29 protein-coding genes (1 of these 29 running past the window's edge) are annotated in these 57,671 nt (G+C 70.6%); 14 read left to right on the forward strand and 15 right to left on the reverse strand.

Going from position 1 to position 57,671, the window contains the following annotated elements:
- Positions 1-104: 104 nt before the first annotated feature.
- The gene (locus ACI3KY_RS08215; RefSeq protein WP_404929685.1) at positions 105-1,106 is read left to right on the forward strand and encodes an o-succinylbenzoate synthase; all 1,002 of its coding nucleotides are present in this window, start codon (positions 105-107) and stop codon (positions 1,104-1,106) included.
- 117 nt (positions 1,107-1,223) lie between these two features.
- On the opposite strand, the gene ACI3KY_RS08220 is transcribed toward ACI3KY_RS08215, so the two are convergent.
- Positions 1,224-1,874 (reverse strand): TetR/AcrR family transcriptional regulator, encoded by a 651-nt coding sequence (locus ACI3KY_RS08220; RefSeq protein WP_404929686.1) that lies wholly within the window; start codon positions 1,872-1,874, stop codon positions 1,224-1,226.
- Positions 1,875-2,008: 134 nt separating this feature from the next.
- Here ACI3KY_RS08220 and ACI3KY_RS08225 point away from each other — a divergent pair, with 134 nt between their 5' ends.
- From ACI3KY_RS08225 to ACI3KY_RS08235, 3 genes are all read left to right on the forward strand, one after another.
- A complete protein-coding gene (locus ACI3KY_RS08225) occupies positions 2,009-4,969 on the forward strand; it encodes an MMPL family transporter (protein ID WP_404929687.1) in 2,961 nt (986 codons plus the stop codon).
- On the forward strand, positions 4,966-6,996 hold the full coding sequence (locus ACI3KY_RS08230; RefSeq protein WP_404929688.1) for a YhgE/Pip family protein: 2,031 nt from the start codon (positions 4,966-4,968) through the stop codon (positions 6,994-6,996). The genes ACI3KY_RS08225 and ACI3KY_RS08230 overlap by 4 nt, the downstream gene beginning before the upstream one ends.
- Before the next feature lie 172 nt (positions 6,997-7,168).
- The gene (locus ACI3KY_RS08235; protein ID WP_404929689.1) at positions 7,169-7,672 is read left to right on the forward strand and encodes a nitroreductase/quinone reductase family protein; all 504 of its coding nucleotides are present in this window, start codon (positions 7,169-7,171) and stop codon (positions 7,670-7,672) included.
- A 111-nt stretch (positions 7,673-7,783) separates the two neighbouring features.
- Here ACI3KY_RS08235 and ACI3KY_RS08240 read toward each other — a convergent pair whose 3' ends face one another.
- The 7 genes from ACI3KY_RS08240 to ACI3KY_RS08270 all read right to left on the reverse strand — a co-directional run bounded on the left by ACI3KY_RS08240 (position 7,784) and on the right by ACI3KY_RS08270 (position 45,212).
- Positions 7,784-39,130, reverse strand: coding sequence for a hypothetical protein (locus tag ACI3KY_RS08240; protein WP_404929690.1), 31,347 nt, complete (start codon positions 39,128-39,130; stop codon positions 7,784-7,786).
- A 286-nt stretch (positions 39,131-39,416) separates the two neighbouring features.
- Positions 39,417-40,505 (reverse strand): c-type cytochrome biogenesis protein CcsB, encoded by a 1,089-nt coding sequence (ccsB, locus tag ACI3KY_RS08245; RefSeq protein WP_404929691.1) that lies wholly within the window; start codon positions 40,503-40,505, stop codon positions 39,417-39,419.
- A gap of 5 nt (positions 40,506-40,510) precedes the next feature.
- A complete protein-coding gene (locus ACI3KY_RS08250) occupies positions 40,511-42,220 on the reverse strand; it encodes a cytochrome c biogenesis protein ResB (RefSeq protein ID WP_404929692.1) in 1,710 nt (569 codons plus the stop codon).
- Positions 42,221-42,275: 55 nt separating this feature from the next.
- Positions 42,276-43,196, reverse strand: a complete 921-nt coding sequence (locus tag ACI3KY_RS08255; RefSeq protein WP_404929693.1) for a cytochrome c biogenesis CcdA family protein — start codon at positions 43,194-43,196, stop codon at positions 42,276-42,278.
- A complete protein-coding gene (locus tag ACI3KY_RS08260) occupies positions 43,193-43,822 on the reverse strand; it encodes a TlpA family protein disulfide reductase (protein ID WP_404929694.1) in 630 nt (209 codons plus the stop codon). Before ACI3KY_RS08260 ends, ACI3KY_RS08255 begins: the two co-directional genes overlap by 4 nt.
- Complete coding sequence (locus tag ACI3KY_RS08265) at positions 43,819-44,448, reverse strand: histidine phosphatase family protein (RefSeq protein ID WP_404929695.1); 630 nt, start codon at positions 44,446-44,448, stop codon at positions 43,819-43,821. The genes ACI3KY_RS08260 and ACI3KY_RS08265 overlap by 4 nt, the downstream gene beginning before the upstream one ends.
- An 89-nt stretch (positions 44,449-44,537) precedes the next feature.
- On the reverse strand, positions 44,538-45,212 hold the full coding sequence (locus ACI3KY_RS08270) for a DedA family protein (RefSeq protein ID WP_404929696.1): 675 nt from the start codon (positions 45,210-45,212) through the stop codon (positions 44,538-44,540).
- Between the two features lie 194 nt (positions 45,213-45,406).
- Between ACI3KY_RS08270 and aspS the strand changes: the two genes are divergently transcribed.
- Both aspS and ACI3KY_RS08280 read left to right on the forward strand, forming a co-directional pair.
- Positions 45,407-46,747 carry an aspartate--tRNA(Asn) ligase gene (gene aspS / locus ACI3KY_RS08275; RefSeq protein ID WP_404929697.1) on the forward strand — a complete coding sequence of 447 codons (1,341 nt, stop codon included), beginning with the start codon at positions 45,407-45,409 and terminating at the stop codon, positions 46,745-46,747.
- Between the two features lie 51 nt (positions 46,748-46,798).
- Entirely contained in the window at positions 46,799-47,614 is an 816-nt protein-coding gene (locus ACI3KY_RS08280) for a tyrosine-protein phosphatase (protein ID WP_404929698.1), read from the forward strand.
- Positions 47,615-47,786: 172 nt separating this feature from the next.
- Here ACI3KY_RS08280 and ACI3KY_RS08285 read toward each other — a convergent pair whose 3' ends face one another.
- From ACI3KY_RS08285 to ACI3KY_RS08305, 5 genes are all read right to left on the reverse strand, one after another.
- On the reverse strand, positions 47,787-48,032 hold the full coding sequence (locus ACI3KY_RS08285) for a glutaredoxin family protein (protein WP_404929699.1): 246 nt from the start codon (positions 48,030-48,032) through the stop codon (positions 47,787-47,789).
- A 13-nt stretch (positions 48,033-48,045) separates the two neighbouring features.
- The gene (locus tag ACI3KY_RS08290) at positions 48,046-48,339 is read right to left on the reverse strand and encodes a rhodanese-like domain-containing protein (protein WP_404929700.1); all 294 of its coding nucleotides are present in this window, start codon (positions 48,337-48,339) and stop codon (positions 48,046-48,048) included.
- Between the two features lie 90 nt (positions 48,340-48,429).
- Positions 48,430-48,528: a 30S ribosomal protein bS22 gene (locus ACI3KY_RS08295; RefSeq protein ID WP_003792170.1), complete on the reverse strand. Its 99-nt coding sequence runs from the start codon at positions 48,526-48,528 to the stop codon at positions 48,430-48,432.
- Positions 48,529-48,611: 83 nt separating this feature from the next.
- Positions 48,612-48,803, reverse strand: a complete 192-nt coding sequence (locus ACI3KY_RS08300; RefSeq protein ID WP_163618319.1) for a helix-turn-helix domain-containing protein — start codon at positions 48,801-48,803, stop codon at positions 48,612-48,614.
- Between the two features lie 110 nt (positions 48,804-48,913).
- A complete protein-coding gene (locus ACI3KY_RS08305) occupies positions 48,914-49,843 on the reverse strand; it encodes a TetR/AcrR family transcriptional regulator (protein ID WP_404929701.1) in 930 nt (309 codons plus the stop codon).
- Between the two features lie 105 nt (positions 49,844-49,948).
- Here ACI3KY_RS08305 and ACI3KY_RS08310 point away from each other — a divergent pair, with 105 nt between their 5' ends.
- Positions 49,949-50,881, forward strand: a complete 933-nt coding sequence (locus tag ACI3KY_RS08310; protein WP_404929702.1) for an ATP-binding cassette domain-containing protein — start codon at positions 49,949-49,951, stop codon at positions 50,879-50,881.
- Positions 50,878-51,684, forward strand: coding sequence for an ABC transporter permease (locus ACI3KY_RS08315; protein ID WP_404929703.1), 807 nt, complete (start codon positions 50,878-50,880; stop codon positions 51,682-51,684). The genes ACI3KY_RS08310 and ACI3KY_RS08315 overlap by 4 nt, the downstream gene beginning before the upstream one ends.
- 111 nt (positions 51,685-51,795) lie before the next feature.
- Here ACI3KY_RS08315 and ACI3KY_RS08320 read toward each other — a convergent pair whose 3' ends face one another.
- Positions 51,796-52,206, reverse strand: coding sequence for an ArsR/SmtB family transcription factor (locus ACI3KY_RS08320; RefSeq protein WP_404929704.1), 411 nt, complete (start codon positions 52,204-52,206; stop codon positions 51,796-51,798).
- Positions 52,207-52,318: 112 nt separating this feature from the next.
- On the opposite strand from ACI3KY_RS08320, the gene ACI3KY_RS08325 reads away from it, so the two are divergent.
- Genes ACI3KY_RS08325 through ACI3KY_RS08335 form a run of 3 tightly spaced genes read left to right on the forward strand, consistent with a single transcriptional unit; the run spans position 52,319 to position 54,813 of the window.
- Positions 52,319-53,713 (forward strand): TrkH family potassium uptake protein, encoded by a 1,395-nt coding sequence (locus ACI3KY_RS08325; RefSeq protein WP_404929717.1) that lies wholly within the window; start codon positions 52,319-52,321, stop codon positions 53,711-53,713.
- Positions 53,706-54,377, forward strand: coding sequence for a potassium channel family protein (locus ACI3KY_RS08330; protein WP_404929705.1), 672 nt, complete (start codon positions 53,706-53,708; stop codon positions 54,375-54,377). The genes ACI3KY_RS08325 and ACI3KY_RS08330 overlap by 8 nt, the downstream gene beginning before the upstream one ends.
- Positions 54,378-54,420: 43 nt before the next feature.
- A complete protein-coding gene (locus ACI3KY_RS08335) occupies positions 54,421-54,813 on the forward strand; it encodes a nuclear transport factor 2 family protein (RefSeq protein WP_404929706.1) in 393 nt (130 codons plus the stop codon).
- 12 nt (positions 54,814-54,825) lie between these two features.
- On the opposite strand, the gene proC is transcribed toward ACI3KY_RS08335, so the two are convergent.
- Positions 54,826-55,671, reverse strand: a complete 846-nt coding sequence (gene proC, locus ACI3KY_RS08340) for a pyrroline-5-carboxylate reductase (RefSeq protein ID WP_404929707.1) — start codon at positions 55,669-55,671, stop codon at positions 54,826-54,828.
- A gap of 80 nt (positions 55,672-55,751) precedes the next feature.
- On the opposite strand from proC, the gene ACI3KY_RS08345 reads away from it, so the two are divergent.
- The 3 genes from ACI3KY_RS08345 to ACI3KY_RS08355 all read left to right on the forward strand — a co-directional run.
- Positions 55,752-56,189, forward strand: a complete 438-nt coding sequence (locus ACI3KY_RS08345; protein ID WP_404929708.1) for an ArsR/SmtB family transcription factor — start codon at positions 55,752-55,754, stop codon at positions 56,187-56,189.
- A 1-nt stretch (position 56,190) separates the two neighbouring features.
- On the forward strand, positions 56,191-56,862 hold the full coding sequence (locus ACI3KY_RS08350) for an SRPBCC domain-containing protein (protein ID WP_404929709.1): 672 nt from the start codon (positions 56,191-56,193) through the stop codon (positions 56,860-56,862).
- A gap of 144 nt (positions 56,863-57,006) precedes the next feature.
- Positions 57,007-57,671, forward strand: the 5' portion of a protein-coding gene (locus tag ACI3KY_RS08355; protein ID WP_404929710.1) for an alpha/beta hydrolase. It continues 448 nt past the right edge of the window; 665 of the gene's 1,113 nt are visible here — the first part of the coding sequence; the start codon lies at positions 57,007-57,009; its stop codon lies off the right edge, out of view.

The raw sequence follows: 57,671 nt of genomic DNA on the forward strand, positions 1-57,671 counted from the left end.
TCCCCATCCTCGCCTCTCCCCGTTCGTCCGTCGTATATGTACGCCCGGCGCGCCGATTCGCGTACATATACGACGGACGAACGGGGAGAGGCGAGGATGGGGACGTGAGCAACGACGCGAACCGGCCCGCCCTGAACGAGCTCCTCGACACCGCACGGGTCGTGGCGCTTCCGCTCGCGACGAGGTTCCGGGGCATCGACGTGCGCGAAGCGCTCCTGTTCGAAGGCCCCGAGGGCTGGGCGGAGTTCTCGCCGTTCCCCGAGTACGACGACGCGGAGGCCGCGACCTGGCTCGCTGCAGCCATCGAGGACTCACGGATGCCGCGGCCCGCCGCCCGCCGGGAGCTCATCGGCGTCAACGCCACCGTCCCGGCCGTGGCCGCGGCATCCGTCCCCGCAGTACTGGCGCGCTTCGACGGCTGCCGGACGGCGAAGGTCAAGGTCGCGGAGGCCGGTCAGCTGCTCGCCGACGATGTCGCCCGCGTCCGCGCGGTGCGCGAGGCGATGGGCCCGGAAGGGCGCGTGCGCATCGACGCCAACGGCGCCTGGAACGTCGACGAGGCCGAGCGCGCGCTGCACGCCCTCGCGGAGTTCGACCTCGAATACGCCGAGCAGCCCTGCGCGACCGTCGACGAGCTCGCCGAGCTGCGGCGCCGCGTGAAGTACATGGGCATCCCGATCGCCGCCGATGAGAGCGTGCGCAAGGCCGCCGACCCGCTGGCCGTGGCGCGTGCCGGGGCGGCGGATCTGCTGGTCGTCAAGGCGCAGCCGCTCGGCGGCGTCCGACGGGCGCTCGAGATCGTGGCGGAGGCCGGGCTCCCGGCCGTCGTCTCGAGCGCCCTCGACACCTCCGTCGGGCTGTCGATGGGCGTCGCGCTCGCGGCCGCGCTCCCCGAACTGGACTACGACTGCGGGCTGGGGACGGCGTCGCTGTTCACCGCCGACGTGGTCGATCCGTCGCTGGTACCGCATGACGGCTTCCTCGCCGTGGGCCGGGTCACGCCCGACGCGGCGCTGCTCGACGCGCACGCCGCGTCGGCCGAGCGCCGCGAGTGGTGGCTCGACCGCCTGGCGCGGTGCCACGCGGTGCTGCACTCGGGTCACTGACCCTTCGCCCACCGACTGACGCTTTCTGCCGCTCGCGGCCGAGCGTCGGCGGTCCAGGCGCCATGCCGTCAGCGGCGATCCGGGCACGTCACCCGCGCGCCCGACCGGCTGAGCGCCTCACACGGGTTCGATGATGATCTGCGCGACGCGGGCGAGCTCCTCGTTGATGCGCAGATGCATCTCCTCGTCGCCGAGCCCCGCCATCACCGCCCGCACGGACACCGCCTCCCACACGGTGAGCATGAGCCGAGCAGCCTCGTCTGCCGGAACCCGGAATCGCAGTGCGCGTGCTGCGCCGATGTCGGAGATGATCTGCGCGACGTTGCGCAGCATCTCCTCGTCCTGCGCGAGGTAGGCGAGGGCGAGCGCCGGTGTGCGAAGGGCGCGGATCCGAATCTCGCTCATCAGGAGTACGCCGAGGCGGTCGTCGGCCGACACGTCGAGGATCTGCTGCACGATCTCCAACGCGTTGGTCGGCATGAGCTCGAGAGCGCCCTCGCCTTCCAGCGCCGCCACGCGCTCCCGCACCACCGCGACACGACCGCGCGCCACCGAGCCGGCGAGCTCCAGGAACAGCTCGTCCTTGGTCTCGAAGTTCGAATAGAACGCGCCGCGGGTGAAGCCCGCGCGTTCGCAGATCGCCTCGACGGATGCCGCGTCCAGGCCGACTTCCGCGAAGACCAGGGCAGCGGCATCCAGCAGCTTCTGCCGGGTCGCTTCGCGGCGGCGTGACATGCCTGCCACTTCCATCACGGGGGTGTCACTCATCGGTCCTCCTTGCCGCCAGTCTCACACGGACTACTCAGGTTGGGGCGGGCAACCCGCCTTACGATACACTCATGTATCCGATACAGCGCTGTATCGACGCAACCCCCACCTCATACCCGTAATTCGGAGGCGCTGTGTCGACCCTTCTCTATGCGCTCGGCCGCTGGACGTACCGCCACCCGTGGCGGGTGCTCGTCTCATGGGTGCTGCTGCTCGCCCTGGCCGGCGGCGGTGCGGCCCTGTTCATGAAGGGCACCGACAACTCGTTCTCGATCCCCGGGACCGAGGCGCAGGAGGGCATCGCGCTCCTGGACCGCAGTTTTCCGCAGGCGAGCGGCACGAGCGCGCAGCTCGTGATCGTCGCGGCCGACGGCGACCAGGTCGATGAGGAGCCCTACGCGAGCGCGATCGACGACACCGTCTCGCACCTCGAAGACCTCGACGGCGTGATCGCCGTCACCGACCCCTTCAACGAGATGGTCACCGGCATGGTCGCCGACGACGAGTCCGCTGCGATCGTGCGCCTGCAGTTCGACGGCCAGTCCACCGATGTGTCGGACGAGACCAAGGCGGGCCTCGAGGATGTCGCCGACGATCTGCGCGAGACGCTGCCCGAGGGTTCGCAGGTCGCCATGGGCGGCGATCTGTTCTCGACGTCGGTGCCGGCCCTCTCGCTCATCGAGGCGGTGGGCGTGCTCATCGCTCTGTTCGTGCTGATCGTGACGTTCCGCTCGTTCGCGGTCGCCTGGTTCCCGCTGGTGTCGGCGCTCATCGGCGTCGGCCTCGCGATCGCCCTCATCTACGTCTCGACGGCGTTCGCGTCGATCTCGTCGACCACCCCGATGCTGGCGATCATGCTCGGTCTCGCGGTCGGGATCGACTACGCCCTGTTCATCGTCGCGCGACATCAGGACCAGGTGCGCGCCGGCGTCGAACCCGAGGAGTCCGCGGCCCGCGCGACCGGCACGGCCGGCTCGGCGGTCGTGTTCGCCGGTGTCACCGTGCTCATCGCGCTCATCGGCCTCGGCTTCGCCGGCATCCCGTTCCTCACGACGATGGGCATCGCCGCGGCGGTGGCCGTCGCGATCGCCGTGATCGTCGCCATCACCCTGACGCCTGCGCTCCTGGGCTTCGCGAAGGGCCGCGTCGCCGGCTGGGGCCACGGCAGGAAGCGCCGGGGAGTCGCGCTGTCGCGCCGCAGTGCGACGGCGCCGTCTGCGGAGCCCGAGGACACGCTTCGTCTCGCTGGCGCTCGCTCAGCGACCGGGAACCTGGAAGCGGGCGCTCGCTCAGCGACCGGACCCGAGGATGCGACTCAGGGACCGGAGGATGCCGCCCCGGTGGCGCCCGTCAAGAAGACGAACCGGTGGGTGCAGCTGGTCACCAACCACCCGGTCGTCACCACGATCGCGGTGGTGCTGACGCTCGGAGTCATGGCGATCCCCGCCGCGAGCCTCGGCCTGGCACTGCCGAACGCGGGCCAGCAGCCCGAGTCCAGCCAGGCGCGCCAGGCGTACGACCTCACCGCCGAGCACTTCGGTCCGGGGGCCAACGGCCCGCTCATCATGACCGGCACCATCGTCACGTCGACCGACCCGCTCGGCCTCATGGCCGACCTCGCCGACGAGGTCGAGAAGGTGCCGGGCGTCAAGGAGGTCGCGCTCGCGACGCCGAACGAGACCGCTGACACCGGCCTCATCCAGATCGTTCCCGAGACCGCTCCGGACGACCCCGCGACCGCCGAGCTCGTGCGGGCGCTGCGCGAGCTGGCTCCGGAGCTGAAGGACGAGTACGGCGTCGACCTCAAGGTGACCGGCTTCACCGCCGTCGGCATCGACATCTCGGACCGCCTGGGTGCTGCCCTGCTTCCCTTCGGCGTCTTCGTCGTCGGCCTGTCGCTGGTGCTGCTCATGATCGTGTTCCGCTCGATCTGGGTGCCGATCAAGGCCGCCGTCGGCTACCTGCTGTCGGTGCTCGCCGCCTTCGGCGTCGTCGCCGCGGTGTTCGAGTGGGGCTGGGGTGCGGAGCTCCTGCACGTCGATCGCACCGGGCCGGTCATCAGCTTCATGCCGATCATCCTGATGGGCGTGCTGTTCGGCCTGGCGATGGACTACCAGGTCTTCCTGGTCAGCCGCATGCGCGAGGACTACGTGCACGCCCGTCGAGCGGCCGCGGGCCACTCGACCCGCAGTCGCCGTGACATCGCCCTGGGCGCGGTGCGGTCGGGCTTCACCGCCTCGGCCCGTGTCGTCACCGCGGCGGCGATCATCATGTTCGCCGTGTTCGCGGCGTTCGTGCCCGAGGGCGACGCGTCGATCAAGCCGATCGCACTGGGCCTGGCCGTCGGCATCGCGGTCGACGCATTCCTCGTGCGCATGACGCTGGTGCCCGCCGTCATGGCGCTGCTGGGCGACAAGGCGTGGTGGATCCCCCGCTGGCTCGACCGGATCCTCCCCCACTTCGACATCGAGGGCGAGGCCGTCGAGCGCGAGCTCGCGCTCGAGTCCTGGCCCGAGCCGAACACGACCGCCGTGGTCGTCGGCGAGGGCGTGGGCGTGCGTGCTGATGCCGGCGGCTCCGCCGGCGAGGTCGTGCTGTTCGAGGACGCCGCCTTCCGCCTCGAGCCCGGCGGCACCCTCATCGCGTCCGGCGACCCGCGCGCCGCCCGTGCGTTCGCGCTGACCCTGGCCGGGCGGCTCGCACCGACCGACGGGAAGCTGCGCGTCGCCGGCCATCTCCTTCCTGAGCGCGGTGCGTGGGTGCGTGCCCACGTGGGACTCGCCCTGCTCGGCGACAGCGAGGATCGACTGCCCGCCCTGCGCCGCGCTCTCGCCGGCAAGGCGACGCTCGTCGTCGTCGAAGGTGTGGACTCCCTCGATGCCGCCGAGCGCGACCAGGCGGGTGCGCTGCTGCGCGACGCCGCGCGCGCACTGCGCGGCGGTGGCGGCGACGGCGTGCTCACGGTCGTCGTGACCTCGCGCAGCGAGAGCGCCGCGCTGGCGCTCCTCGCCGACGCGCACCGCCCCGACGTGGCCTCGTTGTCGCTGCGCTCCGGTGCTCCCCTGACCACTCCCACCGCAGAGGTGAACGCATGACCCCGAACTGGATCACCACGGCCGTCGAGCGCGCGCGCTCCCGCCGACCCGTCACCTGGCTGACGCTCGTCGGCGTGCTGCTGCTGCCCGTCGTCATCGGCGGCATCCTCGTCGCCGCGCTGTACAACCCGGTCGAGCGCCTCGACAGCCTCACCGCCGCGATCGTGAACGAGGACGAGCCGGTCACGATCGACGGGCAGATGGTCCCGCTCGGTCGCCAGCTCACCGCCGGTCTCGTCGAGGGGTCGGACGAGCTCGACAGCAACCTCACCTGGACGATCTCCAACGAGGAGGATGCCGAGGCCGGCCTCGCCGACGGCACCTACGCCGCGGTCATCACGATTCCCGAGAACTTCTCGGCCGCCGCCACCTCCACGGCTCCCGGCTCGACGCCCGAGAAGGCGACCATCGAGGTCACCACGCCGCCCGACAGCCTCATCGTCGACGACGCGATCACCGCCCAGGTGGCGACCGCGGCGGCCTCGAGCATGGGCACGCAGCTGTCGAGCGTGTACCTCGAGAACGTGTTCCTCGGCTTCACGACGCTGGGCGACCAGCTCGGCACGGCCGCCGACGGTGCGACCCAGCTCGCCGACGGCGCGGCCCAGGCCGCCGACGGTGCAGCCCAGCTGCCGGACGGCATCTCGCAGCTGGCCGACGGCAACACCCAGCTGGCGGACGGCGCGTCACAGCTCGCGGGCGGACTCAACCAGATCGCCAGTGGCATCGGCGGCGCCGCGAGCGGAGCGAACAGCATCGCATCGGGCCTCGACACAGCGGCGGCGGGCGTGCAGAACCAGGATCTGAAGGATGCTGCGGGCCAATCTGCGAGCAATGCCGACCAGGCCACGAAGCAGGCCGGTGCGCTCGCCCTGACCCTCGGTAATCCCGCACCGGAGACACCGGGCCTTGCTCAGCAGCTCGGCGCGCTGGCCGCCCAGTGTGCACCCGCCGTCTCGGGTGAGGCGTTCTGCGCTCAGCTGGGGGCCGCCGCGGCGACCGCTGCGAGCGCCGCGCAGACCGCCGGCGCTGTGGCGACGAGCGCCGGCACGGCCGCCGCGTACGCGAACGGCACCCTGACGGGGCTCACCACTCTGATGGACGAGACGAGCGCCGGCCTCACCCAGGCGGCGAACGGGACCCGCGATCTCGCGAGCGGTCTTGTGCAGCTCCAGGGCGCGACGAGCCAGTCCGCGGACGGGGCATCCGGCCTCGCGGACGGCGCGACGCAGCTCGCGTCGGGCGCGACGCAGGCGGCGGACGGCGCGACGAGCCTCGCCGACGGCGTCTCGCAGCTGGCGACCGGCACCTCCGACCTCGCGAGCGGCCTGACGACGGCATCCGAATCCCTCCCGTCGTACACCGACCAGGAGGCGACCGACCTCGCCTCCGTGGTCGCCGACCCGGTCGAGGCGGATGGCGTGGGCACCTCGCTCTTCGGTGCGTCGGCGGTTCCGCTGCTCGCGACCCTCGCGCTGTGGTTCGGCGGGCTCGGCACGTTCATCGCGCTGCAGGCGGTGTCGCGCCGCGCGCTCACGTCGCGGCAGCCGTCGGCGCTGCTGACGCTGCGATCGTTCGCTCCGGCGGCCGGGCTCGGTGCGCTCCAGGGCGCGCTCGTCGCCGGCGTCGTGCAGCTCGCCGCCTCGTACGGCTGGGGCGAATGGTGGGCGCTCTTCGGCGTGTCGGTCGTCGCGGGCATCGCGTTCGCCGCCGTGAACCAGGCGCTCGTCGCGGTGTTCGGCGGAGCCGGGCGCTGGATCTCGGCGCTCATCGGCGTGCTCACCGTGGCGACCGGCGTCGTCTCGACGGTGCCGGGGGTGCTCTCGAGCGTCGCGGGCCTGATGCCGACGTCTCCGGCCTACAACGGCATGCTCGCCGCGCTCACCTCGACCGCGGGCCTCGGCGCTGCGCTCGCCGGGCTGGTGATCTGGACGGTGCTGGCGCTCGTCGCGACGATGATCGTCGTCGCACGCCGCCGCAGCACGTCGGCGCGCGCGCTGCTGAACGCGACGCCCGCCACCGCGTAGGTCATCCGCAGGAGATTCCGCGCTCCACCCGACCGATCCCTCCAGGACGGTCTGCGGAGGCGGAATTCTCCTCCGGAGGCCGCGGCGGGGCGCCGACCGGCCAGGTCCGCGAGTGGAGAAGATCGGCCGATCGGCCGATGCGCCCTCACGGAGACGCCGCCATGATCGGGGTGTGAGCACCGAATCGCCTCAGACTCCGGCATTCTCGCCCGCCGGTTCCGCCCGCCTTCCCCCGCGCTGGTTCATCCGCAGCGCATGGGTCGTCCATCGCGCAATCTACAACGTCACGGGCGGACGCCTGGGCCTGCGGCCGCCCAGCGCGAAGGTCTGGGGCATGATGCGTCTGCACACCATCGGCCGCCGCTCGGGCGCTCCGCGGGCGGCCATCGTCGCGTATGTCGAGGACGGCCCGAACCTCGTCACGATGGCGATGAACGGGTGGGGCGACCCGCCGCCGGCATGGTGGCTCAACCTGCGGACCCGGCCCGCGGCATCCGTGGATCTTCCGGGCGAGCGGCGGAACGTGGTCGCCCGCGACGCGCGAGGCGCGGAACGCGAGCGCCTGTGGGAGGTGTTCCGCTCACTGGAGGGCGGCGACGACCTGGATGCGCACGCCTCCCGCCGCAGCCGCGAGACACCTCTCGTCGTCCTGGAACCCGCCCCGGCCGCGCGCTGAGCCGCAGCACCCGCGAGGTGCGGGGCCGGCCTGAGCGCGGCAGGGGAATGAACCGGCGGGTCGAGTTCGTCGGGGGAAGTGCAAACCCGACCCGCCGGAGCCGGCGCCGGATCAGGGTGATCCGTCGTCGGTCTTGATCGTGACCAGCCCCTGCGCATCGGCGAGATTCGCCCCGGGCGCGGGCTTGAGCGTCACGATGAATGCTTCGTCGAACTCCTTCGTCGCGTCTCCGACGACGGTGAAGGTGATGGTGGCGGTGGTCGCGCCGGCCGCGAACGACACGACGCCCGAGGTGGCGCCGGTGACGTCCACGCCCCACGTCACGCCGTTGGCGATGAGCGTGTCGACGCTCCAGCCGACCGAGAGGGCCGACCCTGCCTGATCGCGCGTCACGGTCAGCGTCACGGTCTTCGTCGTACCGGCAGCGCCCTCGACGACTGTCGCGTCCGAGATGCGCACCGCCTGCGCGGCCGGCGCCGATCCGAGGTAGAGCTCGTCGTCGGTGCGGAGGCGATAGTCGGCCGCGGATGCCGTGACCGCCGTACCGAACGCGAACAGCCCCTGTCTGCCGTCGGCGAGCGGTGAGTTGTACGCGTAGGACGCGAGCACCTGACCCCCCAGAGTGACGGTCACCACGGTCGCCTTGAGCACGATGTCGAGCACGTAGTCGGTTCCGGCGACGAGGGCACGGGCGATCGCGAAGTCGATGGTGCGGACGCCCTTGGCGACATGTCCGATGACCACGCGCTGTCCGCCGACGTCGATGCCCACGAACTTGTAGTCGGTGACCGAGTACCAGTCGAACAGGATGCCGGTGATCCCTGCGGCTCGGAGGGTCGTCGTCACCTGCACGTAGCTCGTCGCCTCGAACTGCTCCACGTTCGCGTACGCGGTCCCACCGACGGGGATGCCGAGGAGCGTCGTCGCGGTGCCGGCGGCATTGGTCGTGCCCTGGAGGCGCCCGCCCACGACACTCCAGGTGCCGGTCACATCCTGCCGGGCGGTCGGCCCGCCGCCCTCGAAGAACTCGGTGCGGTCGATCGTGATCTCGGGCGCGATCACGGTGAGGTTGATGTTGTCGAAGAGTCCCTGGGCCTGGTTCGACCCGAACCCGGTCATGCCGCGGTTGAGGGCCACCTGCTGGCCCCCGATGATGCGCGGCGCGAAGGTGAAGCTGAAGGCGTTCTTGCCGTCGGCGGTCACGGTGACCACGAGTCCGTTGATCACGACGTTCAGGTTGTAGAAGGTGTTGGCCTTCACGCCGCCGGGGACGCTCCCCTGCGCCCGCACCCACCATCCGGTCGCGGTGCGCTCGCCGATCACCATCTTGTTCGTCGACTGGTCGATGCCCGCGAACTTGAAGTCGGTGGGGCTGAAGTAATCGAAAATGATGTAGGCGTTGGCCTTCCAGCCACCCGTCGGCTTGTCCATGGAGATGCGCGCCGACACCTCGTAGTAGACCGTCTGGTACGCGTCGGAGTACCAGACCGCGACCGCGTCGCCCTGCGAGCTGGCTGCCGTGACAGCGAGCACTCCCTGGGTGATCGCGAAGGTGCCGGAGTCGGTGAGGAAGCCCTGCAGCGTGCCGTCGTTGAAGTCGGCGCCGCGCACGCTGTCGCGCTTGCCGCCCGGGATGTTGCCGGCCTGCGGGTCGGTCGGTCCGCCGGTCTGCGTCTGCCAGTACCCGTGGTCCTCCTGGCGGATGAGTCCGAGCTCGCCGAACGGCTCGCCGTTGCGGAGCGGATCGCTGCCCTCGTCGCTCCAGCGGGTCGGGTCGGCGCCCTGGCTGCGGCTGAGCGCGTAGAGGAACTCCGGCAGCCCCGGGTTGTTCTGGCGGCTGACGGTGGCCATGCCGAACGGCGCGAAGGGAACGAGGTAGCTGTTGAACTCCCCCACCCAGTCGATCAAGCGGTCGCCGGCCGTGTTGCCGATGAGGATGTCGAGGCCCGCGCCGCCGTACGCGCGGTCCTGGAAGCTGGAGTTGACGCCGTCGGCGATGTCGTTGAGCCACGTGTCGCCGTAGGTCGTGCAGGTGCCGTTGTTCGCCATGACGAGGCATCCGGAATGGAGGTCGTCATCGGCCTGGTGCAGGTCGTTGCCCCAGCCGCCCCACAGCGTGTCCATGCCGGTGCCGCCGACGAGCCAGTCGTTGCCGAGGTCGCCGAAGATCGCGTCGTCGCCGTCACTGGCCTGGTCGTACTTCCACGCGAGGCAGTTGCCCTGGTTGTCGACCGCGACGCAGACTTTGAGGAGGATGTCGCCGAACCGGTCCTCGTTGTTGAGGAAGAACTGGTGCCCGAACTGCGCCCGGTCCGAGCTGCCGGTGCAGGTGTGGCCGCTCGGCGACCACGAGGTGCAGCCCCAGGTCTGTCCCGCCCCGTTGAAGAGGATCGCCCTGCGCGGGTCGTACTCGTCGTACAGCAGGAACTCGCCCAGGCGCATCTCGTTGTGGTTGTTCGCGTGCCACGGGTTCGTGTCGGCGCCGAAGTGGAGCACATCGCCCGGGTTGTACGGGTGGGCGAAGTCGATGTACTCGAGTCCCACCAGGTTGCCGAGTGCGTCGAAGTGCTGGGTGTATCCGGATGCCGCGGTCAGCGGTCCGTTCGTGCCGTTGGGTGCCGCGCGGTTGTCGTCGGGGTCGGTGCCGATGGCCTCGGCGCCCGAGATGGCGTCGTCGCCGGCGCCGCCGTGGATCCAGTCGCTGCCCCAGCCGCCGAAGATGATGTCGTCGGAGTTGTTGGCGTCGTACAGCGGCGAGTTCGCCACGTGCTGGTTCCCGGCGTTCACGTCGGGACCGAGGTTGTAGATCGTGAGGTCGGCGGCCTTGTTGAGCGCGCCCGCGAGGTTGATCGTCGCGGTCTGGCCCTGACCGGGCGTGTAGATGAACTCGTTCAGCACGTTGCCGTTGGAGTACTTGGCGTCGGGGTCGGTCGCCAGGAGCGCGGTGATGCCGAAGAGGCGCTCGTTGTAGCAGGCGCCCGCCGCACCCGGCACTGCGGTGTTGCCGTTGCACGCGACGCCCGCGAGCGTGATGCCGGTCGAGGCGTTGCGGCTGGTGAAGATGCGGCCGTCGTCGCCCAGGATGCCGTCCTGGCCGGTGCCGCCCGAGATCCAGTCGTTGCCCCAGCCGCCGATGAGGTCGTCGCTCTGGGCGTCGCCGTAGATCACGTCGTGGTCCGCGCCGCCGTAGACCGTGTCGTCACCGGTCTCGCCGTGCACCTCGTCGCGGCCGCCGGTCTGCCACGGTGTGAGGCCGCCGCCGGCCGCCGGGAACCCGGTGTTGCGCCAGGCGCCGAGGTCGGTGCTCAGGACGTTCGAGCAGATCGGCTGCGTCGGCGAGCCGTTGGTGCAGTCGGCGCCGAGCCCGAGGCCGAAGTTCTCGGGCAGGAAGTCGGGGCCGCCGAGCGTGTAGTCCAGCAGCGTGACGCCCCGCACGACGAGGCGCTGCGCGCCGGTGTTCTGGTCGTACTGGAACGTCACATAGTTGCTCTGCGCCTCGGTGGTCTGACCCGTGCCGATGCCGGCGATGCCGTCCTGGCGGTTGATGCCGACGATGCGGATGATGCGGCCGTTGTCGCCGACGATCGTGTCGGCGTCGCGGGCGTCCATGTCGGCCGGCACGGTGCCGCCGGCGAGCGTGCCGCCCGTAGCCGGCGTGCTGGCGTTGGTGCCGCCGGACGTCTCGTCGTTGATCCCGATGCGGCTGCCGGCGCCGCCGAAGAGGATGTCGGCGCCGCGGTCGTGGCCCGGCTGGTAGTTGAGCGCCGGGCTCTGCAGTCCGTCGGGGCGCAGGTCGGGGGTGACGAGGCTGAAGAAGTCGCTCGAGCCGCCGAGGATGTCGTCCTGGCCGAGCCCGCCGAAGATGACGTCGTTGCCGGCGTTGCCCTCGAGGTAGTCCTCGCCGTCGGTGGCCGCCTCGAACGAGGGCACGACCGTGAGGATGCCGGTGAAGTCGCACACCACGGCACCGGCGGGGCCGACGCAGCCGAGCGGCGTGCGGCTCGCGCCGACGTGCCAGGCCACGCGGGCGTCGTCGATCATGCGACGCCAGGCGTCGTCGATGCCGCCGTCGCCCTGCATCACGTCGTCGCCCAGGCCGCCGAAGAGCATGTCGTGCGCCTGGCCGCCCGTGAGGTAGTCGTTGCCCCACGTGCCCGCCCACTTGTCGCCGCGGTCGGACGCCACGTCGTGGTACAGGTTCTTCACGTCGTACTCGGCCCACCACGGCGCACCGTCGGGGTCGCGGTAGGCGCGCGGCGTGCCGTCGACGAGCAGCGTGCCCGAGTTGTTCTCGGTCGGGACCGGGTACAGGCCGTTGCAGAGGTTCGCGGCATCCGTGATGTCGCTGCGGCCGTACAGCAGCGTGCCGCACAGCGCCTGGAACCGCAGGCTGGTCCAGTCCCCGATGGTGCGGAGGAGGTCGACCGCGTCGCCGAACACCAGGTCGTCGGCCTCGTCGCCGTCTGCCATGTCGTCGCCGGCACCGCCGACGATGGCGTCCTGGCCGAGCCCGCCGAAGATCGTGTCGTCGTCGCCCTTGTCGAGGCGGACACTGCGGATCCGCAGCACCGAGACCAGGGTCGTCGTCTGGATCTTCTGCAGACGCGCGTCGGGTTCGTTCGGGTCGGCGACGTCCTGGTCGATCGCACCGTGGTCGCCGAAGATGATGTCGGCGTAGGCGTACTCGGGCGAACCGCCCGCGTTGATCGTGAAGGTGCCGAGGCCGAGGCCGGGCGCGCCCTCACCGAAGAGCAGGTCGCGACCGGGTACCTGCAGATCGTCGACGATGCCGGCGATGCCGCCCGGGGCCGGGATGATCGTCGTGCCGTTGGAGATGACACCGGCGCCGGTCACCGACGGACGCGGGCTGGCGTTCACCGTCGCGATCTGCAGTGCCCGCGTGAGCACGTCGACGTTGATGCCCGAGTCGCCGTAGATGTGGTCGACGCCCCGCTGACCGCGGATCTCGTCGTCGCCGGAGCCGCCGGCGAGGTGGTCGCCCGCCTGGCTGCCGATGATGAGGTCGTCGCCCAGCCCGCCGTAGATCGTGAGGCCGACGGTCGGGAGCAGGTTGGGTGCGAGGTCGGCGAACAGCCCGGAGGCGTCGATGATGTCGTTGCCGGCGTGGTCGTACGGGTTCGCGAGTCCGAAGACCCACTCGTCGTCCTCGTTCTCGGCGTCGGGGATGTGGGTGAACGGATCGAACGGCTTCGGGCCGAACTCCATGCCGAGCGTGTCGCCGGGGTTGCCCGAGTACCAGACGCCGTCCTGCGATGTGTCCCCGTAGATCACAAGGGGCGAGCCGGGTCCGGCGGTGTGCGTCTGGTCGCAGCGGATCGGGTCATCCTCGACGCCGTCCGCGTCCTTCGCGATCTTGAACAGCAGTGGGTCGGCCGCACGGTTGCACACGGTGATGACGTCGCCGCCGATGAGCAGCCCGCCCGTCCGCGAGGCGTCGAAGCCGGTCACCGTGAGGAGCACGGCATCCCAGATCGCGATGCCCGCCGCGTTCAGGTGGACGCTCGGCGCGAACGCCGTGTTGGCGAGGCTGAGCGTGCGTCCGTCGGCGCTGATCCCCGAGATCGTGAACGGGCCGGCGAACCCGGTGATGCGCACCTGCATGCCGGCGCGGAAGCCGTCGGTCCGCCAGCTGCCCGACGTGCGCACGAGGCTCGACGTGTGCACCTCGACCGCGGTGGTGGTCTCGATCTTGAGCGGCGCGACGACGCTGACGTCGGTGGTCGCGGTGCCGGCGGGCACGACCGTCCCCGCCGGTTCTCCCGCCGGCACGAGCGGGGCGCTCAGGATCATGACGGCCCCGAGGCCGCAGCCCGGGTACGGATCGGTGATGCCGAGGTCGGCGCAGTTCGCATCGGCGAAGCCGAGGATCATGCGCGTGAACGTCTCGCCCGCGAGCTGGATGTGCTGGAACTCGTGCACGTACGGGTCGCCGGCGAAGTAGCCGCTGCCCGCGAACCGGCCGTTGAACGTCCAGCTGCCGCCGTCCAGCCGCGAGAGGCGCAGGCCGCCGCCGGCGACAGCCGTGCGGGTCATCGCGAACACGGTCTGGATGCCGGTGTTGCCGCCGCCGTGGATCGTCGTGAGACCGCCGTGCGGGCCGGGCACGAACACGTTCTGCGACGCGACAGCCCTGTTCGGCAGCAGATCGCCACGGTCGAGGGTGAGGGTCCTGCCGTCCACCGAGATGCCGACCAGGCGCCACTGGCCGTCGATGCCGGCGATGCGCACCAGCTGTCCGACCACGAATCCGTCGTCGGTGAAGCTGCCGGCCGACCGTGTCACCGTGCCGCCTGCCGCGCCGCCGGTGATCGTGACCGGAACGGTGACGGTGACCGGCACATCGGACGCCGTGACCATCGCGACCGGGGTCGCGGCAGCCGTGTCGTCGATGAACGCGAGGTACATCACGGTGTTGGCGGTGGTGTCGTTCGGATTGTCGTCGCCGAAGCCCTTCACGAGGTACCGCGTCACGTGCCCGCCCTGGCTGACGATCACCGTCTGCCCGACGAGGAAGCCCTGCGCCTTGAAGTCGAACGGCACGGCACGCGAGAGCCGGTGCGTGGTCCCGCTCGGGATGCCGGTCCCCGTCCCCTGCGTCGCCACGACGACCGTGCCCACGGCCTTCACCGGCACGTCGGGCTGGAGGGTGCCCTGCACGTCGAGCCGGTCGTTGCCCGAGCCGAGGAACAGGTTGATGACCTCGATGGTCGACTTCCCGGCGTCCGTGGAGTAGCCCGTCCCGTCGAACGAGACCGAGCCGAAGCTGATGCCACCGGGGAAGATCTGCGGCTCGCCGAAGGTCTCGCCCTGCGTGCCGCCGTACGAGGCGCCGAAGTCCAGGTCCTTCGCCATGCCGAGGCCCCGCAGCGTGGTCGAGGTCATGACGCCCCAGGTGTTCGCCACACTGGAGTCGCCGTAGATGTTCAGCACGTCGATCTGCTTGGACTCGGGCGCCTGGGCGGCGATCGCGAACAGCGGGCCGTCCTGCTCGCCCGGCAGCTTCAGTCCGAGCTCGAGCGAACGGTCGGCGCCGGTGACGCCGCCCTCGACGGCGAGCGGACCGCGCAGGCGGGTCAAGAGGTGCTGGGTCGCCGGGAAGGTCTTCACACCCTGCCGGATGAGCGGCTGGTAGTAACCGGTGTCGCCCTGCAGCTCGATGCGCTGGTCGGTCATCCAGTTCGACGTCGTGAACACGGCCTGCGCGGCGATGCGCACCACGGTGACCGGTCCGACGAGGCTGCCGAACGAGTCGCCCCACAGCGACAGGCCGAACTCGAGCTGCTGGTCGTGCGCGGCGTTCGTGCCGCGGATGTTCTGGATCTTGCCGATCGCGCAGTGCCCGAAGCCGTCGCACACCTTGACCCACTGGCCCTCGAGGAACCCGTCGGCGAGCCAGCCGCCGCCGGTGCGCGTGAGGCGCCAGCGCAGCACGCTGTCGTCGCCGGGGGTCTGAGTCGGCGTCGCGGCGAGCGCGCCGCTCCACTTGCCGCGGTACGTCAGCGCGTTGATCGTCGTTCCGCCCACCGGCACGGGGCCGCAGCTGAGGGCCGGCGTCACCGTGAACGAGCCGGCCGTCACCGACCCGACCGTGTAGACACCGGTGCAGGCGCCGAAGGTGACCCGCATGCCGGCGACGATGCCGTCGTCGATGAAGCTGCCGGTGTCGCTGCCGTTGGCCCGGCTGACGGTGCTGCCGGCGAAGGCGAGGAAGCCCAGGAACAGGCGCGACGGGATGTCGCCGCCGATCTCGGCGTAGTCCAGCGGTGTGACGGCGACGCCGTTGATCTTCACGACGTCGACGAGTCCGTCCGGTGTGATCGCGACGTTGACGGTGGCCGTCGGCGGCGTGGTCAGGCGGATGAGGTAGTCGTCGTTCGCGCCGCCCTGCACGACGACGGTGTCGGTGCCGGTCGGGATCGTGACCACGTGCGCGGACTCGTCGTCGTACACCAGCACGTCGGTGCGCTGGTTGCCGCTGCGCAGGTTCGGGAAGCGGTAGGCGGTGGTCGCGTTCGCCTGGCCCCAGGTGATGACGGCGGTGGTCGGGTCGCCGAGGTCGGGGTTGTTGCGGGCGAGCAGCGTGAGCCGGACGGCGATGTTCCAGTTGGAGTGGTCGAAGGTCAGCTCGTAGTGCGTGCCGCCGTCGGCGTCGAGGAACCGGGTCCAGCGGATGCCGAGCGCGGCCTCGGCCGCTGCGTCGTCGATCTGCAGGATGCGCTGGCTGTCGGCATCCATCGTGATCTTCACGGTGATCACCAGGCCGCAGGCGGGGTTCGCGGCGGGGCACGGGTCTTTCGCGAGCTGCACCAGCACGTCGTCGGTGCGCTGGGTCGCGGCATCCCCTTCGATCACGATGCCGCGGTCGTCGAGCACGGTGGTGCCCGGCTCGACGTGCGTGACGTACACGCCCGGGGTGTCGTTGTCGTAGACGGTGACGTCGACCTGGCGGACGGCGGCGCCGTGGAACTCGCGGTCGGCGTTCGGGTCCTGCGCGATGACCGAGTGCTGCACCACCACGGTGCGATCGCCCTCGGAGCGTCCGTCGTCGACGGCCCGCACGTAGACGCGCTGCGGCTTGTTCCAGTTCGAGCCGTCGAAGGTCAGCACCACCGCGCGGCCGGCTTCGTCGACGAGCACGCCGTTGCGGATGTAGTGCCGTTGGAAGTCGCCGGCGCTCGTGCACTGGTCGCCGTACGGGAAGGTGTCGACGCAGAGCCAGATCGTGTCGGCGGGCCCGTCGGTGAGCCCGTAGCCCGCGGGGTTGTGGAACGTGTCGCGCGCCTCCTCATCGGGGGATGCCGCGGCCGACACCGTCACGTACACCTGATGCTGCGGAGCATGGCTGAGCTCCACCGTGTAGTAGGCGGTCTGGGTGATCGGGCCGCTCGTGGTTCCTTCTCGCACGCTGGTGGACGTGCCGGGCTCCTTGATCACCACGACGCCGGTGTCGCCGGTGGCGAGGTTGTACGGCACGCCGTCGACGACGATGCCGTCGTAGCGCGGGTCGTTCGAGCGCACGATGTGGTCGACGGCGCCCGAGAGTCCTTCGAGCTCGCGGGTGACGATGTCGCTCGTCACGTCGCCGGCGACGGAGATCTGGTCGCTGCCGAGCCCGCCGATGACGCGGTAGGCCACCCCGTAGGCGGTGGAGAGCACGAAGAACTGGTCGTCGCCCTCCAGGCCGTCGATCTCGAGCACCTCGATGGTCGTGTACTTCACGTTGAGGCCGGCGCCGTAAATGGCCTTGTCGGTGATCGCGAAGTCGTCGGCGAACTCGGTGCCGAGCACGACGAGCTTGTCGAACCCGGTGCCACCGTCGACGTTGACGGGGGCGTTGACGTTGTACTGCACCTCGTCCTCGCCGCCGCCGGCACGGATGTCGAGCGGCCGGCTCGTCGAGAAGCCGAGGCCGATCACCGGCACGGCGACGCGGTTGGCGTCGAGCGGGATGACGTCGTCGAGCCACCGGGTGTTGTCGAGATCGACGTTGCTGCCCGGGGCGTGGTTGAAGGTCACGTGCGCGTCGGCGTTGTTGCAGGTGCCGTCGCCGTTGTTGTCGAAGCGGACGTAGCCGGTTCCCGTGCAGGTCGGGGTCGACAGGTGGGTGACGGGGTGGAGCGCGCTGCCGTTGACCTGGGGGAACACTCCCCCGGCCGGGCGGAAGTCGACGTCGGCGAGATCGCAGTCGGTGTCGTTGTCGGCGCTGAGGTCGCACACCGCGGCGATCGCGAAGGCACGGACGATGAACAGGTCGTTGTCGTCGTCGCCGTTGAGCTGGATCTCGGCCTGGTTCGCATAGACGACGAACCGGTCGTTGCCGGTGCCGCCGGTGGCGAGCAGCGGTGCGTGCGCGCCGGGGCTCAGCCAGCCCCGCGTGGTCGCGACGAGCGACGGGAAGGTGTCGGCGGGAAGCAATGCGCCGCCGTCGGGGGCAGGGTCGGCGTCGCGCTGCGTGCCGAAGATCTGCCCGATCTGGAAGGCGTCGTTGCCCGCCCCGCCGTCGAGCGTCATGGTGGCCTGCGTGTCGTCGACGTAGAACGCGTCATTGCCGCCGAGACCGAAGACCGTGATGCGGCCGTTGAGCGCGCGGTCGTACGTGATGCGCTGCACGAGGGCGCTCGGCGCGCTGGACGCGTCGCGATCGCGGTACTGGCTGATCCCGCCGTCGGGGCCGTTGTCCCCGGCCAGTAGCGCGATGTACGCCGGGTGATCGGCCGGCTCGCTCGCCGAGCCGCACACGGCCTGGCCCTGGCTCACCGTGACGCCGAACGGCGACTGGTTGTCGATGCAGCTGAGCGCCCGCAGCAGCCAGATGTCGTCGGCACGCGTGCCGGTGTTGTGGGCCGGGTCGAGGTCGTCGAAGCCGTACACCGCGAGGTCGTCGACGCCCTGGTCCGCCGGACCCGAGTCGAGCACCTCGATGTTGTAGTTCCGCACGCTGCCGTGGCTGCCGTTGGTGTGGACGGCGTAGTGGTCGCTCTCGCCCTGACCGTCGAGGTTGAGCACGTGGCCGGCACCCGGGCCCGGCTGGGCGGGGCTCGTGACGACGTTCATCGACTGCAGGTAGTAGACGGTGATGACGTCTTCGCCGTCGGCGGTGTTCGACGCCGCGCCGGCGTTGCCGTGCACGGTGGTCTTGGAACCGAGGAAGATGTAGCCCGCGCTGCCCCACGTGATCTTGCTGTTGTCGCGGTCGAGGCCGGAGCGGTCGCCGAACTGGATCACGTCGACGTCGCTGCCGCCCCAGATGTTCGTCTGCTGCCCGGGCACCGGGTTCGCGGAGGAGGGTGCGCACGTGCCCATCGGGTCGGCGCCGGTCGCGCCGGGCGTGACGACGCAGTCCGCGATGATGCGGCCGCGGAGGATCATCGACGTGCCGTACTCGGTGAGCACCGAGCCGGTGTCGGCGTTGCCGTGGTCGCCGCGGATGTCGATCGACAGGTTCGCCAGGATCTGGCTGTTCTGGTGCAGCGTGACGTCGTCGCCGACGCGGAGCTCGACGCTGCCGGTCTCGGCGAAGATCGTGCCGTGGGCGACGGGACGCGGGTGGTCGTCGTCCAGGCCGGGCAGCCGCAGGTGCGACTCGGCGAACAGGGCGCTGCCCGAGGCGACGAGGTAGAGGTCCTCATCGAGAGCCTGGGTCTCACGCACCGTGAGCCGGATGTTGCCCGTGAAGGAGTGGGCGAGCACGAGACGCAGATACGCGTCGGTCTCGGTGTAGTAGATGCCGCCGGTGGCCTCGAGTCCGACGTCGTCGCCGGCCTGGGCCAGGCGGGGGTCCGACAGATACGGCGCGGCCGGGTCGTCACCGCAGTTGAGGTACGTGCACTCGAACGGGGGCGCGCGACCCGAGTCCACCATGACGTCCTTCGAGACGAGGCCGATCGATCCGCCGCCGTTGGCGTCCATGTCGACCGAGTCACCGCGGACGTTGTCCTCGTCGGCGTTGAGCTTCGCGTTCAGGATGCTGCCACCCGTCGTCCGCAGGCCCACGTTGCCCGTCGCGAGCGACGAGCTGCCGCCGGTGAAGATCTCCCAGATCGGCATGTCGCCGGTGAGCTCGTCCAGGAAGATGCCCTCGGTCGATCCGCCGCCGATGGCCGCCGCGGTGTCGTACGCCTTCAGCACCCCGCCGCCGATGCCGGTGGGCTGGTTCACCGCCGTGTTGATCTCCAGCCAGTTGTTCGGCGTGCCGATGCCGCCCAGCACGCCGGCCTCGCCCGCGTACATCGTGATGTTGACACCGGTGACGTCGATCGTGGCCCGGCCGTCGGCATCCAGGATCCGCCGCGGCGAGTGCAGCACCACGTCGCCGTTCGTCGAGTGGATGTGGCCGACGAGCATGTCGCCCGAGATCTCGGTGGCCGTGATGTTGCCGTTGGTGCGCAGGAAGATCTGCGAGACGTTCACGCTCATGCCGGGGTCGTCCACCGGGCCGGTGTGACCCGCGCCGCCGGTCCAGGCCGAGTCGACCTGGGCGACGATGTGCACCGTCGTGTCGGGAGTATCTGCCGTCACGGTGTGAGTGGTGCTGTCGATCTGCGACGTGAAGCAGGTCTTCGGCTCCTCTCCGCCGGTGGTGACGTGGCACACGTCGATGTCGTCGCCTGCGCGGAGGTCGGCGAAGTCGTAGGTGGACCCGATCTCGCCGTCGACGTCGGTGCCGAGCGCGCGCAGGATGTGCGCGAGGTTCGCGTCCGACACGTCGGGGCGGAAGTGGGTCTCGTACTTGCCCGACCCCGAGCCGCACGCACCGCCGGGGCACGGGTTGAGCGGGCTGCCGTCGCTGAGCGCCGGGTTGTACTGGCCGAAGTACGTGTAGTCGTAGTAGCTCGTGCCGGGGTTGTAGACGTCGACCTCGACGAGCGACAGCGACGACTGGTCGTCTCCTGCCTTGCTGTCGTTGAGCACGACGTCGACGTCGTCGCCGGCACGGATGCGGGCGATCGGCACGGTGATCGGGTCGGTCAGAGTCTGGTCGGTGCGACGGAACGCCGTGAGGTCGAGGACCGCGTCCTTGCCGGCATCCACCGTCACGACGATGTCGTGCAGGCACGGGGCCGGTCCGTAGCCGCCGCAGAACTCGCTCGACGGGTGGATGTACTTCACGAGCTCCACCTCGATCGGGTTGCGCTCGGGGTCGGGGTTCGCGTGGGTCGGGCTCTGGTGGCCGATGTCGCCGTGCGGGGCGTCGAGGTCGAGCACGTTCGTGCGGATGAGCTCGTGGCCCGAGCCCGACAGGATGTCGCCCGACGCGTTCGTGATCTGCGTCGTGCCCAGCGGGTTCTCGATGTAGTCGTCGAGCCGGATGAACGGGTTGCGCGTCGGGCAGGTAAAGGCGCACGAGTTGTGCAGCAGCACCAGCGTCGGCGGGAACCGGTACAGGATGTCGAAGTCGAACGTCGTCGCCGGACCCGCCTCGCTGAGGCCGGGCGTGTTGGCGCTCGACGCGTCGTTCGGCACGGAGTCGACCCGGATGTCGATGAGCGGCGAGTTGAGTGTGTTCACCACGTCGATGATGTTCGTCACCATGTTGAGGCTCGACGCGTTGAGGAGCTTCACGAAGTCCCACGTCTGCTGGAACTCGAACGTGCCGCCCCGACCCCAGATGACGCCCGCGTCGCCGAGGCTGCCCACCTCGTTGGTGAGGAACCGTGCCTGGGCGCCGTGGTCGTAGACGATGTCGTCGACCGTGAACGTCGTGCCGGTCAGCTGCCCGGTGGTGTGCGTGTTGGTGAACGGGTTGTCTTCGTAGCAGTGGCCCTGGTCGTCGCATACCCGCACGTTGACGATGTTGATGATGTTGCCGGCGGAGTCCACCTCGAGGAGCGGGTTCGGCTCGCCGAGCATGATGACCCGCACCTGCCAGAACGTCTGCCGCGACAGCGAGGTCGGTCCCGAACCGACGCCGCCGTTGCCGAAGTCGAGGAAGCCCTCGGACGTGTCGGCGTCGCGGTTGAAGTTCGAGCCGGTCGCGCGCTGGTTGACGGCCACCGTCAGGTCGGCCGTGCGGATGAGCGATCCGGTGCGCCCGGTGACCTTGGCGAGCGTCTGCACGTCGATCACGGCATCCGCATCGGTGTCGCCGCCGAAGCAGTCGCAGTTCGCGAACGCGTGGGAGACGACGCTCCACGTCTTGTACTCGGCGTTCAGCTCGGTCGCCACCTGGCCCTCGATGACCGCGCCGTTCGCGAGCACCACCTCGGCAGTGCCACGGACGTACACGTAGGTGTTCGCGTCCGAGTCGGCGCCGAAGGCCGCGGTGCTGGTGTCGGAGCGTGCCTCGATCGACACCGGGTCGACGATGGCATGCACGAACACCGAGCGACCCTTGACGGTGCCGGAGATCGTGGTGCGGGTCAGCGCCTGCGCGCCCCACAGGTTGTTGGTGACGCCGTCCCACTCCTTGCTCGCGCCCTGTCCGACGTGGAAGTCGGTGTAGGTCTCGGCGCTGCCGGCGAAGGTGCCGAGGTCTGCGGTGCCCTGTGCGTAGCCGAACACACCCGTGTGCGCCTCGACGGTCGCGGTGTTGTTGAGCGAGATCAGGGTGCCCGCCACGTCGGTGGTGGTCGTGTAGTCCAGCCGTGCGGTCTCGCCGCCCTCGCCGCCGGCGAACAGGCCGCCCGAGTCGGACGAGGCGATGACGATCGGATGCAGCGAACCGTGCGCCGCGACCACCAGTGCGTTGGTGGCGGTGAGCGTCGCACCCGAGGCCACCGACACCGTGCTCGACAGGTGCACATCGGCCTCCGCCTTGGCGGAATTGACCGAGATGAGCCCGCCGCTGTCGTTGGACGACACCGCCTTGGCATCGGAGTGCCCGTCGGTGGTGACGGTGATCGACCCGCCGGTGACGATCGCGTCGGCGCCGACGCTCGCCGAGACCGTCGCGTCGGAGACCGCCCAGGAGTCGGCCGAGCTGACGCTGATCGCGCCACCGCCGCCGCCGGTCGCGGAGGCCGACACGATCTGGTCGCCGCCGATGGCGCTGAACGGGATGGCGCTGCCGATGCCGGCGAGCTTCTCGTTCTTCGGTCCGGGACCTGCGACCGGCGCGATCGCGAAGATGAGCTTCTGCACCGTCGCGCCCTGCCCGGTGAAGTCGACGCCCTCGGTGCGGAACACATGGCCGCTGCCCGAGAACGAGAATGAGACGCCGTCGATCGAGGTGCCGGTGTGGGTGATCGCGATGGCCGAGCCGCCGAGCGTCGACGACAGCTGGTAGCCGTTGGCGTCGCAGCCGCCGACCGGGCAGCCGACCACGTAGTAGCCGTGCCCGTCGACCAGGCCGGTGATGGGCGCGTTGTTCGCGGCGGTCAGCGAGTGGACGTCGACCGCGTTGGTGCCGCCGGCCGAGATCGCGATCGGCGTGATCGGGCCGGCGCTGCCGCCGCAGTCGGCCGCGAGGCCGGTTGCACGGCACTTGGTGCTCGCGAGCTGGTAGCTCTGCCCGCTCTTGCGGATGACCCAGTAGTAGGCGCCGTTGGTGAGGCCGCTGATCGGGGTGCCCGTGGTGAAGTAGCGGACCAGTTGGCCGCTCGCGAAGCCGATGTCGTCGAACGCGTTGTCCTGCGGGCTGGTGTCGCGGGCGAAGTAGATGTTGTCGGTGTCGGAGCCGGTCGTCGTGACCCATGTGCTGCTGCCGGAGTCCCACTGCTTGTCGACCTGGCCGGCGGTGAACGTCGCCGTCGCGGCCGGCGCGTGGTACGTCACGTAGTCGCCGTTGTGGAACCCGCTCGAGCCGCCGACGGTGTGGGTGCCGTTGTCGACGGCGCCCGCGCCGACGCTGTCGGTGATGGTGGGTGCACCGACCGCGCGCAGCTTGATCGTGTAGTCGTCGACCTTGTACACCTCGTACAGCGTGTCGGCCGTGAGGCCGCCGATCGACGTGCCGCCGTTGACGAGCTGGTAGAGCAGCACGTCGCCGGTGCTCAGTCCGTGCTTGCGGGTGCCGAAGCTGATCGTGTCGTAGACCGTGCTGACGTTGTCGCTCGAGAAGACCACGCCCAGCTGGACGGTGTCGGCATCGATCACGATGATCGCGTACTGGCGGCCCGGCACGAGCCCGGGCACCGACGGCTGGCCCTGCGCGTTGTAGGTGACGGTGTCGCCCGTGGTGGCGTTGTGCGACGCGCCGAACGAGATGGTGTGCGCGGTGCCGTCGACGCCGCCCACGGCGTCGAACGTGCCGTCCGACCCCGGAGGCAGCGGCGGGTTGGCCGCGGCCGACAGCAGCACGTCGCCGCCCGCGATGATCGACGCGCCGCCGGTGATGAGGGCCGACGAGGTCGGGTTCATCGAGGCGTGGGCGTCGAAGCTCGAGACGTTGAGCACGCCGCCGGTGGCGCTGTACGTGCTGGCGTCGGCGTCGTACGAGCTGACCGCCTTGGCGCTGATCGCGGCTTCGACGCGGATGACGGATGCCGCTCCCCCGAGGGTGACCGTCACGGTGGGGTGTCCCTCCGCCGTCGACGACGAGCTGCCGATCTGGATGAGTCCGCCGCCGATGTTGCGGATGCCCGCCTCGGCGCGGTCGTTGCCCTGCGCGAGGACGGTGAGGCCCTTCGCGCCGTTCCCGCCGTTGACGTTCACGTGGCCGAACAGGTTGGCGGCGGTGGTGCCCGAGGCCGTCGAGGTCGGGTTGGAGTTGGGCTGGGCGTTGATCAGCGCGCCGCCGGTGCGCTTGTAGAACGAGTCCGCGTAGTTGCCCGACAGTGCCCGCAGCACCACGTTGCCGTTCGGGGCCGCGACCGTGGCGCCCGCCTCGACCTCGGCCTTGACGATCGCTTTGGCCGTGGCGTGCAGGCTGGACGACCCGATCGAGAGGCCGAACGAGAAGGTCGTCTGCACCACGGAGGCGTCGGCCTTGTTGTCGGTCAGGAACGCCGTGCCGTCGAAGTTGTGCCAGGCCTCGATCGTGACGTTCGCGCCGTTGCTCTTCACCGATCCGGTGCCGACGACGGCGGTGCGCACGTCGGACTCGTCGGTGGCGGTGATCGTCCCGAAGCTCGCCGAGACGAAGCCCGACAGCGACAGCGCGCGGTACACGGCGACGGCGGCGGTCCGCACGTCGCTGCGGATCACGATGGCGCCCGAGGCGGTGAGCACACCGCCGACCAGCGCACGCGCCGTGGTCGCCACGCCGGAGGACTGCGTGCCGTCGGTGGCACCGGCGAGCAGGCCGCCGCCGACCGCTCGGCCTTCGGTGAGGGCCGTCGCGGTGACGAACGTCAGGACGTTCGCCGACGCCAGCACCCCCGAGAGCCCGTGGAACTCGGCGGTGACGCTGCCGGCGCTCGTGGCGTAGCCATCGACCATGCCGACGCCGATACCGAGTGCGGCCGCGAGCGAGTACGCGTCGACCTGTGCGTCGCCGAGCGAGCGGGCGATGACCCACAGCGCGCCGGTGGCAGAGACCGTGGTGCCCGAGCCGACGGCCGCGCGCACGGTGGGCGAGTTGATCGCGTGCCCCTCGGCGCCCGTCACGCTGCCGAGCAGCGACGCTCCGCCGAGCGAAGCGCGTGCGAAGGCCGGCGCGACCACGGTCGGCGAGTTGTCGCCGATGACCGTGTTGTAGGTGTACGTGGGGCGGATCGCCGCGCCCGCGGCATCCGTGTTGCTGCGTGCTCGCACCGTGACGCTCGCGCCGCTCAGCACGCCGCCGGAGACGGTGTAGGCCTTCACGGTCGGGCGCAGGTCGGCCTTCGTGGTGGTCTGGCCGACCGCGAACCCGAGTCCGGCGTTGAAGCCGACCGCGTCCGCGATGGCGGTCGTCACGGCTGCCGCGTCGAGCAGGATGCTGCCGCCTCCGTTCGCGCGCAGCTCGGCGCGGTCGCCGAGGTAGGCGAGGGCGGTCGCCATGTTCGTCGCGGTGCCCTGGATGTACGAGCCGGCGGCGAGCACGCCGAATCCGGCGGCGACCGCCATGACGTACACGTGCGAGGTGTAGTCGGTGGCGACGGTGATGCCGCCCGCGCCGGAGGTGGTGACGGTGGCCGGGTCAAGGGCGTTCGCGGCGGCGACCCCGTCGGCCGGACCGACCCAGCTGGCGACGGTCGTCGAGTCGGTGGTGTTCATCGCGACGAGTGTGCCGCCGAGCAGCGAGACGCCCACGGTGGTGCTCGAGGCGAGCGGCGTGCTCGACCCGCCGGCCGTCATCGACACCGAGCCCGCGGTGACGTCGGCGCGATCGTCGATGTGCGTCGACACGGTGCCGGTCGTCGTGGCCTCGAGTGTGATGCCCGACAGCGAGATCGGCGAGATCTGCACGCTGCTGCCGGTCACGCCGGCGTTGGCGGTGCGTGTCGCGGTCAGGATCACCGCGCCGGAGCCCAGCGCGACCGTCTCGTCGAACCCGATGTACGCCTCGGTCGTGCCGGCGACCGTCGCGATCGGGTTGCTGACGAGCACGTTGGCGAGCAGGCTGATGCCGACCATCTTGGCCTCGGCCGTGGCATCCGGCGTCGCGATGGCGCTGATCGTCAGCGAGCCCGCGTTGACGGTCTTGCCGTTGCCGACGAAGGCCCGCGTGATGCCGGTGGAGCGCGCTTCGGGCCGCATCAGCGAGACCGAGAGCAGGCCGCCCGACAGGCCGCCGACGAGCGCCTGTGCGTCGTCGTCCGATGTCGCTGTGACGATGACGGCCCCGCCGCCCACGTTCGCGCCGCCGAGGCCGGCCTCGGTCGTGGCCGTCACCTCGCCGAGCGCGTAGGCGATGATCACGCCGACGAGGGCGATGGCGATGAGCTCGGAAGCGTCGGCGATCGCGATGTTGTGCGAGTTCGCGACGGCCGACGCCGACGACCCGCCCGCGACCTGCCCCGCGTAGACCGCCGCGGTGCGCCCGCTGACGCGTGCCAGCGGCAGCTGCACGATGATCGCGACGCCGCCGATGGTCGGGGCGTTCGAGGTCGAGTCCGCCGTGTAGGTCGAGTCGGCGGTGACGGTGAACGCTCCGCTGGTGGTCGCGACGCTGCCCGCGTCGTCGCCGCCGGCGACGGTGTCGGCCGAGACCTTCGCCGTCGTCGCAATGCCGGTGAGCGTCCCGAGACCCACCGCGACGAAGAGGCTGTCGGCGATGGCGTGCATGGTCGCATCGGCGTCGATCGTGACGGACGCGGATCCGGTGATCGCACCGTTGAGAAGTGCGCGCACCGAGCCCGACACGGTCGCCTCGATCAGCACGATGCCCGCGGCGATGCCGCCCAGGGCGAAGCCCTGCAGCGTGCTGCGCGCCAGGTTCTGCTCGCCGCCGAAGGACGACAGCAGCGCCTTCACCGTCACGGCGCCCGACACGTTCACCGACGCGGTCGACCCCACGATCGCGAGCGTCTCGCCCGAGACGATGGCCGTCGAGCTGACGCCGGTGCCGCTGAGTCCCGCCGAGATCGTCAGCACCTTCGTGTCGGCGACGGCCTGGTTGCCGGCCTGCGCCTGCACGAAGAGGCTCGCCGTCTTGGTCGCCGTCGAGAGGATGTCGCCGTCGAAGCGCGCGATCGTCGCTGCGGCCACCTCGGCCGTCGTGACCTGCACGGCCACTGCCGCCCCGATGCCGGCCCCGACGGCGAGTGTGCTCGACGAGGCGCGGTTGGCCGACGTCGCCTGCACCGTGACGGGGTCTCCGGGAGCGCTCACGACCGAGCCCGCCTTGACCTCGGCGGTCGTGGCGGCTGCGGCGGTGATCTCTGCGGTCGACGAGTTCACCGCGACGCCCGCGATGCCGCCGATCGCGACCAGCACGACCTCGCTCGTTGCGCGGTTGGCGCTGGTGGCCGTGACGCTGACGCCGGCGTTGCCGGTCAGGTCGCCCTCGGCCGAGGCTGTGGTGGCTCCCGCGACCGTGGCGGTCGGCACCGAGACGGCCGCGCCGCCGAGGAGCCCGCCGCCGGCGAGGTCGGTGTGCACCTCGGCGGTGTTGGCGGAGGTCGCCGAGAACGCGACGGTTCCGAAGCTGCTGATCTGCTGGTCGTTGTTCGCGTCCGCGGACGTCGCGGCCACATCCGCGGCGCTCGTGATGGTCGCGCTGAGGACGTTCACGCCGATGCCGACCCCGAGCGACCCGGCCACGAGCAGCACCTTGGACTGTGCGAAGTTCTGGCCGTTCGCTGTCACGTGCACCGAGGCCGACGAGACGACGTCGCCGTCGAGGGCGGCGATGAGGCCGCTGCCGAGGGTCGCGTCGGCGAAGACGACGGCCCCCGAGAACGCCATGCTGACCTGGATGCTGTTGACCAGCGCGATCGCCTCGTTGCGCCCCGGCTGCGTGGCGCTGACGACGACCGCACCAGTGGCGGTGAGGGATGCCGGTCCCGTGACCCGTGCCGCCACCTCGGCGCCGTCGGTCACGATGGCGATGGCGACCGACGCGTTGAACGACGCGCCGCCGACGCCGATGACGTCGACCTGCGCGGACGCCTGCTGGCGACCGGTGGCGCTCACGGTGATGTCGTCGGCCGAGACGGAGCCGCTCAGCTGCGCGGTGGTGTGTCCCGAGACGGTGGCGATCGGCACCATCGCGGTGATGGCGGCGAGGCCGACCGAGACGCCCGGCGTGTAGGCCCGCACCGCATTGGTGGCGGATGCCGTCACGCTGACGTCGGCGGTGGGCACCGCGGCGAGGCTCAGGCTGCCGCCGAGCTCGGCCTCGGTGTCGCGGTCGCTCGTGGCCACGAGCACCGTGACGCCGACGGCGAGCGCGCCGGTCGAGACGTTGACGGCGAGCGGAGCGATGGTCGAACGCTCACCGGAGGCCGCGACGATCGCGTTGCCGTCGACGGTGCCGGTGGCGAAGGACTCGGCGCGCGTGAGGCCGGAGTAAGTGACGACGGCGACGACGCCGCTGAGCCCGACGAAGATGCCGCCGGCGACGCCGATCGACAGGACCGTCGGCACGAAGCGGTCGGAGGCCCGCACGTCGAGTCCGCCGATGTGGTCGAGGGCCACCGCGCCGACGCGGGCCAGCGCGTCTCCGTCGATCGCGATCATGGCGATCGAGACGCCGGCGGCGCCGGCTCCGACCGTGACGCCGATCGCGTAGACCGACACCTCGCGGTCGGCCCGCGCGTTCACGAACAGCCCGCCGTCGGCGCGGTCGACGAACGCGCCGGTGTCGACGTGGGCGGTCTGTGCCGCGTGGTCGTTGAGCACCGCGACCTGACCGGCGATCGCGATGAAGCCGCCGGCCCCGGCGACGCCGATCTGCGTGGTCCGTTCGGTCGCCAGCGCCTTCACGTCCACCCGGCCGGCGGCGTCGACGTGGGCGCCGCTGTAGATGCCGGCGTCGGTGTTCAGACCGATGGTCAGCACCGTGACGCCGGCGCCGATCGCTCCGACACCGCCGGCCACGGCGCCGGCGAGCGCGAAGACCACGAGCTCATCGGTGGCGATGACCGAGATGTCGGCGAGCTGCGAGTGGACGCTGCCGTAGATGCCCGCCGAGGTGCCGGACGGCGGCGCGGGCTGCGTGAAGCGCGTCGAGGTCGGCGACGTCTGGTTCGACGAGCTGCCGACGGCGGTGCCGGCGCCGGCCATCGTGCCGTACACCGTGTTCTGGTACGGCGTCGTCCCCGATCCCGAAGGCGCATCGCCGAGGATCGACTTCCAGCCGCTCGACCCGCCGCCGGCGACAACCTCGTCGGCGTCGTCCTGCGAGCTCTGGCCGCCGCCGTAGTCGGTCGGGTCGGTGTCTTGGATCGCACTCCAGTCGGACGGCGAGGTGTCGGGCTGGGCGCCCTTGCTCACGCGCTTGGCCGTGTACCGCTGGCCGGCGAAGGTGACGATGTCGCCGGTGTTGTACGAGGTGTCGGCGGCCCACACGCCGCGGTCAGGCCCGTTGCCATCGCTCGAGTACGACGCTGTCGGCGCTGTGCCGATCGACCACACCGAGACCGCGCCCGCCGCACCGACGAACCCGCCGCCGACGCTCATCGCGTACGACTGCACGTGCTTCACGCCGAGGGCGTTCACGGCGACGTCGCCCTGGGCCCACACGTCGGTGCCGGTCGCGAGGTAGGCGGTCACGCCGATGCTCGCGACGCCGATGTCTACGCCGCCGGCTGCGCCGACGAAGCCGCCCGCCGCGCCGCCGGCGAAGGTGACCGAGTCGAAGCGGTCTGCCGCCGTGACCGAGACGCCCTGCTGGCTGGATGCCGCCGACACCGCGCCGGCCGCGTTGACGGTCGTGCCGAGATCGATGTACGCCTGCGTGACGACGGTGAAGATGTTGACTCCGACGTTGGCGGTGACGCCGACGAAGCCGGCGCCGACGCCCGCGACGAGTCCGAACAGGCTCTCGTGCGAGACCGCCTGGACGGCGAGTCCGTGGAACTCGCCGAACGACGTGAAGTCGCCCGCCGAGATGAGGCCGTTGCTGACGCCCCCGAGGCCTGCTGCGCCGTTGCCGCCGACGACGATGGTGTCGTACTGGCCGATGACGGCCTTCGTCGTCTTGTCGACGACCGCGACGCCCACGCCCACACCGACGCCGACGTAGCCGGCGGCGATCGACGCGGTCACGAGGATCAGCTGGTCGTCGGACCGGGCGAAGACGCCGATGTCGCCGACGGCGCGCAGCACGACGTGGTCGCCGGTGCGGGCGATGGTCGAGGTCGTGACGACGGTCACGCCGACCGTGCCGGCCACACCGACCGTGCCGCCGCCGGCGGCGGCGTTGACCGAGATGATGGCGAGCGACGAGTCGGCGACGACGACGATGTCGTCACGCGCGTTCACCACGGCGTTGTCGCGGATCTCCGCGGTCGTCGTGAGATCGATCACCCGAACGGCGGCCGAGGCGCCGACGCCCGCGGTGCCGCCGATCGCGAGGGCCGCGGCGAGGCCGAGGGTGCGGAACGAGCTGGATGCCGACACCAGGACCGACTGCGCGGTCCCCGCCGATGCGGGGTCGTTCACGCTGCACGCCACGTCGCCGCAGTTGATGCGGGCGCCGGCGCCGATCCACGACTCGACGTGGACGGTGGCGACGGTCACCGATCCCGAGAGCGTGACGGCGGCGGTGCCGGATCCACCGGCCGAGATGCCGATGCCCGCGAGGGAGGTGCTGTCGGTCGCGGTGACCGCGACGCCCGCGAAGCCGCTCTGCTGCGGGGCGCCGGTCGACTGGGGGCCGAGGGCCGAGGCATCCGCCGCCGGCAGGTCGCCCGACGGGACGATGCTGTGCGAGCGGCCACTGCCCGTGGAGCTGAAGACGATCGGGACGATCGGTCCGGCGACGCCGTTGCAGTCGTCGGCGAGTCCGGTGGCTTCGCACTGCGTGCGTGCGAGCTGGAAGTGGTTCGGGTTGCTGTTCACGACGTAGTACGTCGCGCCGTCGACGAGGCCGCCGATCGGGGTCCCACCGCCCGCGCTGTAGATGACCGGGTCGCCGACGTTGGCGGTGATGTCATACGGGAGCACGAGGTAGTCGGTGCCGACGGCGTACTGGGCGGTGAACCGCGGCGACACGTCGGACGGAAGACCGGGCTGGGTGGTGGGCACGAACCGGTGGTTCTCACCCATCTTGGCGCCGCCGGGGAGGGTCAGCCCGGTGAGGAGCTTGCCGGGCGCACACGAGTATTCGTCGGAGCCGGGCGACAGCGGAGGCCCGCGCTCGGTGCACAGTTTGATGGCGGTGCTCGAGACGGGGATCGCGTAGTAGGTCGCTCCGTCGGTGAGTCCGGAGATGGGCGCACCGCCGCCGGCGTCGTACACGACCTGCTGGCCGGACTTGAAGCCGTGCTGGTAGCCGAGGTTGACGGTGGCGCCGTCGGCCTGGAGTCCGCTGCCGTTGATCGGGCTGTGCGGGTACGGCGTCGGGTATCCGCCGAGTGTGCCCCGCGGGTCGAAGCGCGTGTCGGTGCCGTTGGTGTCGAACGAGCCCGAGGCGACCGTCGTGTGCGTCATGTGGCCGGCCAGCGCCCGCGAGGTGACCCGCGCGCCGTCGCCGATCCAGGAATGCGTCGTCTTCATCACGACAGGTACGGCGACGCCCGCGCCCACCGCGGCGGTGCCGGCGACCGAGATGTTGCCGGCGATCGTGAAGAGCGTGAAGTCGTCGGCTGCGGCGACGATGACGTTGCCGCCGGCGGTGATGACGGCGGATGCCCCGATCCAGGCCTTCGTCGTGACCGTGACGACCGGCACCGCGGCGTTGACGGTGACGGCAGCGGTGCCGCCGACCGATCCGCCCGCCGAGATCGAGTCGATCTGCTCGGACGAGGTGGCGCTCACCACGACGTCGCCGTTGGCGTTCACGACGGCGCCCGCTCCGATGGAGGACTGGGTGGTCTTGTGCACGACCTCGACGTCGACGCCGACGCCGACGCCCGCCGTGCCGCCCACAGCCAGCACGCCGGCGAGGGAGAGGACGGTGGTGTCGTTGGATGCCGCGACGACGACGTCCTGCGTCAGGCTCGGGTTCGCGTTGGTGCACGAGACGCCGACGCAGTTGACCTTCGCGCCGCCGCCGATGCTCGCGGTGGTGGTGTCGGTCAGGACGTTGACGGTGACCGATCCGCCGACGCCGACCGAGTTGCCGCCGGCGCCGCCGACGGCGAAGAGCAGGAAGTCGCCGGACTGCTCGGCCTTGACCAGGGTGTCGCCGGCGGCCTGCACGTCGGCGCCGCTCAGGATCTGCGCGGTGACGTCGTCGTCGCGGACGTTCACTGTCACGGATGCGCCGACCCCGGTGCCGCTGCCCGAGACGGCGATGTTGCCGCTGGAGAGCTTCGCGACGACCGTCTTCTTCGCGTGCACGGTGAGGTCGCCGTTCGCGCGGACCGTCGACTGGCCGATACGCGCGAGCGTCTGCGGATCGCTGCCGCCCTGGTTCGCCACGATGACGAGCACAGCGCCGGTCGCGGCCACGCTGCCGCTGATGGTCACGCCACCCGACACGGCGAGCACGAACCAGTCCTCGTTCGAGGTCGCCTCGACCTTGACACTGCCCCCGGCGCGCACCGCCGCCTGGTCGCCGATCCAGGCGCGGACGTCGGAGTTCGAGATCTCGACGGCGACGGTGATCCCCACGCTCGAAGAGTCCATGCTGAGGGCCAGCGCGCCGGCGGCGTCGACGACCGTGAGCGCGTCGGTCGCCGACACGGTGACGTTCTGCCCGGCACCGCCCACGGCGCCCGTCTGATTCAGCTGTGCGCCGTTGCCGATCCACGCACGCGTCTGCAGGTTGAAGATGTTGACGATGAACGCGCCGACGACGGCCGTGCCCTGCGTGGCACCGCCCGCGATCGCGATGTTCGTCACCGCCGGGATGTCGATCTTGCCCTTCACCGGCTCCGGCAGCTCGGGCGCGATCGGATCGAGCGTCGTCGTCGCGGTGACCGCGATGGCGCCGGACGCGTCGACCTCCGTCGGGGATCCGACCGTCGAGTCGATCCAGGCGCGCGTGTTCACCTCGAGGTAGTTGACGAGGAACGCGCCGCCGACGGCGGCGTCCGAGCCGGTGCCCAGGGCACCCGAGATCGCGAGGTTCTGCAGCCGCATTGGCTGTGTCGCCGTCACGGTCACGCCGCCGGCCGGTGCATCGAGCTCGGCTCCCGCGCCGACGGATGCCTCCGACGTGAGCAGCAGGATCTGCACCGCCGCGCTGCCGGCCACCGAGGTGTTCTTGCCGCCCGCGGCGGCGAACGACCAGACGATGAAGTCGTTGTGGGTGCCGGCCGGGGCGACGGCGGCGACGGTGACCCCGGTCTGGCCGGTGGCGTGCGTGCCGGCACCGATGGTCGCACGGTTGGTGGCGTCCTGGACATTGAGTCCGATGGTGGCGCCCACGCGCGTGCCGCCGTGGGTGACGTCGATCGCGGTGCCGAGCGCGAAGACGTACGCGCGCTGGGCCAGGAGCGATCGCACGATCAGCTCGCCCGTCGTCGCGGTGACGGTGACGTTCGCGGCGATGCGCGCCGTCGACGTCGCGACCAGCCAGTTGACGCCCACTGCGGCCGCCACCGCCGTGGTGTCGCTGCTGCCGCTGCCGGACTGCCCGGACTGCGCGGACTGCTGCTGGTTGGCGCCGTTGCCGCCGTTCTGTCCGTTGGTGCCGCCGTTCGACGACGGCATGCCCGCGGTGTCGTCGCGCGTGCCTGCCGTGTTCGGGTTCTTGTCGCCGTTCACGGCCTCGCCCGACTTCTGGTCGCCGGACTGGCTCTCGCTGGCGCTGGCGCCCTCGGCCGACGCTTCGACCTTGGCCTCGGTGAAGGCGAGCGAGTCCGCGACCACCGAGACCGTCGTGGCCGAGGCATCCCGCGCCATCTCGGCGAGCGTGTCCCATCCGACGACCGCGTTCACGGCGATGATCGCCCCGACCGCCGCGCTCTTTCCCGCCGCCTTCGCGTTCCCGTCGGTGCGGATGCGCAGCTGGTGGGTGGCGGTGACGCTGAGCGGCCCGCCGACGTTCGTGGCCGCGCCCGACCCGAGCCGCGCGGTCGCGTCATCGTCGACGCTGATCACGAGAGCCACGACCGGTGCGATCGCCGCAGCGCCGGTCGAGGTGCTGCCGCCCTCGGCCTTCGTGATGAACTCGCGGAAGCCGTAGGCGGTGATCGCGAGGCCCGTCCCGCCGGTCAGCGCCGCGCCGTCCTCGACCTCGGCGCGCACGTCGCTGCCGTCGACGACCTGCAGCGTGAACACGGCGCCGACGCCGGTCGCCTTGCCCTGACTGGCCTGCGAGGTCGCGGTCGCGGCATCCCGCTCATTGCTCTCGGCAGAGACCGCGGATGCCGCCGACGACAGCGTCACGGACGCCCCGGCCGGCACGACGGCCTCGGTCTGGTTGCCGAGGATGTTGATCGCGATGGCGCCCGCGACGCCGACGCTGTCGGACTTGCTGGCGCCGGCACGCGCGATCGAGGTGACCTCGTGCTCGAACAGCCGGAACAGGTCGTCGTCGGCCGGAGTGGCGGGCAGGCGGTCGCCCGAGCCGACCGTCACCGACTGCTGCACCCACTCGTGGCTGCCGTTGCGCTTGTAGAAGCCCGGGGCGTGCGAGCCGTCCTGCTTCGTGAGCGAGAACCAGTCGCCCTCTTCGATCTCGTCCTTGGGCAGGTCGTCCTTCTTGGCGTAGACCGCGGCGGTCTGGAACACCCAGATCGTGCCGTTGTACTTCCACACCGAGTTGCCGGGGTGGCCGTCCTTCTCGGCGCCGAGCAGGAACAGCTGGTTCATCGAGGGCGAACCCGGCAGCTGGTCGCCGGCGCTGATGGCGCCCGGTGTCGTGTTCGACCAGCTCGACCCGTCGAACGTGTAGACGCCCTCCTGGCCGGACTCCTTGACGTACGCGGTGTCGTTCTTCGACGGACCCGGCAGCTGCTCGCCCGAGTCGACGACGATCCACGTCTTGGTCTCGTCGTCCCAGCGCCGCACCACGTCGTCGGTGTCGCCGTCGAGCATGCCCGCTTCGACGACGAGGCCGGTGGCCGTGATCGTCGAGACGCCGGTCGTCGCGTTGACCGTGATCTCAACCGCCTGCACCGCGACGCCGGCGCCGATGCCGACGTCGCCCTTGGTCGACGTGTCGCCCCGGGCGTCGGCCTTCGAGTCGATGTCGGCGAGCGCACGAAGGGTCACGAGGCCGCCGGCGGTGACGATCACGCCGTTCGCGAAACGGGCTCGCACCGTCGGGGAGACGACCGCGATCGCGATCGCACCGGCGATCGACAGCGAGGCGCCGTCGTCGTCGTTCGTCGCGGCCTTCGGCGTCGACGAGGTCGACGTCGACCCGGCGCCGTTCTGCTGCTTGGTGGAGCTGGCCTGACCGAGGTTGGCGTCGGCCTTCTGGTTGACGTCCTTGCCGCCCTGGTCCTTGCCCTCGGACGGCTTGGCGCCCTGGGCCGAGGCCTGGGCGGTGGTCTTCGCGTCGACGCGCTGCGTGGCGATGAACGACGCCGCGCCGGTCGTCGTGAGGCTGCGGTCGCTGCCAGACGTCGACGTGATGTCGTCGAGGATCGCGAGGGCGAGCGAGACACCGATCCCGGCGGTCGTGCCGGCGGTGGTCGACCCCTTCGCCGTGGTGTCGGCGGCGACGGTCTGGGTGGCGGTGGCGGTGATGCTCGACGCGGTGAGCGGAGCGGAGCCTCTGCCGATGGATGCTGCGGTGTGGACGGTTGCGATGACGATGGCGACCGAGGGGGTGATGGTGACCCCTCCGCCGGCGGCGCCTGCTTCTGCCTCGGTGGTGAGCGTGACGCCGTGCGTGGCGGTGATGCTGAGTGCGCCTGCACCGGTGAGCGGGGGGCCGCGCGTGCCGTTCGCGGCGAGCGCGATGCCCGCGTACACCTCGTGCGTCACGAGGTTGAGCCCGAGCGCCGCGCCGATGCCGACGGTGCCGTCGCCCGACTGGTCGGCCTTCGCCGAGGCCTTGTCGGTGCTCTTCGAGCCGGCGGTGAAGCTCACGGTGCCGCCGCTGAGGATCACGCCCTGCAGCGGCTGATCGACGGGCTGCGGCGCGGGATCGTCGCTCGCGTCGAGGAGCGCCCGCGTGTCTTCGTCGACGATGTTCAGCGCGAACGCGCCGGCGACGCCGAGCGTGCCGCCTGTGCCGGTCGCGCCGGCCTGCGCGGTGGCTTCGAAGACGTGGGCGTCGTCGGGCCCGTCGACCTTGACGTTCGCCGTCACGGCGAGCGAGGCGGCGTGGAGCGAGGCGCCGATCCCGAGTCCCGCCTCGTTCACGAGCCGCACCTTGTTGACGGCCACGGCGGCGCCGATGCCCACCGTCGAGGAGTCGGTCGCCGTTCCCTGGGCGGTGGCCGCGGCATCCGTGTTGTTGGAAGCGAGGAAGGTGACCGCGCCGCCGGTGGTGAGCGAGGAGCCGGCGAGCAGCATGGCGCGCGCCACCGAGGTCACGAGGTTGATGGCGACGGCGGCCGCCACCGACACCGAGGTGCCGTCTTCGTTCTTCTGCTCGGGCGTCGAGGTGCCGCCGCCCGCGCCTCCCTTGGTCTTGCTGCCCGCGTCGCCCAGCTTGGCGTCGGACTTCGTCTTAACGTTGTCGTTCGTCGCGTTGCCGCCCGCTCCCTCACCCGGCGCTCCGGCCGCGCTCGCCTCGGCGTTCGTGGTCGTCTTCGAGACCGCCGACGCGGTCAGCGACACCGGTCCGGTGGCTGCGACATCACGGGCGATGGATGCCTCGGCCTCGTGGTCGACGCTCGCGAGGGCGAACGAGATGGTCAGCGCCAGGGACGAGCCGCTGCCCGCCTTGGTCGCGCCGGTCGCGGACGTCGTCGCCTTCGCGGTCTGCGACGCGGTCGCCGCGAGTGAGCCGAGCGTGAGCGCGGCGCCGGCGAGCACGCCGGCAAAGGTGCGGACGTTGTGGATGGCGATGCTCGCGACTCCCGTGAGCGTCGCGCTGGTGCCGCCGTCCGAGCCGCCGACGGTGGTCGTGGTGGCGTCGTCGGCGCCGGTCGCCGTGAGGACCAGGGCGCCGATGCCGGTGGGCGCCGCGCCGGTCGCGACGGCGGCCACGATGTCGTCCCGGATGAGGCTCAGCGCGACCGACGCCCCGGCGCCGACCGCACTGCCGTTGTCGCCCCCGAGCTCCTGCTTGGCGGTCGCCTTCGCGGTGCTCTTGTGGCTGCCGCGCGCGGTGACGGTGACCGCGCGGTTCGCGAACGAGCCGGCGCCGTCGATGGTCGCGGAGGTCAGCGCGTCGATCTTCGCGAGGGCGAACGAACCCGCCACGGCGATGGATCCGCCGGAGGTCTTCTTGCCCGAGACCGCGGTGGCGGTGAAGGACGAGTCCCCCGCGTCAGGTCCCTCGGCCGCGATGGTGAGTCCGCCCGCGGCGTCGATCGCGCCGCCCTGCACGAACGCCCGGGTGGTGAGATCCGTGATGAGCAGCGCGATGCCGATGCCCACGCCGTTGCCGCTGGCGCCGCCGGCCCCGCTCGTCGTGCCGCCGTCCCCCGTCACCGCGATGGCGTTCTTGCCGCGCGCCGTCACCTTCTGGGCACCGGTCGTCGTCACCTTGGCCCCGACGATGCGGCCGGTCGTGATCGCGTCGGTGAGGGCCATGCCGAACGCGCCTGCGACGCTGAGGCCGCCGTCGCTCGTGCTCGCCTGCCCGTTGCCGCGTCCGGCGCCGTTGGCGCCCTTGTTGTTCTGCGACGCGCCTCCGGGGCTGGCCTTGGCCGTCGCGGTGACCGTGGCCGTCTGCGACGCCAGGATGTCGACGGATGCCGCGGACGTGCCGGCTCCGTTGGTCGAGTCGATCGCGGCATCCGTCGTCTGCGAGAGGTGTGCGATGGCGACACCCGCTCCGCTTCCCGCTTCGTGCGCGTCGCCCACCGCGTTGAGCGTGGCGGTGTTCGCCGCCGCGATCCCGAGCGCTCCCCCGACGATCATCCGCGCGTTGCCGGTGACCTTGCCGATGGCGCTCGCCGTCACGCTCAGGATGGCGACCGCGGCGTCGAAGCTGCTGCTCAGGGGGTCCTCGTCCTTGGACGGGTCCGTCTGCGGCGTGGCGCCGACATCCACCGTCGAGGTCGCGGAGATGGTCGCGGCGCCGTCGACATCGACGACGGCGTCGCCGTCGACGGTGGCCGACGCGTTCGACGTGACGAAAGCGGCGTCGCCGTAGTCCTTGATGAGGGTCACCGGTCCGATGACGGACGACGCCGTCGCGATGAAGGCGCCGGTCGCCGTGATGACCGAGCCGCCGCGGACGGCGACGACCGCATCGGCGTTCGCGAGGATCAGGTAGGCCGTCCCCGCCGTGGCGTCGGGCACGACCGTGGCGGTCGCCGTCAGTGTGATCCCGCCGGTGGCCGCGCCGCCGTCACCTGTCGCGTGGAGCTGGCCGCCGTCGACGATCACCGCCGCGTCGGCGTCGTGGTCGAGGCACTCCGTGATGCTGAAGTCGTCGAAGTCCGTGCAGTCGGCCACGTTCACCGGGATGCCGTCGGTGTTGCTCTCGGCGGCCGTCAGCGTGATGTCACCGGCACTCAGCGAGCCCGTCACCGTGATCGTCTCGAACTGGGCGACGAAGGCCGCGAATCCGAGGATGAGGATGTCGACGATCGTCAGCGAGTCACGCCCGCCGCCACCGGAGATCTTGAGCACGGTGCCCGTGCCGACCGGAGCCATGAACGTCGTCGTCTCGAAGGTGCCGTTGAGGCTGCGCAGCTGGAGCTGGCCGGCGGCCGGTCCGGACTCGAGGATCGCCTCGTCGTCCTTGTCGTCGGCGAGCGCGAAGTCCACGCCGGCGCCCGGGTCGTTGTCGGCGACGATCGGCTCGATGCCGGTGTACTCGACGCGGGTCGAACCGAACTGCATGACACCGCTCGAGCCGTCCGTCGGCTGCGACGAGAATCCGGCGCCGCCGCGGGTGACCAGGGTGTCGAAGCCGGCCGCGCCGTCGAAGCCGACGGTGAGCGCGGGATCGCTGCCGCCGAAGTCGATCGTGAACGTGTCGTCACCGGCGGTGCCGGTCACGCGGATCACCGAGATCTCGGCGAGCAGCCGGGTGACGCCCTCGAAGGTGACCGTCCCGTCGGCGTGGAAGACCAGCGACGACGACGTGCCCGACATGGTGATCACCCAGGGCGCCGGCGCCGGGGCCGGCTCGGGCTCGGCGGGCGCTGTCGTCTCGGCCGGGGCGGTGTCGGCGGGAGCCGTGTCGGTGGGAGCCGCCACATCCGTCGCGTCGAAGGGCCTGACATCGAGTGCCGCCGGCTGACCGATCATCTCGACCTGGTCTGCGGCGTCGGCGGAGGCGGATGCACCGCTCGACGCGGACCCCTCGACTGCCGGTGCTGCTGCGGGCGCGAGATCGGGCTGGCGTGCGGCGGGTGCGGCCGTGATGGTCGTCGCGTCCGCGTTCGCGGGCACGCCGAAGGGGATCGCGATGCTCACCGCGACGGCGATCGCCGTCGCGTACGCGAGCATTGCGAACGCCGCGCTCTGTGAGCGCTTCGTCCCCTGTCCCCAAACCATGACGCGCCTGTCGCTCGAATATCGAATGTGACAACAACGCGCCGGTGCACTCGTTCCGCTTCGCGGCTCCCCCGAACCCCGGCGATGACAATGCATCGAACCCCTGCACGGCTCACCGCCTCCGCCCACCCGAGGGCGAAGCGGACGGCGAACCGAACAGGCGCAAAGCTAAACCCGCAGCGGACGCGACGTCAAGCGTCTGCGCAACATTCCCGCAGCCACGGCCCATGCCGTCCGGGGAATGCGGTGCCGGTCACGTCATGGCGGACGTGCGCCCGGGACCCGTTCAGCTCAAGCCGGAGTAGGCGTGCAGGCCCTTGAAGAACATGTTCACGATCGTGAAGTTGAAGATCACCGCGGTGAAGCCGATGATCGACAGCCAGGCCGAGCGGGAGCCCCGCCACCCGCGTGTCGCACGCGCATGGATGTAGCCGGCGTAGAGCACCCAGATCACGAAGGTCCACACTTCCTTCGTGTCGAAGCCCCAGTACCGACCCCATGCGTCGTTGGCCCAGATGGAGCCGGCGATGAGGGTGAACGTCCAGAAGATGAAGCCGAGGATCGCGAACCGGTACGCGAGCGACTCGAGGGCCTCGGCGCTCGGAAGGGTCCGGAGGAAGCCGGGGCCGGTCTTCGCAGAGGAAGCGGCGGAGGTGCCGAGGGCGTCCTGCGCACGCGCCGCAGCGGCGATCCGCGCCTCTCGCCGCGCCTGCATCAGCTGCAGCACCGACAGGCCGAACGCGAGGGAGAACAGGGCGGTCGCGAGCGACGCGACGAACACGTGGATGACGAGCCACACCGACTTCAGCGGGTCCATCAGCGGCACGATGTCGGTGTAGAACCAGATGGCCGTCCCGCCGAGCAGCACGACGACGAGCCCGGTGATGAAGGTCCCGAGGAAGCGCAGGTCGTACCGGAAAAGCACGCCAAGGTACACGGCCACGATCAGGAGCGTCCCGGTCAGGGCGAACTCGTACATGTTCGACCACGGCACGCGGCCGGCGGCGATGCCGCGGGTCACGTCGCCGCCGAGATGGAACAGGAAGCCGAGCACCGTCAGCGACGTGCCGATGCGGGCCCACACCAGGCGCGCACGACGGCCGACGGGGGCGTTGAGCGCCGCCTCCGACGCGGTCTCCTGCGCACGCAGCTGGTCGACGATCCCTGTTCCCGCCGACGCCCGGCCGCCGCCCGCGGCGACGAGCTCGCGCTCGCGTGCGGTCTGAGCCGCGGCATCCTTCGCCTCCACCGCCACGGCACCCCGCCGCGCCAGGTCGACCGCGTACGCGATGAACGCGAGCGCGTAGATCGCGATCGCCGTCCAGACCAGCAGCACCGAGACGGAGTCGAGGGTGAGAGGGGAGGCGTCAGGCATGATCCTCAGTCTACGTCGGGGGTCGATTCGGGCCGGGCGGGGCGATTCCCGGCCGGCTCACGGTCTGCCAGCGACACGAGATGCCGCTGTGCGAACTGCGCGACGGCGCCGTCGAGCGCGGGGTCCTCGCCACGTGCGAGGCCGGCGTACTCCAGCTGCACGGTATGACCCTGCGGCATCGCCCTCACCCACATGCGCCGGCGCGGGACGAACAGCGCTGCGAGCAGGCCCGCGGTCGCCAGCACCGCGAACAGCAGCACCCAGGTGGCGGCGGCATCCCGATGGACCGACAGCGACACGTACCGCTTGACCGAGTCCTGGAATCCGTTCGCGCCCTCGGGCGCCTCGTTCTCGAACGTGACGCTGCCGAGGCCGTCGGGCAGGTCGACGGTCTCGCCGGGCTTGAGCTCGAGCGAGGCCGCACCGGAATCGCCACCGGCGAGCTGCGTCATCTCCGCGGGATCGAGGGTGTACACCGACTTCGGCACGCCGCCGTCGATGCCGAGGTCACCGGCGTACACCCAGAAGGTGAGCATCGGATACTCGAGGTCGCCGTACACCGACGTGAGTGCGCCGCTGTCGAGCTCCTGCGCCGTCGGGTAGAAGAAGCCGACCATTCCGACCTGCTCCCGCAGCCCGTCGGGCACCTTCACGACGCCCTGCGAGGTCATGTGGTTGTCCTGCGGCAGGAACGGCACCGGCTCGGAGAACACCACGTCGCCGTCGCTGTTGCGCACGGTGATGGTCGGCGCGTAGCCGTTGCCCATGAGGTAGACCTTGTCGCCCGCGATCTGCAACGGGTGGTTCACCCGCACTTCACCCGACTGCGCGTCGGCGTCGGGGAACTGGGTCGTCAGGTGCGCGACGAAGTCGCCGGCCTGCCCGGCGCCCTGCTCGCCGGGGGTCACGTACGACAGCGAGAAGTCGTCGAGAGTGAGCGCGTAGGGCGTGAGGGCATCCTCGTCGACGAAGCGGCCGGGGTTGAACGACGTGTAGTCGAGCATCGTGTTGACCCAGGTCCGACCCTCGATGATGACGGTCTGCCCCGTGTAGGTGAATCCCCCGCCGATGCCGACAGCCAGCAGCACGCCGACGAGCGACGCGTGGAAGACGAGGTTGCCGGTCTCGCGCAGGTACCCCCGCTCGGCCGAGACCGAGAACGACCGGGCGCCGTCGTACCTCGCCACGCGGTAGCCGGCCTTGCGCAGCTGCTGCTGCGCGGCCTCGATCGCGGTCGCGGCGGCGGCGGCCGCATCCGCGTCGTCCCGGCACTCGAGGATCTCGGTGCGATGCACGTCGAGGCGCGACAGCCGCGCTGGCGTACGCGGCGGCTGTGCCCGCATCGCCTTGTAGTGGTGCTTGGTGCGCGGGATGACGCAGCCGACGAGCGAGATGAACAGCAGGATGTAGATCGCCGAGAACCAGGGCGACGTGTAGACGTCGAAGAGGCTCAGCTTGTCGAGCACCGGCGCGAGGTCGGCATTGTCGACGAAGTACTGGCGCACGCCGTTCGGGTCGGCGCTGCGCTGCGGTACCAGCGAGCCCGGCACGGCCGCGATCGCGAGCAGCAGAAGGAGCACGAGCGCCGTCCGCATCGACGTGAGCTGGCGCCATCCCCAGCGCAGCCACCCGACGACGCCGAGGGCCGGCTGGGTGATGCCCTCCTCGGTGGCGGCGGGCGCCGCCGAGTCGGCGTGGTCGGCGGGTCGCAGCATCCCTTCGACCGGGTCGGAGAGGTCCGCCCCCTCGGGAGTCGAGCCGTGCGGGGCGTCAGAGCGGGGCCGGGACACTGGCGAACACCCCCTGCAGCTGGGCCATGACGGCGGTCCAGACGCCGGTGACCATCAGGAGTCCGAGCACGATGAGAAGGCCTCCGCCGATCAGGTTCACGACGCGGATGTGGCGGCGCACGAACGAGACGGAGCGCGTCGCCCAGCCGAAGCCGAGCGTGAGAAGGAGGAACGGGATGCCGAGTCCCAGCGAGTAGGCGACACCGAGGAGGGCCGCACGCGCCGCCGAGCCGGAGTCGAACGCCATGGTGAGGATGACCGCGAGGGTGGGGCCGATGCACGGCGCCCAGCCGATGCCCAGCGCGATGCCCAGCAGCGGCGCGCCGATCAGCCCGAGGTTGCCGCGCACCTGCGGCCGCGTGATGCGCTGCGCGATGCCGAACCAGCCGATGAAGACCAGCCCCATCGCGATGATGACCACACCGAGCACGCGGGTGATGAGGTCGGCGTACTCGAGCAGGAAGCGCCCGAGTGTGCCGCCCAGCATCGCCATGCTGACGAACACGACGGTGAACCCCGCGATGAACAGCAGCACGCCCAGCACGAGCCGCCCGCGGCCGGGTTCGGCGTCGCTCGCCGGTTCGACGCGTTCCGCCTCGGTCGCCGGAGCTCCCTCGCTCAACGGCCGAGGGCTTTCGGTCGCCGGAGCGAGGTCGGTCCCGGTCGTTGAGCGAGCGAGGAACGAGCGAGACGAAACGCCTCGGACCTTCGAGGAGCCTTCCGCCGCAGCATCCGTCCCCGCCCGCGCCGGACGCGGGCTCACGGCACCGCCGATGAAGCCGAGGTAGCCGGGCACCAGCGGCAGCACGCAGGGCGAGAGGAACGAGATGGCACCGGCGAGGATCGCGATGGGGATGGCGATGAGCAGCGACCCGTCGGCGACCAGTGCGCCCAGGTTCACGACTCCTCCAGCGTCTCGCGGACGATGGTCTCGAGGATCGACGCGTCCTCGATCTGGCCGACCAGGCGCGCGGCGACGCGGCCCTTCTTGTCGAGCACGAGCGTCACGGGCACCGCGTTCAGCGGGCTCTCGCCGGCGAACGCGAGCTTGATCGAGCCGTCCTCGGTCGCCAATGCACTGGGGTAGGTGACGCCGTAGGTCTCGGCGAACGCGCGGGACGCCTCGCCACCGTCGTACAGGTTCACGCCGAGGAAGGCGACATCCTGCCCTTCGAACGCCGCGTCGGCCGCCGCGAGTTCGGACGCCTCGACGCGGCACGGCGCGCAGCCGGCGTACCAGAAGTTCACGACGAGCACGTCGCCCGCGTAGTCGGCGCTGGAGGTCGTGCCGCCGTTGTCGAGCACGCCCTCGAAGTCGACCGGCTCGGTGCGGTCGTCGGCCGCGATCTCGTCGACCGCGAAGCCGTCGGCTGCGACGAAGCCCTTGTTGTCACCGGAGCGGTACTGGTCGGCGAGGGGATCGCTGGTGCACGCGGCAAGACCCGCGATGAGGCCGACGACGAGGAGAGCGGATGCCGCCGTCTGCGACCTGCGCCTCGCCCGCGTTCCTGCCCACCGACCGGTCATACCGCCCCCACATCCACGGCGCCGGCCGTCGACGCCGGTTCGGCGTAGGCGGTCTCGGTCCACTTCTTGTCGACCATCTCGAAGCTCGTCACGCTCGACAGCGCGCAGCGGCGCGCGCGGGGATCGTGCCGGAGCGGCAGACCGGCGACGGCGAGGTGTGTGAGCCAGATCGGGAGCTGATGCGACACGATGACGACGTCGCCCGCGTCCGCGGCATCCCATGCCTGCGTCATCGCCGCATTCATGCGCCCCACGACGTCCGCATACGGCTCGCCCCAGCTCGGGAGTGCGGGCTTGCGCAGATGACGCCAGTTCCACGGGTTGACCATCGCGATCGCCATGCGCTTGCCCTCGAAGACGTTGGTCGGCTCGATGACGCGCTCGTCGATGACGGGGGCCATGCCGAAGATCTCGGCGAACGGCTCGGCGGATTCCTGCGTGCGCTGCAGCGGCGAGCACACCAGCGCCGAGACGGGACGCTCGAGCGACTTCACGTACTCCGCCGCCTGCCGGGCCATGCGGCGGCCGTCTGCGCTCAGGCCGTAGCCCGGGAGTCGCCCGTAGAGCACGCGGGCGGGGTTGTGAACCTCCCCGTGGCGCACGAGATGAAGGCGAGCTGCGGGCACCGCCCCAGTCTACGTGGGCCTCATCTATGGGCCGGCTGAGCGTCCTCCCAGGTTCGCGGTACGAGAGGCGTCAGCCGCGGGGGCTCGACTCAGTCGAGCTCCGGTTCGCTGCGATCGCGGGAGTCGCGCGCGGCGAGCGCCTCGCGCACCCGCGCCACGACGAACCAGACGACGGCCACCGCGGCGACCGCGATGACGACGTACTGGAGGATGTCGGCGTACCGCTCGACGATGTGCCAGGAGGCGCCGAGGAAGTAGCCGGACAGCACGAAGATCGAGTTCCACAGCAGGCTGCCCGCCGCCGTCAGCAGGGCGAATCTCCACACCGGCATGCGCGTGATCCCGGCGGGGATCGAGATGAGGCTGCGGAAGATGGGGATCATGCGGCCGAAGAACACGGCCTTGCCGCCGTGCCGCTGGAACCACGCGACCGTGCGGTCGATGTCCTCAGGCTTGAGCAGCGGCACCTTCGCCGCGACCGCGCGCAACCGGTCGACGCCGAGCCACGCACCGAGGCCGTACAGCAGCAGCGCCCCGATCACCGACCCGGCCGTTGTCCACACGAGGGCCTCGACGACGGTGAACGAGCCGCGACTCGCGGCGAGCCCCGCCATGGGCAGGATGACCTCGCTCGGCAGCGGCGGGAACAGGTTCTCCATCGCGATCGCGATGCCGGCGCCGGCCGGGCCGATCACGTCCATGAGCGAGACCGCCCAATCGGCGAGCGTGCTCAGCCACGAGCCGTCGGTCGTCGCAGTGGTCATTCGTCGGATCCCCGTCCGTCCGTCGGCACCTGGTGGCGGCGGCCGCCACCGTTCGGCGCGACGGATCCACGCTACGGAAGGTGGATGAACGGAACCTTGGTGCAGACCCCCCGAAGCCCGTGGGGTCTGCCGGAGTCTCCGGTGATCGTGCCCTGCAGAGGACGACGCGACGCGTCAACGTACACTTGTCCCTCGTGACTGAACGCGTTCTCGTCAACCAGCTCAAGGGCCTCGCCGACGGCCCCGTCTCCGTCTCCGGATGGGTCGAGACCGTCCGCGACCAGAAGAAGGTGCAGTTCGTCATCCTTCGCGACGAGACCGGGGCGGTGCAGCTGGTCAACCCGGCGACGCGTCCGGCCGAGGACGGTTCGGAACAGGATGCCGCGGCCCTGGCACTCACCGACCTCATCTCGAACCTGGCCACCGGCACGTTCCTGACGGTCAGGGGTGAGCTGAAGCACGACGAGCGCGTGAAGCTCGGCGGCGTGGAGATCAAGATCGGCCGGCTCGACATCGCGGCCGCCGCCCTCCCCGAGACGCCCATCGCCGCCGACAGCGGCATGGACAAGCGCATGGACTGGCGCTTCCTCGACCTCCGCCAGCGCCGCAACAACCTGATCTTCCGCGTGCAGACGACCCTCGAGCACGCCTTCCGCTCGTATTGGATCGACCGCGACTACATCGAGGTGCACTCGCCGAAGCTCATGGCCTCGGCCTCCGAGTCCAACGCCGAGCTGTTCTCGCTGGAGTACTTCGGCGACCAGACGGCGTACCTCGCGCAGTCGCCGCAGTTCTTCAAGCAGATGGCGCAGGTCGCCGGGTTCGGCAAGATCTTCGAGATCGCCCCCGCCTTCCGCGCCGACCCGTCGTTCACCTCGCGTCACGCGACCGAGTTCACGTCCGTCGACGCCGAGATCAGCTGGATCGACTCGCACGAAGATGTCGCCGCGATGCAGGAGGAGCTGCTGCAGACCGCGTTCCAGGCGGTCAAGGACAAGCACGGCGCCGAGATCGAGGAGCTGTTCGGCCTCGAGGTGCGGGTGCCGGCCATCCCGTTCCCGCGCATCCCGCTCGCCGAGGCGCGCGAGATCGTGAAGAGCCGCGGCTACGAGATCCCGCGCACCGACGGCGACCTCGACCCCGAGGGCGAGCGTCAGATCTCGGCCTACGTCGAGGAGACGTATGGCCACCAGTTCGTCTTCATCACCGACTACCACCCCGAGATCCGCGCGTTCTACCACATGCGCGACGAAGAGACCGGGCTCACCAAGTCGTACGACCTGCTGTTCAACGGCGTCGAGATCACGACCGGCGCGCAGCGCGAGCACCGCGTCGACGTGCTGATCGAGCAGGCGAAGGAGAAGGGACTCGGAGCCGAGCATCTCGACTTCTACTTCGACTTCTTCCGCTACGGCGCCCCGCCCCACGGCGGATTCGGAATGGGTCTCGCCCGCGTGCTCATGCTGCTGCTCGGCGAGTCGTCGATCCGCGAGGTGACCTACCTCTTCCGCGGTCCGACGCGCCTGGCACCCTGAGCCTCGCATCCTGAGCCGCGCATCGTGCTCGCGGGAGTGTGGTAATCCTCGATGGTGACGATCACCCTCGACGGACTCCACAACTTCCGCGATCTCGGCGGCCTGCCGCTTGCAGCGGGCGGCAGCGTCCGCTCCGGCGTGCTGTATCGCTCCGAGGGCCTCAGCGGCCTGACCGATGCCGGCGTCGCGGCGCTCTCGGCGAGCCCGATCGGCGTGGTCGCAGACTTCCGCACCCCGATGGAGCAGGCGAGCGCGCCCGACCGCCTGCCCGCCGACCGCACGGTGGAGGTTGTCGAGCTGTCGGTGCTCGAGGGCGCACTGACCGGCGCGGCCGGTGCCGCAGCGACAGCCGACGGCCCCATCGACACCGGCATGGCGAAGAAGATCCTGGCGGCGCTCCCCCGTCTCGGCGAGCTGTACGTGCAGATGCTCGAGCACGGCGCGAGCGCCTTCGCGGAGGCTGCCCGCAAGGTCGCCGCACCGGCGCTGCGCGGCAGCCCGGCAGGCGCCGACACGGATGGCTCCGCGGTCCTCGTGCACTGCACCGCGGGCAAGGACCGGACCGGCGTGGCGGTCGCGCTCATGCTCGAGGCGGTCGGAGCGGAGCGGGACGCGGTGATCGCCGACTACGCGGTCTCCGAGCGCAACCTGGCCGGCCCCTGGGCCGAGCGCATGCTCGCCGGGATCGAGCAGATGGGGGCACCGCTGACCCCCGAGCTCCGCGAGCTGGTCACCGGTACGCCTCCCGCAGCGATCGAGCAGGCGCTGGCCTGGCTCGACGAGCACGGCGGCGCGGCGGCCTACCTGCAGTCGGGCGGCCTGACGGACGCCGAGCTCGGCGCACTCCGCGCCCGCCTCGCCGGCTGAGCCGCGGCATCCGTATCCCGGTCTCCGCGCGCGTGCCGTTCCTCAGCTGAGGGACTGAGCCGGAATGCGGTCGGCACGCCGGCATGTCGCCCCTCATTCCGGCTCACGTCCTCAGATGAGGAGAACGGATGCCGCGGCGGGACGCGTCGGCCATCCCGCGCGTGTGCCGTCCTCAGCTGCTGAGCGCCGCGCGCAGGCGGTCAGGCGAGACGCGCCAGTGACCGTGCAGCCGGCCGTCGATGAGCACGACGGGGATCTTCTCCCACCACTGCGCGTACAGGGCGGGGTCGTCGGCGATCGAGAACTCCTCGATGTCGACGGCATCCTCCGGGAGTTCGGCCGCGACCGTCTCGACGACCTCGCGAGCGACGTCGCAGAGGTGGCAGTCCGGCTTGCCGATGAGGGTGATCGTCGTCACATCGGCACCGCGGTCACGCCTCGACCGGGTAGCCGGCCGCGATCCACTCGTTCGTGCCGCCGTCCACGTTGGTGGCATCGTAGCCGCGCGCCTCGAGGGCCTCGACGACGCGGCCTGAACGGCCGCCGACGGCGCAGATGACATCGAACGAACCCTCGGGCAGTTCGTCCAGTCGACCGCCGATGGCGGACATCGGGATGTTGATCGCGCCGGGCACGTGCCCCGCGGCGAACTCGTCGACCTCGCGCACGTCGATCAGTGGGATCTCGGTGCGCTCACGCCGCTGCTGGATGCTGATGGACTTCATGTCGGCCTCTCGGGTCGCGGACTCCGCCGGGCGGAGCGGTGGCATACACGAAGCGCCCGTCCGAAGACAGGCGCTTGGTGCGGATGCCGCTTACTTCTTGTTGCGGCGCTGGTGGCGAGTCTTGCGAAGCAGCTTGCGGTGCTTCTTCTTCGCCATGCGCTTGCGGCGCTTCTTGATGACAGAACCCACGGAAAACCTCACTATGTCGGGGTCTGGGCGCGGCGTGTGCGGCGCCCGGGAACGAGCAATTACGAAAAATGCCTCGGATCAGTCTAGCCGACGTCGGCGATCGGCCGTTGCAGGGCTTCGGTGACGGCGGACTCGGGCACCCGATAGCTGCGGCCGAAGCGGACGGCGGGCAGTTCTCCCGAGTGCACGAGGCGGTAGACCGTCATCTTCGACACGCGCATGAGCTCGGCGACCTCGGCGACCGTGAGGAAGCGCACATCAGACAGCTCAGCCATGTCGATTCCTTCCCCAGAAGTACTGCACACACTCTAGAGCGCGCGGGACGGGTGTGTAAATACGGTGCCCGAGTAAACGAGTGTGACAGCTGGTGCCGATGTGATCCGCTTCACGACTCCGAGCGCTGGCGCGCCTTCCGGTCGCGCGCCTCACGGGCCGCCAGCCGTTCGAGCTTGCGAGCGTCGCGCAGCGCCTTCTCCGCCTGCCGCACCACCTTCTGGGCGTCGCGGTACTTCTTGTCGTCGACGATGTCGGCGTCGTCGAGCGTGACCCACTGCGTGCGCTCACCTCGGCGCCCCTCGGCTGCCGCGGCGATGTAGGCGGCGACCCCGTCGAGGCCTCGTTCCAGCGCGAAGGCGAACGGGTCCGATTCGTCCAGGAACGCACCCGCCTCGATGGCCGCCCGCAGCGCGGGATACGCCTCGGCGGTGATGAGCGCCCGGAACATCGCGTCCTCGTTGCGGGCGATGGTGTCGCTGCCGACACCCTGCTCCCGTTCCACCCGCGCATAGCCGGCGAGCACCGTGCCCGCCCAATGCGCCGTGCCGGTCACCAGCAGCATCACGGCCAGACGCTCCTCGTAGGTCAGCGGGGTCTCGTCGAGCGCGCTGATTCCGGCATCCATCCACGCGGCGCTGTTGGGAGTGGCCGGAACGCCCGAGATCGGGATGTCGAGCACCCAGGGGTGCCGCAGGTAGTGCTGCAGCTGCTCGGCGAACAGCGCCTCGAGGCGCTCGCGCCAGCCGCCGGCCTGGCGCGAGGCCTCCGACGGCGAGCCGGTGGCCTCCTCCTGCATGAGCAGCACGAGGTCTTCCTTGGCGGTGACGTACCGGTAGAGCGACATGGGCGTGAAGCCGAGCTTCGCCGCGACGGCGGCCATCGACACGGCACCCAGGCCCTCGGCATCCGCGATCTCCATCGCCGTCTCGACGATGCGCTCGACGCTCATCTCCCGCTTGGGACCACGCTGCGGGGTGGCGGCGACGCCCCACGCGAGGGCGATGCCCCGCGGAAGCTCGGGGTCGACGGCGTCGGTCATCTCGTCAGTCTAGGACTGTTTATCTCGTAAACCGTGTGTTACCGTCATAAACAGTTACGAACATACACAGTTTCGTCCATGCACAGATCCGGGAGAGGAAGTCCCATGCCCGACCGCACCGCACCGCCGGTCATCGTCGTCGAAGGCCTGAGGAAGACGTTCGGCCGCCGACCCGTGCTCGACGGTCTCGACCTCCAGGTCAGCCGGGGCGAAGTCTTCGCCCTTCTCGGCCCGAACGGCGCCGGCAAGACCACGACCATCAACATCCTCACGACGCTCGTCAACCCCGACGCCGGCACCGCCACGGTCGCCGGCCTCGACGTGGCGCGCGATCCCGAGCAGGTCAAGCGCCGCATCAGCCTGACCGGCCAGGCCGCCGCCGTGGACGACGTCCTCACCGGCACCGAGAACGTCGTCATGATGGGCCGGTTGTCCGGGCTCCCCCGCCGCTCCGCCCGCCGCCGCGCCGCCGAGCTGCTCGAACGCTTCGGATTGACGGATGCCGCATCCCGCCGCGTCGGCACCTACTCGGGAGGCATGCGCCGACGCCTCGACCTCGCGCTCAGCTTCGTCGTCGCCCCCGAGGTGCTGTTCCTCGACGAACCGACCACCGGACTCGACACCCGCAGCCGTCGCGAGCTGTGGGACGTCATCCGCTCCCTCGCCGACGCGGGCACGACTGTCTTCCTCACCACGCAGTACCTCGAGGAGGCCGACCAGCTCGCCGACCGCATCGCCGTGCTCGACGGTGGCCGGATCGTCGCCACCGGCACCGCGGCGCAGCTGAAGTCCCGCATCGGCGGCGACACGGTCGAGCTGCACGACGCCCACGGCCAGCTGGTTCGAGAGGTCGCCACCGACGGCTCGGTCGCGGGGTTGCGGCGCGCGCTCGACCTGCTCGACGGGTCCGGCGCCGAGGGCGTCGTGACCCTGCGGCGACCGAGCCTCGACGACGTGTTCCTCAGCCTCACCACCCCCGACGGCCGTGGCGTGCGTGCCGACGCACCGCGGGCCGACACCGTGAAGGAGATCGCATGACCACCGTGACCGCCTCACCGACCGTCCCCGCGCTGCGCCCGCGGGTGGCCGGGCTCACCGCCGAGAGCGTCTTCGTCGGCCGCAGCCTCCGGCACTCGCTCCGCGACGGCGAGTCGCTGCTGATGGCGATCATGCTGCCCGTGATGCTCATGCTGATGTTCACGTGGGTCTTCGGCGGGGCGATCGACCCCACCGGCGACTACGTGAACTACGTCGTACCCGGCGTGATCCTCACGTGCGCCGGCTTCGGCGCCGCCTCGACCGCCGTCTACGTCGCGGGAGACATGAAGGCCGGCATCATCGACAGGTTCCGCACGATGCCGGTCCGGGCGAGCGCCGTGCTCACCGGGCACGTCGTGGCGAGCCTGCTGCGCAACCTGTTCGCGACCGCGATCGTGATCGGCGTCGCGCTGCTCGTGGGTTTCCGGCCGACGGCCGACTTGGGGGGCTGGGTCGGCGCCGTCGCGGTGATCGCGCTGTGGATCCTCGCGATCACCTACCTGTTCGCGGCGATCGGCCTCGCCTCCGGCAGCCCTGAGGGCGCCAACGGCTACGGGTTCATCATCCTGTTCCTCCCGTACCTCTCGAGCGCCTACGTGCCCGCCGACACGATGCCCGAGTGGCTCCAAGGCGTCGCGGAGTACCAGCCGGTCACGCCGATCATCGAGACGATCCGCGGACTGCTGATGGGAACGCCCGTCGACGACACCGTCGGCTGGGCGATCGCCTGGTGCCTCGGCATCCTCGTGGTGTCGTTCGTCTGGGGGGCGTGGCTGTTCCGCCGCAAGGCCGGGCGCCGCTAGCCGGGTACCGCTGAGCCGGAACGCGCTGCGCGGGGTCATCCTCCGGCACGCGTCACGGGAGCGAGAGGGAGGGATGCCGCGGCTGCGGCATCCCTCCCTCTCGTATCGGTCCTACCGGCCGGGCAGTCGCTTGAAGGCGTTCTCGAAGGCGTGCTTGGCAGACGCCGCCGCCCGGCCGACCACCTCGGCCGCGTGGGCGGCGGAGTCGGGCAGCGCCACGGCGGCCCCTTCGCCGACGTCGCCGCCATCGCCGTCGAGGAACGGCACGAGCCAGTCGTCCACCTCGTCCAGGGGCTCTGCCGAGAGGCTGTAATAGCGGTGCTGCCCCTCCTCGCGCACGGAGACGAGGTGCGCGTCGCGCAACACCTTCAGGTGCTTCGACACCGTCGGCTGGCTCGCACCGAGCTCCGTGACGATGTGCGACACGCTGGTGCCGCGTTCTCCGGCGGATGATCGATCGAGCAGTAGTCGCAGGATGTCGCGACGCGTTCCGTCTGCGATCACGTCGAAGATGTCCGCCATGTGCTCAGATTAGTCGGGAGCCCTGCGGAGTACCATGACTGGGGTCTTCCAGGAGAAGGGGTGGCGCATGACGACGGACCCGAACGGGTCGCTCGTGCGACGCATCCCGTCGATGCTGCGTCAGGTGTGGGATCAGCTGCGCAATCTGACCACGACCTCGCCCGCGCGATTCGCGGTGCTGGTGTTCGTGTCGCTCATCCTGGTGTTCACGGCGCTCCTATCTCTGCCCGCAGCATCCACGGACGGCCGTCGGCTGCCGCTCGCCGACGCGGTGTTCACAGCGGTGTCGACCATCTGCGTCACCGGGCTCAGCACGGTCGACGTCGCCAGCACGTTCTCCCCGCTGGGAAAAGTCATCATCTTCATCGGTGTGAACATCGGCGGGATGGGCGTGCTCACCCTCGCCTCGATCCTCGGACTCGTGATCTCGAAGCGCCTGGGACTTCGCGCCAAGCTCATCGCCGCCAGCGACACGAACCCCATGCGCGCCCACGCCGGCCCGGTCAACGAGAGCCAGACGGTTCGCCTCGGCGAAGTGGGTCAGCTGCTGCGCACCGTGGCCCTGTCGACCCTCCTCATCGAGGCGCTCGTCGCGCTCGCCCTGTATCCGTCGCTCCTTCTGGCCGGCATCCGCCCGCTCGACGCGCTCTGGGAGGCACCGTTCTACGCGGCGATGTCCTTCACCAACACGGGATTCACACCCAACCCGGGCGGACTCGAGCCGTTCGCCGACGACTACTTCCTGCTGACGGTGCTGATGGTCGGCGTGTTCCTCGGCAGCATCGGGTTCCCCGTCATCTACGCACTGTGGAAGCACGTGTGGGACGTCCGCCGCTGGCCGCTGCACACGAAGCTCACGATGATCACGACGGTGCTGTTGTTCTTCGCCGGCGCCGCAGCCTTCCTCGCGCTCGAGTACAACAACCCCAAGACCCTGGGTTCGATGGATGCCTGGGACACGACGTTCCAGGCATTCTTCCTCTCGGCGATGACCAGGTCCGGCGGCTTCGCCGTCGTCGACATCGGGGAGCTCCACGGCTCGTCGCTCATCGTCGGCTGCATGCTCATGTTCGTCGGTGGCGGCTCGGCGTCGACGGCCGGCGGCATCAAGGTGACGACGCTGGCGGTCCTGGCGCTCGCCGTGTTCTCCGAGGCCAAGGGCCGCCCGTCGGTGCAGGCATTCGGCCGGCGCATCCCGAGCGACGTGCAGCGCGTGGCCCTCTCGGTCGTCGCGTGGGGTGCGACGATCGTCGCGCTGTCCACGATCGTGATCTCGCAGATCTCGCAGGAGCAGGTGTCGGACGTCCTGTTCGACGTCATCTCCGCCTTCGGGACCGTGGGCCTGTCCACCGGCCTCACGGCTGAGCTGTCGGATCCGGCGGTATACGTGATGGCCCTGACGATCTTCATGGGCCGCATTGGTACAGTGACTCTCGCCGCGGCCGTGGCTGCGTCATCCCGTTCGCAGCTGTACTCGCTGCCCGTGGAAAGGCCGATCGTTGGTTGAGCGAATCAGGGGCGATGCGCCCGTTCTCGTGATCGGACTGGGCCGCTTCGGCGCCGCCTGCGCGGGTGAGCTCGATCGGCTCGACCGCGAGGTGCTCGCGATCGACGAGAGTCTCGACCTCGTGCAGAAGTGGTCGGAGCGCGTTACCCACACGGTGCAGGCCGACGCCAAGAACATCGACGCGCTCAAGCAGATCGGCGCGCAGGACTTCTCGGTGGCCGTGGTCGCCGTCGGCTCGTCGATCGAGGCATCCGTCCTCATCACGGCGAATCTCGTCGACCTCAAGGTGCCGCAGATCTGGGCCAAGGCGGTGTCGCAGTCGCACGGCAAGATCCTCGCCCGCGTCGGCGCCAACCACGTCATCTACCCCGAGCGGGAGGCCGGCGAGCGCGTCGCCCACCTCGTCAGCGGCCGCATGCTCGACTTCATCCGCTTCGACGACGACTTCGCGCTCGCGAAGCTGTATCCGCCGAAGTTCATCCGCGGCGTCGGGCTCAACGAGTCCGGAGTGCGCACCAAGTACAACGTCACCGTGGTGGGGGTGAAGAGCCCGGGCAAGCCGTTCCGCTACGCCGAGGCGAACACCGTCGTCACCAACCACGACCTCATCATCGTGTCGGGCACGAACTCCGACATCGAGCGCTTCGCGTCGCTCGAGCGCTGAGACCCCTCTGCCGGATGTCCCCGCCGCGCGGCATACTCGCGGCATGACAGAGCGCAACAGGACGGATGCCGCGGCCCGGCGATGGGTCGACGCCTACGAGAACGCGTGGAAGACGAACGAGCCCGACGACATCCGGGCCCTGTTCACCCAGGACGCCGCCTACTTCACGCAGCCGTGGGGGGAGCCGTGGGCGGGCGCCGACGCCATCGTCGCGGGCTGGCTGGAGGCACGCGACGAGCCGGGCACCTACGAGTTCGAGTGGGAGATCGCCGGCGTCGACGGCGACCGCGTGTTCGTGGATGCGCGAACCGACTACGCCCCCAACGAAGATCTGCCCGACGGGCGCATCTATCGCAACCTGTGGGTCGTCGATCTCGATGAGGACGGACGGGCTCGCTCGTTCACCGAGTGGTACATGAAGCAGCCTCGCGGCTGATCCGCCGCGGACTCACCCGCCCTGCGCGAGCTCCTTCGCGCGGGCCAGCGCCGCGTCGGTCGCCGCCACGAAGACGTCGTCGAGACGTGCCTCCTGGAATACGGCGATCGCCCGCTCCGTCGTGCCCTTCGGGCTCGTCACGCGTCGGCGCAGCTCGGCGGGGTCGTCACCGGATGCCTCGAGCAGCGCCGCCGCGCCGATGAACGTCTGTTCGGCCATGAGCCGCGCGTCCGCGTCGGAGAAGCCCTTGCCGACGGCGGCCTTCGTGAACTCCTCTACGAGGAGGAAGAAGTAGGCGGGACCTGAGCCCGAGATCGTCGAGAGGGCGTCGATCTGCGCCTCGGGCACCTCGATGACGGTGCCGACCGTCTCGAACAGCCGGCGAGCGGTGCCGACGACCGCGGCGTCCGCCAGCGAGCCGGCGGCGAGGCCGGTGACGCCGCGCCCGACGAGGGCCGGCGTATTGGGCATCGAGCGCAGCACCGCGACGCCCTCGCCGAGAAGCTGCTCGAACGTCGCGATCGTGACGCCGGCGGCCAGACTGACCACGATGGCGCCGGGGCGCAGCGCCGGCGCGATCTCGCGGAGAAGATCGGGGACCATCGCCGGTTTCACTCCCACGAGCACGATGTCGGCGGCGGCCGCGGCATCCGTATTCCCCGTCGGATGGTCCTCGAGTGCGAGGCTCGTCACGCCGTCGAGGCCGTCGAGTTCGGCGGCCTTCGCGCGCGAGCGGTTCGTCGTCGTCACTCCCCCGGCCGCAAGACCGGAACGCGACAGCCCGCGTGCGATCGCGCCGCCCATCGATCCGGCGCCGAGGATCGCGATGGGCGGGAGGGGGGAATCTGCTGCAGCCATGGCGTCATCCTACGAGCGGGTCGGCGACCGTCTTCAATTCAGTCTTGACTTATATAAGACGCAGCGCAATCATTGATGTCGTGCACGCACTCGACATCCTCGGCGATCCGGTACGCCGGCGCATTCTCGAGCTCCTCGCGGAGGGCGAACTGAGCGCCGGCGAGATCGGCGAAGAGGTTCAGCGGGAGTTCGGCATCTCGCAGCCCGCCGTCTCGCAGCACCTTCGCGTGCTGCGGGAGTCGGGATTCGCCACCGTCCGTCCCGAGGGCGTGCGGCGGCTGTACGCGATCGCGCCCGAGCAGCTCGAGAGCGCCGCCGCCTGGTTCGACCCGTTCCGGCGCTTCTGGCAGCCGCATCTCGACGCTCTGGGCACCGAGCTCGCCCGAGGCCGGCGCCGACGACGGCTCGCGGCGGAGCAGCAGACGGAGGCCGCCACCGAAGAAGCCGGCACCGAAGACGCCGGCACCCACGAGTCCGACATCGATGAATCCGACACGACCGACCCACAGGAGGAATGACATGGTCGACGTACAGCACCAGCTCGACGCGGTGACGCGCGAGATCGCGAGCGAAGAGATCGACGGCTACGCGGCGCGGGTCCAGACGCTCGCGCAGACGTACCCGTCCCCGATCGACGACGTTTGGGATGCCGTCACCAGCGCGGAGCGGATCGCACGGTGGTTCCAGCCCATCTCGGGCGATCTCCGGCTCGGCGGCCGCTATCAGATCGAGGGCAACGCCGGCGGCGAGATCCAGGAGTGCGCACCCCCCGAGAACGGATCCGCCCGTTTCCGGGCGACCTGGGAGTTCGGCGGCGGCGTGACGTGGCTCACCGTGCGGCTGACGGCCGAGGGGACGGATGCCACACGCTTCGAACTCGAGCATGTCGCCCGTACCGACGACGCGCCCGCCGAGTTCTGGGACGTCTACGGTCCCGGCGCCACAGGCGTCGGGTGGGACGGCGGCCTGCTGGGCCTCGGGCTCCACCTGACCGGAGGCGACGGACCTTCGCCCGCGGAGGCCGAGGCGTGGGCGTTCACCGACGAGGGCAGGGCGTTCTACCGGGGCGCCGCCGACGCCTGGGCCGCGGCGCACGCCGCCGACGGGGCCGACCCCGCGATCGCCGCGCGCGCGGCGGACAACACCTACGCCTTCTACACCGGAGAGCCGGCCGCCGCAGCCGAGGAATGAGCGCCGGAGTCCCCGCAGCGCCGGGGCCGGCCTGCGCCGGCTCCGGCATCCGTCATCGAAAGCTCGTCCGCCACGACGGCGCCCCGGTCTATCCTCGGAGTGCGGGGACGCAGGGGCTCCCGCATGAGGTGGGAGGCTTGCGATATGACCCTCTTCGACGGCATCGAGGCGCGCCGCGTCGAGACGCCCGGCCTGACCGTCAACGTGCTCGAGCGCGCCGGCGACGATCCTGCGACACCCCCGGAGCGGACCGTGGTGCTGATCCACGGCAACGTCTCGTCGGCGCTGTTCTGGCAGGAGCTCATGCTCGATCTTCCGACCGACCTCCGGGTGATCGCGATCGACCTGCGCGGCTTCGGCGGCACCGAGCACGCCCCGATCGATGCGACCCGCGGCGTGCGCGATTTCAGCGACGACGTGCGGTCCACCCTCGAGATCCTCGGCATCCCGACCGCCCACCTCGTCGGGTGGTCGATGGGCGGCGGCGTGATCATGCAGTACGCACTCGATCACCCGGTCCTGAGCCTCACCCTGCAGGCCCCGGTGTCACCGTACGGCTTCGGCGGTACGCGCCGCGACGGATCGCGGCTCAGCGATGACGACGCCGGATGCGGCGGCGGCGGCGCGAACCCCGACTTCGTGCAGCGCCTGATCGATCACGACACGACCGCGGACGCCCCGACGTCGCCGCGGAACGTCTTCCGCAGCGGCTATGTCGCATCGGGGTTCGAGACCGCGCACGAGGACGTCTGGGTCGAGTCGATGCTGACGACGTCGACGGCGACCGGCAATTACCCGGGCGATGCCGT

It is taken from the genome of Microbacterium sp. ZW T2_14 (assembly GCF_044987405.1).
Classification (GTDB): Bacteria; Actinomycetota; Actinomycetes; order Actinomycetales; family Microbacteriaceae; genus Microbacterium.

Bases quoted from the DNA above. Each gene is read 5' to 3' on its own strand.
- ACI3KY_RS08220 (WP_404929686.1), bottom strand. From the start codon at position 1,874: ATGAGTGACACCCCCGTGATGGAAGTGGCAGGCATGTCACGCCGCCGC.
- ACI3KY_RS08230 (WP_404929688.1), top strand. From the start codon at position 4,966: ATGACCCCGAACTGGATCACCACGGCCGTCGAGCGCGCGCGCTCCCGC.
- ACI3KY_RS08240 (WP_404929690.1), bottom strand. From the start codon at position 39,130: ATGGTTTGGGGACAGGGGACGAAGCGCTCACAGAGCGCGGCGTTCGCA.
- ccsB (WP_404929691.1), bottom strand. From the start codon at position 40,505: ATGCCTGACGCCTCCCCTCTCACCCTCGACTCCGTCTCGGTGCTGCTG.
- ACI3KY_RS08250 (WP_404929692.1), bottom strand. From the start codon at position 42,220: ATGCTGCGACCCGCCGACCACGCCGACTCGGCGGCGCCCGCCGCCACC.
- ACI3KY_RS08260 (WP_404929694.1), bottom strand. From the start codon at position 43,822: ATGACCGGTCGGTGGGCAGGAACGCGGGCGAGGCGCAGGTCGCAGACG.
- ACI3KY_RS08270 (WP_404929696.1), bottom strand. From the start codon at position 45,212: ATGACCACTGCGACGACCGACGGCTCGTGGCTGAGCACGCTCGCCGAT.
- ACI3KY_RS08280 (WP_404929698.1), top strand. From the start codon at position 46,799: ATGGTGACGATCACCCTCGACGGACTCCACAACTTCCGCGATCTCGGC.
- ACI3KY_RS08290 (WP_404929700.1), bottom strand. From the start codon at position 48,339: ATGAAGTCCATCAGCATCCAGCAGCGGCGTGAGCGCACCGAGATCCCA.
- ACI3KY_RS08300 (WP_163618319.1), bottom strand. From the start codon at position 48,803: ATGGCTGAGCTGTCTGATGTGCGCTTCCTCACGGTCGCCGAGGTCGCC.
- ACI3KY_RS08305 (WP_404929701.1), bottom strand. From the start codon at position 49,843: ATGACCGACGCCGTCGACCCCGAGCTTCCGCGGGGCATCGCCCTCGCG.
- ACI3KY_RS08310 (WP_404929702.1), top strand. From the start codon at position 49,949: ATGCCCGACCGCACCGCACCGCCGGTCATCGTCGTCGAAGGCCTGAGG.
- ACI3KY_RS08315 (WP_404929703.1), top strand. From the start codon at position 50,878: ATGACCACCGTGACCGCCTCACCGACCGTCCCCGCGCTGCGCCCGCGG.
- ACI3KY_RS08320 (WP_404929704.1), bottom strand. From the start codon at position 52,206: ATGGCGGACATCTTCGACGTGATCGCAGACGGAACGCGTCGCGACATC.
- ACI3KY_RS08325 (WP_404929717.1), top strand. From the start codon at position 52,319: ATGCTGCGTCAGGTGTGGGATCAGCTGCGCAATCTGACCACGACCTCG.
- ACI3KY_RS08335 (WP_404929706.1), top strand. From the start codon at position 54,421: ATGACAGAGCGCAACAGGACGGATGCCGCGGCCCGGCGATGGGTCGAC.
- proC (WP_404929707.1), bottom strand. From the start codon at position 55,671: ATGGCTGCAGCAGATTCCCCCCTCCCGCCCATCGCGATCCTCGGCGCC.
- ACI3KY_RS08350 (WP_404929709.1), top strand. From the start codon at position 56,191: ATGGTCGACGTACAGCACCAGCTCGACGCGGTGACGCGCGAGATCGCG.